Source organism: Bacillus sp. CHD6a, from assembly GCF_001293645.1.
In the GTDB taxonomy this organism is placed as follows: Bacteria; Bacillota; Bacilli; order Bacillales; family Bacillaceae_I; genus Sutcliffiella_A.
In genome coordinates, this window is record NZ_LBMD01000007.1 from 115,344 (window position 1) to 159,091 (window position 43,748).

Here is a 43,748-nt window from a genome sequence, read left to right on the forward strand (position 1 = left end):
TCAAGATGCTTAGGCTTATATTCTACAAAGCTGTCTTCACCTGGAATGATTTTTGTTACAATCAGCGCAAGTAGACCGATAAACGGTAATTGGATTAAAACATTGGCAATGTTAAATGATCCATGTGCAAACGCAATCGTCATCTCCGGGTTCAGATCAAGTTTTTGTTGCAGAAATTCCACATATGCTTGGAAAGGAATCAACAATATTAAAACAATGACTGTACCCAATACATTAAATAGTACATGGGATAATGCAGCACGTCTTGCAGCAACGCTTGCACCAAGAGCAGCTAAAACAGCTGTAATCGTAGTACCAATATTGTCTCCAAAAAGTACAGGTAATGCAGCTCTAAGATCCATTGCGCCTTGTCCGTAAAGTTCTTGCAGAATCCCTACCGTAGCACTTGAACTCTGAACAATAACGGTAAAGACCGTTCCAACAACTACCCCAAGAATTGGGTTATCACTCATGGTTACCGTTAAATCAATGAATGCCGGCAACTCTCGTAGTGGTTTAAGTCCACCACCCATGATCTTCAACCCATAAAATAATGTACCAAAACCAAAGACTATCTGACCGAAGTATTGGATTTTCTGATTTTTAAAGAAGAATAACAAGATAGCACCTACCGCGATAATTGGTAGGGCATATTCATCTATTTTAATACCGATGATGAATGCTGTTACGGTTGTCCCGACGTTTGCACCCATTATTACACCAATCGCTTGGCGAAGTGTCATGAACCCTGCACTTACAAGACCTACCGTTAGTGCTGTTGTTCCTGAACTAGATTGTATCAGAATGGTTACGATAATCCCTGCAAACACACCCATTAGGGGATTCGTAGTAAACCTATCTAATATATCTCTCAACTTATCACCAGCTGATTTCTGCAGTCCGTCACCCATGTATTTAATCCCGAAAAGGAAAATACCCAGACCACCAATAAATTCAAAAATTAACTTCTGAACATCCAAGTCCAATACATTCAACCCCTTAATAAAAACTATCTAACATCGACAAAAATCTACAAAACCAAATACAATTATTAACCTAATATCATTCTAATGTAAATACCCTTCACGATAAATTTACATTATCTTTACAAACTGTAACTTGAAATTTACATTAGTGACTGTTATGCAATTAATTATTGTTCACTTACTCAATTTAAGATAACATGAAATGGATATATTACTTTAAAAGGACTGATAGGAATTGACTATTTTCTCTCAATTTATAAAGAGCATGTATTCCCCAAAAGCAATGGCATCCTTTCGCTTTCAAGGAATAGGTAAGACCATATTATACGTATTTTTTCTTGTTCTTATATCTTCTATTCCCATGTTTATCACTTTTGGAACTAGTGCAGTGAAACTAGTGAATAGTACAGAAGAATTTTTGCAAGATGAATCCCCAGACTTTTATATTCAGAACGGAGAATTTTTTGCAGATATAGAAGCACCTTTCATTGTAGATGAAGAAGGTTTTGCAATTATTTTGGACCCTGAAAATGAGTTATCGTTAAATGAGATTTACTCTTACGGTGATGTTGTAGCCATCCAGTCAAAGGAAATAATATTTAAAGGAGCAGGACAGACCGATTTTATCCCATTAAGTGATTTTCAGGGAACAAAAGTAGCAAAAGAGGACTTACTTCAATTTATGGACTCTGTGGGAAGCGCATTTCCTATCATCATTACAGTACTAATAGTAGTAGGGTATCTATTTTTTACAGCTACTAAATTCATTCAAATCTCTATTTTAGGTATGTTTGGCTTACTACTTAAGAATATGTTAAAAAGAAATAATTTACAGTACCGACATACATGGGTCTTAGCTGCTTATGCTGTCACGCTTCCTACATTAATTTTCACGATTCTTCAGGCAAGCAGTTTAGTACTACCATATTCATCATTAATTAGCTTTGCTGTGTCTCTTTTTATACTCTATCTTATTATTAAGGAAGTAAAAATTAAAAAGCCGACTACCACCATTAATTAATAAAAAAAGCACCGACAAATTTCACATAATTTGTCGGTGCTTTTTTGTTATTTTTATCTTGAACAAGCATATAGTTAAATATGCTTGTCTGAGGGGGAAGTTAAAAATGATCCGATTATTCGTTGCAGCTCTAATTCTCGTTACCGTCTACAGCATCTATTACGATTTATCATCAGGCACCATCCCTGAGCCTGCCGCTCCTGTTGCAGCTCCTGTTCCGGTTACTAGTCCTGATACAGAATCAGAAAGTTCCACCCTTTCCTCAACCACTAACAACCTTTACATAGAAGTTGAAATAAAAGCTGGCGATACCGTACTCACTGTCGCGGAAAAGATTGCAAACAAACCAATTCCAGTCTCCATCACACAACTTGTAGAAGACTTCCAAAATCTAAACGAAGGCATCACCCCAGAAAAAATCCAAATAGGCAAAACCTACAAGTTTCCTGTCTACTAACAGCCAGGAAACTTTTACATTATATATAAATTGAAATAGACAACCCAGTTGATTGAAGTGGAAGGAGCGCAGACTCCCGCGGGAGAAAACAACCGTTAGTTCCAGTCTCCTGAGAGTCAGGAAACTTTTTCACTTGTCAGATGTGATTACGATTGTTAAAATATGTTGGGAGTTAGTGGATAATACTAGCTTTTTCTCTCATTACAAGCTACTCTTATGAATAAAGATGTTTTGATCTGTAGATCATTCCTAAAGGAGCGATTCACTCGTGAATGAAATAATACATCGTACAAAAACACGCCCGGTTAAAGTTGGAGACATTACAATCGGCGGCAGTAACGAACTATTTATCCAAAGTATGACAACAACTAAGACACATGACGTAGAAGCAACGGTAGCAGAAATTAAACGCTTGGAAGAAGCCGGCTGTCAGGTAGTCCGTGTAGCATGTCCGGACGAGCGCGCAGCTAATGCCATCGCTGACATAAAAAAACAAATTAACATCCCGCTAGTTGTAGATATTCATTTTGATTACAAACTGGCTCTTAAAGCAATTGAAGGCGGAGCAGATAAAATCCGTATCAATCCTGGTAACATCGGCCGACGCGAAAAAGTAGAAGCCGTTGTAAAAGCGTGTAAAGAAAAAGGTATTCCAATTCGCATCGGTGTAAATGCAGGATCTTTGGAAAAACGTATTATTGAAAAATACGGGTACCCAACTGCAGATGGCATGGTGGAAAGTGCACTTCATCACATCAAAATTTTAGAAGACCTAGATTTCCACGATATCATTGTTTCTATGAAGGCATCTGATGTAAACCTAGCTATTGAAGCATACGAAAAAGCAGCAAAAGCTTTTGACTATCCACTTCATTTAGGTATTACAGAATCAGGAACCCTTTTTGCAGGTACAGTAAAAAGTGCTGCCGGTCTTGGAGCAATTTTAAGTAAGGGCATCGGAAACACGTTACGTATTTCCTTAAGCGCTGATCCTGTTGAAGAAGTAAAGGTTGCACGTGAACTATTGAAATCTTTTGGTTTATCATCTAATGCAGCAACACTTATTTCTTGTCCTACATGTGGACGAATTGAAATTGATTTGATCAGTATTGCAAATGAAGTAGAGGAATACATCTCTACGATTAAGGCACCAATTAAAGTAGCTGTACTTGGTTGTGCTGTAAATGGACCTGGGGAAGCACGCGAAGCTGATATTGGTATTGCCGGCGCACGTAACGAAGGATTACTTTTCCGCAAGGGAGAAATTGTCCGCAAAGTGCCTGAAGCTACCATGGTGGAAGAATTAAAGAAAGAAATCGATAAAATTGCAGAAGAATACTTTGCAAAACAAGAAGAAGAAAAGGCAAAAGCTTGACACCAATTGGTGCCAAGCTTTTTTTTTGCCGTTTAAATGGATAAACCATTTAGGTGGTGTTAAAACAATGGTAGAACAAAGATCCCAACGACAATGGAAACGATACCGATTCCAATTGCCCATGCTCCTAACCCTGTTGCCCCACGCTTGCGGGCAATAAAGCCGACGATAATACCGGCAGCTCCCATAATGATTGGTAGGAAGAACAACGACAGGATGGATAAGGCTAACCCTAAAATCCCTAGTCCTCGTCCACTCATTCCCATTACGTCACTGCGCTCTTCTTCAAAAATTGCTTCGCGTTCTCTGCTTCTGTCAGATTGTACAACAGGAGGCACTGCAGCAACCTCAGCTGCATGCTCTTCTAAAAAGTCCCGATGTCCCTTCGCTCTAGAAACATGAGGTTCTTCATAAGCCAAGTCTGAATCAAAACGGTCAAGTTTCTCTTCGTTTTTCTCAAATTCACTTGCCATTCGTATCCCTCGCTTTCTTAAGAAGTTAGGAGCATTAATTAGTATGAGCAACTCAAGGCAAAATCATCTGTGTCAAACTTTGTTAAGTTTTGTTACCTCTCCTTCAGTAAATTGACTAAGAAATAAACAGAAAAAAGGACAAAATATGATAAAATAAGTGTAGCAATAGGACTGGAGGCAATTATGAGAAAAAGATTTGGGATTGACATTGACGGGACGTTAACCTGCCCTTCGACTTTTGTACCTTTTATCAATCAAACACTAAACAAAAATATAACTTTAGATGATATGAAACAATATGATTTGACCCCTCTTATGGGTTTAGATGAAGCAGGTTTTTGGAAATGGATGGACGAGATGGAACCAATAATTTATCAGGATGCACCACTTGCCCAAGGAGCAAAATCAGTTGTGCAACGATGGAAAGATGAATTTGAACTCTATTTTATCAGCGCCCGCAGAAACCATTTATTTGAAGTCACAGAAAACTGGTTCACTAAGCAAGCCATTGATTACGACCACTTAGAATTAATTGGTACACACAATAAAATTGCTGCAGTAAAAAAACATAACATAGAACTTTTCTTTGAAGATAAACACGATAATGCCTGTGATATAAGTGAAGAATGTGACATACCTGTCATATTATTTGATACTCCATACAACAGGGAACCTATTCCTGCAAACGTACACAGAGTCTTCAGTTGGAAAGAGGCAGACCAAAAAGTACAATCGATACTACAAACAATTAGCGCTTCACGATAAAAAATAAAGGAGAGTGGATTAACTTACATCCACTCCCCTTTTTAATTTGACCTAGACATCGCCAACAGAAGTTTGCTTTCAATTGCCTTTACAAAGTCTTCTGTACTAAGATCTGTTCTATTTGATCCCATATCACGGATCATCAACATAATGTCTACAAGATCCTCTCTTTTTAGAGAGGAAAACTGTCCGCTCTTCGCTGTCATCTCATACACCCTTACGCATCTTTTAGAACATGTTTCGTGTTTAACCGTCCATTTTCAGAGGGCACACATGTAAAATGGGAGGTAATTACTATATATGAGATAATTCTAAATCTGTTACTTTAGACACATTCCGGGCACTTACCATATATCTCAAACTTGTGGCCAGTGATGTCATACCCTTTCAAATTATCCTCAAGGTCCTTCATCGGACAAGTTTCAATTTCCTTTGTCTTACCGCACATCATGCATATAAAGTGATGATGGTGATGTTTGGTGGAACAGGTAAATCGAAAATGTTTCTCTCCAGAAAGCTCTGTACTCTCTAAAATTTCTAATTCCACGAAAACAGCAAGGTTACGGTAAATCGTATCAAAGCTTAAACCAGGATAATTGTCTTTCATCGAGTCCAACACATCTTTTGCAGTCAGATACTTATCTTCTTTAGCAAACAGTTCAAGCATTTCCTCCCTTTTCCCGGTATATTTATATCCTTTTTCTTTCATTAAAGTGAGCGCCTGCGTTACATTCATTTTTTTACACCCCTTACTTTATTCCAAAGAATGGTGAATATTAAAATAAGAACCGATAAGATTACAATAGTCCCTCCAGGTGCAAGATCAAAGTAAAAAGACGATATCAATCCACCAATCACTGCAATTTCCCCGAAGATGATTGCCAATACGATCGTTTGCTTAAAGCCTCTACTCAAACGCATGCTTGCAGCAACAGGCAATGTCATAAGAGAGGAAACTAATAGGATTCCGACAATGCGCATAGAAGCAGCAATGACGAGGGCTACCATGATGATAAAAACTAAATGAAATACACGTGCATTTACTCCTGACACCTTTGCATGCTCTTCATCAAAGGAAAGAACAAAGAACTCTTTATAAAATAAAACGATGGTGAGCAACACGCCAATCGTTACGATAAAAACTGTCCAAAAATCAGATGATGTCACAGCACTTACACTACCGAATAGAAAATTGAATAGATCTGTATTAAAGCCATCTGCAAGGGAAATAAAGATTACTCCAAGACCAATTCCAGATGATAAAATAATTGGGATAGCAAGCTCCTGGTAATGTTTATAAACACCTCGCAGTTTTTCTATAAACAGGGCACCAGTCACAGAAAACGCCATTCCAAAATAGATTGGGCTCACACCGACCATTAATCCGAATCGCTTTTCCACAAGCAGGCTTGCAGCAATTCCGGCCAAGGTCACATGACTCAAGGCATCTGCAATCAATGAAAGTCTTCTTACTACGACAAAAACACCTAAAAGCGGTGCCAAAAAGCCAATTAAGATCCCTGTATAAAATGCATTTCTTAAAAATTCAAATTGCATAAACGCTGATATCATTACATATGCCCTCCATCATGGTGATGGTGATCATGACTTAAAACATGCACATCATGTCCGTAAAACTGTGAAAGATCATTTGTGCGCAATTTTTCAAACTCATCTGTCACACCGTGAAAATGTAAATTTTTGTTCAAGCATGCCACATGTGTCACTTTCTCGGTAATCGTTCCCACGTCATGTGTGACCAGAATTAACGTGATGCCTAGCTTTTTGTTCAAGTGGGAGAGCATAGAGTAAAAATTTTGCACATTTTTAATATCTACTCCAACCGTTGGCTCATCTAAAATCAAAAGTTCCGGTTCACTCACTAAAGCCCTTGCGATAAATACACGCTGCTGCTGTCCTCCTGATAGATCTCCAATATTTCTGTCGGTGAAATCTTCCATCCCTACCGCTCGAATGGCTTCTAGCACTTGCTTTTTGTGTTGTTTGTTGAAGAAACGCAATAGCCCGACCTTTGAAACAAGTCCGGTTGAGACCACTTCAAAGACGGTTGCAGGAAATCCGGAATTGAAACTGTTTGCTTTTTGGGAGACAAAACCAATCTTGCTCCATTCCTTAAACTTTCGAATATCTTTACCAAACAGTTCAATGCTTCCCTTTTGAGGGCGCAAAAGTCCAAGAATACACTTTAAAAGTGTTGATTTACCTGAACCATTAGGTCCGACAAGCCCAAGAAATGCACCTTTTGGCAAGCTCAAATTTATATTTTCAATCACATTTTGTTTTTCATATTTATAGGATAGTCCCTTGATATCGAGTACTTTTTCCAATTTCATCACACCTTAAAAGATAAGAATCATTACGATTTTATAACAATTAATTAGTATACAACAGGTGGTGAGAAAAGTAAATATTAGCGCCTTGTTTTGATTTGGCTCAAACATTTATTTATGAAGACAACTATATGTGTTTTTTAATGCCGAGATTGTCATCATACCTACACAACAATAAAGCTCAAACAAAAAAAAGCCCTATTCAGGCTTTTCCCATTATAAGAGGCAAGCGGTAACAAAAGGTAGAACCTTCTCCTAGTTTGCTGTCGATAAATAACTCGCCATCATGGTCTTCTATTATTTTTTTACATAGCGGAATGCCTAAGCCATTTCCCTTTTCCTTCGTTGTGAAGAAAGGTTTACCGATTCGATCCAACACATCTTCGGCCATGCCTTTTCCGTTGTCTACCACCGTAATTTCATAAAAGGTATCCGATTTTTTTGCTCGTAGCAGAAACAATTTGTTTTTCTGTTCCGGTGCGTACGCTTCAATGGCATTCCTTAAAAAATTTAACATAACTTGTTTGATCATTGCCTCATTGACCAATACCTGCTCTTCTACTTCATCAATTTCAAAATCGAAATCTATATTATGTAATAAACATTCTGATTGAAAAATATAAACCAAGGACTGCAAAATATATTGAGGCTGTATCAGTTGCTTTTTCACTTTTTTTCTAGATACCGATAAAAAGTCCTCAATAATGGAATTCATACGATTGATTTCTGCCATGATGGTATCGTAATATTTACTCCAATTGTTCGTAATCTGGGAGAGCTGAATGAACCCCTTTATTACAGATAAAGGGTTTCTCAATTCATGCGCCATCCCTGCAGAGATTTGAGAAACAGATTCCATCTGTTGTTTGTACACTAAAAGGTTTTCAAATTTTTGTTGATAGGAGCGGTCATGGATGATAAAAAATACTTTCTCCGAACGTTCAAATAAAATCCCTTGAATCTGGTATAACACTTCATCGTCATAACAAATTCTTTCTTTGAACTTCTTGTTACGGATAACCTCTTCGTAAATCTCATATAACTTATCCTTCAAAAAGACAGGCGTTAATAAATCATCAAACTCAAGGTTTATATAGTCTTCACGAACATCAAGTTCTAACAATTTTAAGCATCTGTTGTTGACGTATTCAATCATACCGCCTTTAGAAAGGACTAATATAGCGATATCTAATGAGTTTGTCATAAATTCATTGACCTTTAATGATTGTTCTATCGTACCGTAATGAAGTGGCAAGACGACTGAACTATCTTTATTCTCAATTACATGTCCTGACAGATAGATACGTTCTCCAGAAAGAATTCCTGTATAAACGACTTCATAAAAATTACCGTTGATCCGGTGAAATAAAATCCTCTTAATTTCTTTCCCGTCCGAATTGGAAATGTCCTTCAAATATGTATAAACCTCTTGACGATAGCTCGATGGAAAGCTGAGAAAAAAAGAACGATTCTCTTCTAACACTGATAAAAAAGTGCTGGCTCTCTCATTCCATTCTTCAATAAAGCCATTCGCATTCAGGATAAGCCTTAGGTCTGAACTTAAATATTGAAAAATATCTTGTTCTTTTTTATCTATTATAAACGACAAGGTGACTCCCCCTCGTTACCTTCGAATATCATTTGTTCATGGAATATTTTAATTATACAATAATTTCCCAACAGTTGTCATATTATTTCGTAAAGGTAGCCTTTTTGTTTTTCCAACATAGGCTAAGACGGGAGGGATAATATGATGAACATTTATCAACAAATCGTAAATAAGAAGCTTCATAACATTACGGCAGAAGAATTAATGAAGTATAGCGGGGAATACAATATCTCCTTGACACTGGACCAGGCAAAAAAAGTATCCGCTCTTTTGCAGTCCAAAAAAGTAAATGTATTTAACACGTCTGAGAGAATCCAATTAATGAAGGAAGTTGCGAAGATTACTGGCCACGAGACCGCTAAGAAGGTTAATCAGCTATTTTTGGAGTTTACAAAGTAAGAAAATCAGCTAAGAACAAAAGAACTTTAGGTGATGGATAATCACCGCTGTTCCATTCCGCAAATGGCTTCGCTTTCCGCGGGACGGTGCTTGAGCCTCCTCGCTGCGCTGCGGGGTCTCAACCTACCGTTACTCCCCCGCTGGAGTCTCCGCCATTTGCTCCAATTCACAGCTAAAAAATTTCGTAAAAGGTACGTTCTTGCTTATTCAATTAATTCGGGTAGATACTTTCCATATACCCCTCGTTGAATGAAGATGTTTGTTGATTGGAGTACAAGGCGTGCAGATGCCCGAGGGAGGAAGGGACCCTCACAGGCTTAAGCCGAGGAGGCTTAAGGACCGCCCGCAAGCAAGCGAAGCGCCTGGAAAGGAAATCATCTGTCTTTAATGTTTTCTAATTACAAAAAAAGAAGCAAGGGTACTTTTTATGTCCCTTGCTTCATTCTTATTAGTCATTCACTATTTTCGCTAATAGTTCTTCATCAAACTGCTTGTTTTTGAGCATGGAGATTTCATGTTTGTATGGCGGTTTACGATCTTTTTTATCTTCACCAACATATGGCGTCTCCAATATTTTTGGAATATGTTTTAATTGATCATGATGAACAATATAATTGATTGCATCAAAGCCAATATGACCAAATCCTATGTTTTCATGACGGTCTTTACTAGCCCCGCAAGCATTTTTACTATCATTTATATGAAGCACCTTCAGTCTGTCCAAACCAATAATGTCGTCAAACTGCTTAAGAACTCCATCAAAATCATTTACAATATCGTATCCAGCATCATGCACGTGACAAGTGTCCAGGCAAATGGAAAGTTTCTCGTTCAGATGGACTCCGTCAATAATCGCTGCAAGTTCTTCAAAAGTACGACCACATTCAGAACCTTTTCCTGCCATGGTCTCTAATGCAATTTGAACATTCTGCTCTTTGGTCAGTGCCTCATTCAATCCCTTAATTATCTGGCTGATCCCAACTTCCGTTCCCGCACCGATATGGGCTCCTGGGTGGAGGACAATCTGTTTTGCCCCGATAGCTTCCGTTCTTCTTACTTCTTCAGCTAGAAAATTTACACCAAGCTCGTAAGTTTCTGGTTTCTGAGAGTTACCAATATTAATTATATATGGAGCATGTACGATGATTTCTTTTAAACCATGCTCTTTCATATGAGCAAGACCCGCTTCAATGTTAAGGTCTTCAATTTTTTTTCTTCGTGTATTTTGAGGAGCTCCTGTATAGATCATAAATACGTTTGAACCATAGGAAGCAGCCTCTTCGCTTGCAGCAAGCAACATTTTCTTTCCACTCATGGATACATGCGACCCAATTAGTAAGTTTTCCATAACATCACCTCTTTTAACAATCAGCCTTTATTTTATCATAAGGATGCCATGAAAGGTTACCGTGTTGCTCATGATTATCTTTTCTTTAGGCGGCGTTGTCTCTTTTTGTATTGCTCTACCTCGTATTTGTGTTTCTTTTTGTAACCTGGTTTTACTTTCGAAGATTTTTTAACAGCTGTTTTCGCTGCTACATCAATTTCATTAATTTGTTTTTTACGGTTTTGGCGTTTGTTTCGTGGACCGATTTCCACCAACTCACCGTTTTTCAAATCCATCTGAGTAAACTCTATCCCCAACTTTTCAATCTGAGCTAGTGCATTCTCATCTGTTGGTTCATAAAGCGTAATAGCATTACCCGAATAATCCGCACGCGCTGTACGTCCAACTCTGTGTACGTAGAAATCAAGGTCTGAAGGAAGCTCATAGTTAATAACATGACTGACTCCTTTAATATCAATTCCTCTAGCAGCAAGATCTGTTGCTACCACGTATTGATATTCTAAATCATTAATTTGTTTCATCATCTTTTTCCGTTCACGCGGGTTAAGATCCCCATGAATTCTGCCTACTTTTAACCCTTGTTCAAGCAATGCATCTGCCACTTCGTCTGCTTTTTTCTTTGTGTTGGTAAAGACGATTGCAAGATATGGATTATATTGCACAAGAACATCATGCAATAATTTCGTTTTACTCTTGGATTTAACCGGAATAAGCAGGTGTTTAATTTTCGCTGCAGTCACCTGTTTAGGTGCAACATGTGTATACTTCGGATTTTCCATGTATTTGCGCAAGAAAGGCTTCAGTTTTTCAGGTATAGTCGCTGAGAATACCATAATCTGTAGATTCTTCGGCATTGCAGCAGCAACCTTATCAATATCTTCAATGAAACCCATATCGAGCATAAGGTCCGCTTCATCAACTACAATTGAACGGGCAGTATGAACTAAAAGCGCATTTTCCACCATTAAATCTTTAATACGACCAGGTGTTCCGACTACAATGTGCGGTTGTTGTTTAAGGCGATCAATCGTCCGTTGTTTGTCCGTACCACCAATATAACAACGTGCAGTAATCATGTCTTCACCAGTGCAAAATTTAGTGATCTTCAATACTTCTTGGTAAATTTGATTAGCAAGCTCTCTTGTAGGTGCTGTAATAACGGCTTGTACTTCTTGTACAGAAGGATCAATTTTGCTCAAAATCGGGATCAGGTAAGCATGTGTTTTTCCTGTTCCTGTTTGAGACTGTCCAATGGCACTTTCTCCGTTTAACAGGGAAGGAATCATTCTTTCTTGAACTTCTGTCGGCTTTTGAAATCTAAGTTCTTTTACCGCTTCTAAAATGAACGGTTTTAAATTAAATTTTTCAAACGTTGTATTCATGTATTTACCTCCACTTTTAAAATCATGCATGGAATATGTATCTATGTCATTATTTTAAAGTTTCTATTTTCATTATCGAGTTATTCGCGTTCCGATACGTTCTCTTTAACCCCAAACAACTATTATAAAGGAGTTTTGGTTTTTTGGCTACACTACGGTTGTGCCCATTCTTTCCAGACAATAAACATTCCAAGCACTATCCGCATAAATTATAGGAGACCAGAAAAGCTACTTACATTCCGGCAATTATAATTTTTCACGAAAGAAAGGAGGCTTACCATGTTTTTTGGACCGAATCGATCGATGCCACCTATGCAGCAACCTACCCGGACTTCCCCATTCCGAATGGGTCCAGGGCCAGGTCCCTCTCCGTTCATGCAACAGCCGCAGAATAACTTGTTCAATATGTTTAATATGCCCAATTCAAACATGTCCAATATCCCTAATCAAATGTTAAGAAACCCATCTTCCCTTATGGGAGGCGCTGGACGAGGAATTGGCCTAGGTGGAAATAGCGGTGGAGGTGGCGGAGGACTGCTCGCCAAACTCTTAGGTAGAACAGGAGCTAGAAGCATTGGGAACATGGGCGGACTTGGTCAATTGGCGAATACAGGCGCAGGTGGAGGACTTGGTCAACTCGCGAATGCAGGAACCCTTCAGCAACTAATCAATCCAAACAACCTGACAGGTATGCTTGGAAATGTTCAAAAAGCGTTAAAAATGGCAGAAGGTGTCATGCCGATGGTTCAGCAATATGGACCTCTTGTAAGGAATATGCCTGCCATGCTCAAGCTTTATAACGAACTGAAAAATGTTGATGAAGACGATGATACTGATAATGAGTCAACGGAAGAAGCAAAAGCAGAAGAGGTTGAAAGTGAGAGTGCGAGTGAGAAAGCAAGTTCAGGGAAAAGCAGTAAGAAGAAAAAAGGGAAGAAGGCCAAAAAAAATCCTACTTCTACAGAGCCCGAAGAAAAGGAAAAAACAGCAGGCAGTTCCGCACCTAAACTTTATATCTGAAGTTCCTAATATCTTCTTTTGTACTAACCTTCTTATTTATACTATAATAGATGGTAAGTAGTGAGAGAGTGTTTATCACTCTCTTATTTGATGTAAGGAGGGTTTTCCCTATATGGAACTTATTAAAATCGCCCCTCGTGGCTACTGCTATGGTGTAGTCGATGCTATGGTGATTGCAAGAAATGCAGCATTGGATAAAACATTGCCACGACCAATCTACATCTTAGGTATGATTGTTCATAATAAACATGTTACAGACGCATTTGAAGAAGAAGGAATTATTACATTGGACGGTGCAAACCGCCTTGAGATCCTTGATCAAATTCACGAAGGAACCGTCATTTTCACTGCTCATGGTGTCTCACCAGAAGTTAAGATTCGCGCTAAGGAAAAAGGATTGACCACCATTGACGCGACATGCCCGGATGTTACCCGTACACATGACCTGATCCGCATGAAAGAAGCACAAGGGTATGAAGTTATTTACATCGGAAAGAAGGGACATCCTGAGCCAGAAGGTGCGGTGGGAGTTGCTCCTACCATTGTTCATCTAGTAGAGACACTGGATGACGTGGAGGCATTGTCGATTGAAAGTGAGAAGATTATCGTAACCAACCAAACTACTATGAGTCAGTGGGATGTAGCCGACATCATGGTTAAGGTTCAAGAAAAATACCCCCATGTCGAGCAACACAAAGAAATTTGCCTTGCTACACAAGTAAGACAAGAAGCCGTGGCAGAACAAGCAGGACAAGCAGATGTCACTATAGTCGTTGGAGACCCAAAAAGCAACAACTCCAACAGGCTGGCCCAAGTTTCCCAAGAAATTGCCGGAACTCCTGCTTACCGAATTTCCGATATCAGCGAGTTAAATGTAGAATGGTTGATGCAGGCTAGCACGGTTGCAGTTACAGCTGGTGCTTCTACACCAACTCCAATCACTAAGGAAGTTATCCAGTTTGTGGAGCAATTTGATCCGTTGAATAAAGATACTTGGAAGACTACGAAGAATGTACCTTTGCAAAAGATTTTGCCGAAAGTGAAGAAGGCGAAAACTTCATAGGTTGACCGCACCCTCTTTTTAGAGGGTGTTTTTTTATGGATAATGGTTGGAGGCTTAAGATTCCGAACGTAAATTGAAACTATATTGCTTGTATTTTTACCTTTGATGCTTTTGTGGACGAGCTTCGGGCTTATAGAACCGTTCTATATTACCTTTACAGCTTTTACCGAGGAGTTTCGGGCATGGGGACATTTTCTCTCCTACCGTTTTTCCTTTCCCCGGAGTTTTATGGACGGAGAGACACCTTCTCTCCTACCGTTTTTCCTTTCCCCGGAGTTTTATGGGCGGAGAGACACCTTCTCTCCTACCGTTTTTCCTTTTCCCAGAGCTTTTCAGGCGGAGAGACACCTTCTCTCCTACCGTTTTTCCTCTCTCCGGAGCTTTTCGGGCGGAGAGATAGAGACACCCTCTCTCCTACCGTTTTTCCTTTTCCCAGAGCTTTTCGGGCGGAGAGACTCCCTCTCTTCTACCGGTTTTCCTTTCCCGGGAGTTTTTCGGGCGGAGAGACACCCTCTCTACTTTCCCCAAAGCTTTTCAGGCGGAGAGACACCCTCTCTACTTTCCCCAAAGCTTTTCAGGCGGAGAGACACCCTCTCTCTCCACCCTTCACTGAACTATTAATGCATTGAGTCCCCCATCCCTAAAAAAAAAAACGAACCACAAAGGATCGCTTCTCCAAAAAAACATCACATAAATCTAAAGGGATCTGTATTTGTCTCGGAAACTACAACCTCAAGCTCCCAATTCTTCTCCTGCACTGCCTCTTCTAATCGCCGTGCGACACCTTTTTTCATAATCTTCTCCGCATAGTGTCCTGGATCGACCACATTCAATCCAATTGCCATGGCATCATGTGCGGTATGGAAATAAAGATCTCCTGTCACATACACATCTGCTCCGGCGAACTTTGCAGCATGGATATATTTATTTCCGTCTCCGCCTAATACCGCTACTTTCTTAATCTCACTGTTTAAATTACCGACTACTCGGACATTTTCCACTTCAAGTCCTTTTTTTACATGAGAAGCAAAATCAGCAAGCGACATTCCTGACTTTAACTTTCCAACGCGCCCCAAACCAAGGGAGTTCATCTCGTTTTCAAGCTTGTAAATATCATAAGCTACTTCCTCATATGGGTGAGCTTTAAACAAAGCTTTCAAAACACGCTTCTCAATTGAAATCGGGTATACTGTCTCAACCTTCGTCTCTTCTACTTTTTCAAGCTGACCTTTTTTCCCAATAAAAGGATCTGTCCCTTCTAAAGGTAGAAAACGTCCTTCCCCCTCTGTTGTGAAAGAACAGTGACTATAGTTTCCGATATGCCCTGCCCCTGCTTCACCCAGAGCCTCAAGAAGTTCTTCTGCATGGGTAACTGGAACAAATACACTTAGTTTACGGAGCTCCTCGTGATAGGTTGGAACCAACACTTTTACATCCTCAAGTTCTAGAGCTTCAGCCAGCAGGTCATTTACGCCACCTTGTGCCACATCAAGATTTGTATGAGCCACATATACACTGATGTCATGCTTGATGCATTTGGTGACGATTTTCCCGGCAACTGAATTATCCGTAACAGTTGGAAGGGCTCGGAAGATTGGCGGGTGGTGCGCAATGATTAAATCAACTTTCTTATCAATTGCTTCGTCTACCACCTCTTCAAGCACATCAAGTGTCACCATTACTTTATGAATTGGCTTATTCAACGTTCCAATTTGAAGTCCAATTTTATCGCCTTCGACAGCATATTTTTTAGGGGAGAACTGTTCGAACCAATCAATAATTTGCAACCCATTAACTGTTTTCAAAACCCAATTCCTCCTCTACCAGTCTAATTTTTTCCGTAAGTTCTCTTCTTTTTTGTTCATTCGCCTCCGTCTGTCCTGCTGCGTCAAGCTGAGCCACAATTTTTTTCCAATGCGCAAGCTCATGTGTCCACTTTTGTACAAAGACGTCATTTCTTTCCTGCGCAAGAAACGGTCCTACAAGCAAATATGCGTCTTTGTTCACAGAGTAAGGTTTATTACTTTCTCCACGTTCTGCCACTAGAATTTCATATATTCTTCCATCATCCAATAAAATTTGTTCTGCAACAAGTTCCCATCCATTTTCAAGCAACCATTCCCTGATCTTTTTTGCACCAATATTCGGTTGAAGAATAAGTGTTTGAACTCCCGCTAGATTTTCTTTACCTTTTTCAAGGATGGATTGAATTAAAGTACCACCCATTCCGGCAATAGTAATGCATGTAACCTCATTAGGGGAGATTACTTCCAAACCGTCGCCTTTTCTAACTTCAATGACCTTTTCTAACTCTGTTTTTCGAACCTGTTGAATGGCAGACTGAAAGGGACCTTCTACCACTTCACCCGCAATTCCTCTTTCAATCATTCCCTGCAGATAAGCATAGCAAGGCAGATAGGCATGATCTGAACCGATATCTGCCAATACACTGCCTTTGGGGATAAAAGAAGCAACTGCTTCTAAACGTTTTGAGAGTTTTAATTCATTCATGTCTTTTTCCTCTTTACTTATGTATTTGAATTCCTTTGTAACAAGTATAAAAAAAAATCCTTCACAAATGCAAAGGATCTTTTATATGTGTAACATTTTGCTAAAAAAACAAATCTTACTCTTCGCCCTCTTCACTTTGAGCGCCGTTAGCAAGCCACTCAGCAAGAACTTCTGCTTCTTTAGGTGTAGCTAGACCAGCAGGCATAGCGCCTTGTCCATTAACAATAACGTTTTGAATTTCTTCTTGGGATAGACGGTCACCAACATCTGTTAATGCAGGTGCAGCGCCTGCTCCTTCCAAGTTACCGCCGTGACAGCCGATACAAGAGTTTTGTTGGTAAAGCTCTTCTGCAGACAATTCTACAGTTTCGTCTTCACCGGACGCAATTTTTTCAGCCTGATCAAGTCCAACGAAAGATAAAAGGAACATTAGTCCAAGACCTAATACCGCGATAAATGCAAAAGGAATAAGCGGATTACGATTCATGCTATTCAAACCTCCTTATGTACATGTACGTGTGTCTTATCTTATACAAGCACTCTCTATTTTACTTTATATTTTACTATAGGAAAAGACTTAAATGCCAACTTCTCTCTTAAATTCACAGTTTAGACAAAAACCTTCACCATGGTAGATGAAGGTTTTTGTATTTGGTAACTTTTATTGTGCCTTAAAATAAGAAAAGTGATGTGTTTTTGGGAAGATAATTTTGGATCCGATAAACACCGTTGTTGATTTCCGCAAAAGGCTTCGCTTTCCTAAGGGCGCTGCTGGAGCCTCCTGGTCAAGCCTGCGGGGTATCCACCTAGCGCTATCTCCCTATGGAGTCTTCGCCTTTTGCTCCAATCAACAACTATGAATCATCTAATTAAACTCCAAGAGTCCTAGCAATAACCATTCTTTGTACTTCGGAGGTTCCTTCTCCAATTTCCAGAAGTTTTCCATCGCGCATGAACCGCTCTACATGGTATTCTTTCATGTAACCATAGCCGCCATGAAGTTGAACAGCCTGATCTGCAATTTCCATGCACACTTCTGATGCATAAAGTTTGCACATGGAGGCTTCTTTGGTGAAAGGTCTTCCCTGATCTTTTAACCAGGCAGCTTTATACACCATCGTTCTGGCAAGTTCGAGTTTCATGGCCATGTCTGCCAGTTTAAATTGGTTGATTTGAAAGCTTGATAAGGAACGGCCGAATTGTTTTCTTTCTTGAGAGTAAGCGAGCGCTCGCTCAAAAGCTGCCTGAGCAATTCCAACAGCCATAGCACCGATTCCGATGCGGCCTCCATCAAGCGTGATTAAGAATTGTCGAAAGCCTTCCCCGCGTTTACCTAAAAGGTTTTCCTGCGGCACACGGACATCTTCAAGGACAAGTTCCGTTGTGTTGGAAGCGTTAAGTCCCATTTTTTCATAGTTATCAATTACTTGAAACCCTTTAGCGTCTGTTGGAACGATGACTGCAGAGATTTCTTTCTCATTGCCTTTTTGATTTGTGATAGCCGTTAATGCCAAATGCTTGGCATAGGAGGCATTCGTAATGAAACATTTGTTACCATTAATAATGTAATCTTCTCCATCTTCTACAGCAGTTGTCTTTGTACCGCCTGCATCAGAACCGGCATTGGGTTCAGTCAATCCAAATGCACCCAGTGATTCTCCTGTACAAATTGGAACCAGATATTTTTGCTTTTGCTCTTCTGTACCAAACAGGTTTAATGGTGCGCCACCTAAAGATACGTGAGCAGAATAAGTGATACCTGTGGATCCACAAGCTCTGCTCAATTCTTCTACGACAATGGCAAAACTAACTGTATCTGCACCTGCTCCTTCATATTCCTCTGGAAAAGGAAGTCCCATCATGCCTAATTGTGATAACTGTTGAAACACTTCAACAGGGAATTTTTTATCCCGATCTCGTTGGAGAGCCCCGGGTGCAACCACTTCATCTGAAAACTCTCTAATTGTTTTCTTAATCATCGCTTGTTCTGCCGTTAAATCAAAGTTCAAAATCTTTCCCCCCTTGTTGTTTGGAAAACATTAGCAAGAGCTAGTATTTAACTTCCATCCTACATTACATTGAATACGCTTTCATTTTCATTATAATGGATATAAGGGAATTTTCACAACTTTTAAAAATAACTAAATAGTCAATAAGTTACATTAAGATAATATTTGCTACCAATAAAACCATGGTTATTATTGCAGAAATGTTTAAATAGTACCATTTCTTAACATAGCCGATAATAAACCATAAAAGAGTCTGGAAGGTGATGATAATAAAGGTTAACGGCAATTGAAAAGAGAAAACTTCTATTAAATTAATGGAAAGAATAAGTATGAGCAAAGCAAGTACAAAGACCGGTATATGTATGTAAGATCCTTCTTTTAGAAAAATAAAATATCCAAATATAGAAAGAAGAACGAAAAAAGTTACCAGGAGCATTTGCAAATGAACTGGCATTTGAGTAAAATAAATGACAAGAAATGTTATAGGAACGAGTAAAGAAATCAGACATGCAAAAAGGAGAGAAAATAACTTTCTGCTTCCTTTAGCTGGTTGGGTCACACCTTCTCCTTCTGTATATAATGCTAACAGATAGTCACAATATTGATCTGGCAGGATACGATTTCTTTTCCAATAGTTGATTTCTTGAATAAGGGTTTCTTTTCGAAGTTTATTCACTTTTGTTAACACTCCAATTAAAGGTGTAAATATTAAAAACTGAATATTATAAAATTATCGAATTCCAAAAAAAGAGAAATAGCTTACTCTTTTTAAGAAAAAGCAAACTATTTCCATATGCCTGATTCTATTCCAGAAAATCTTTCAGACGTTTGCTGCGGCTAGGATGTCTTAGCTTACGAAGAGCTTTTGCTTCAATTTGTCTGATACGCTCTCTAGTTACTCCAAATACTTTTCCTACTTCTTCAAGAGTACGAGTGCGACCATCATCTAAGCCGAATCTCAGTCTTAATACATTTTCTTCACGGTCAGTAAGGGTATCAAGAACATCTTCCAATTGTTCTTTCAATAATTCATATGCAGCATGATCAGAAGGAGATGTTGCGTCCTGGTCTTCAATAAAGTCTCCAAGATGTGAATCATCCTCTTCACCAATAGGTGTCTCAAGCGAAACTGGCTCCTGGGCGATTTTGAGAATTTCACGTACTTTATCCGGTGTCAGATCCATGTCTTCTGCAATCTCTTCTGGAGATGGTTCGCGTCCTAAATCTTGTAAAAGTTGACGTTGTACACGGATAAGTTTGTTGATGGTTTCCACCATGTGCACAGGGATACGAATTGTTCTCGCTTGGTCAGCAATCGCACGGGTAATCGCTTGACGAATCCACCAAGTTGCATATGTAGAAAACTTGAATCCTTTACGATAATCAAATTTTTCTACTGCCTTAATCAGACCCATATTACCTTCTTGGATCAAATCAAGAAACAGCATTCCGCGGCCTACATAACGCTTTGCTATACTTACAACTAGACGTAGGTTAGCTTCTGCCAGACGACGTTTCGCCTCTTCGTCACCTTCTTCGATTCGGTTTGCAAGACTGATTTCTTCCTCAGCAGAGAGAAGATCTACACGTCCGATTTCTTTTAGGTACATTCTAACCGGGTCATTGATCTTCACACCAGGAGGTACAGTCAGATCATTCAGGTCAAACTCTTCTTCCTTCGCAAGTTGCTGCGTATTCGGGTCATCATCAGATTCTGTTTCACCAATAATTTCTACACCCTGTTCACCAAGGTATTCGTAATATTCGTCCATCTGATCGGACTCTATTTCAAAGCCAGCCATCTTTTCGGCTATCTCCTCATAGGTTAGGACACCACGCTTTTTACCTACTTCGGTGAGTTGTTCTTTTACTTGTTCGATGGTCAATTCTGTTTCCATCTCTTTTGATTGTGCTGATTTTTCAGCCATCAACTGTCCCCTCCTTCCAACATTGAACGCGATAAAGAGGTATATTTATTGTTTTAACTCTTTTTTCATTTGGATTATTTCCATCGCGATTTGTGCAGCACCAAGATAATCGTTTTGTGCTTCTGCTTGTTTCTTTTCTTGTTCTTTTTCTTTTATTGTTAACAATTTTGGATAATTAAACACCTGTTTCATATAATCATGTAGAACTGCATCACTTAATTCTTCTTCAAGTGTTAGCATACCCAGTTCAGAAATAATTTTCTTGAGCGATTGCTCAGGTATACGCTCCATGAAAATACTGATATTCGGCTCATACCCTTCTTCGTAAAATGCATATAGATAGGTAGCAATCGCACGGTGCTCTTCGATGATAAAAGAGCCTTCAATGGAAGCTTGCACCTTTTCAGATACTCCCCTATCTTTGAGCATATGTGCCAGCAAATAACGTTCAGCATTTAAATAAGCCGGTTTTAGTGCTTGCGTAAAGATTTTGGGTTTGTTAGGTATATTTATTCTATTCTGCTCGTTATAATCCTTTTTTTGCACTAAAGATTTATAAACTTGAAACTGCTGCTGTTTTAAAGCTTCCAATGAGATGGAAAATTCATCAGATAACTGACGAAGGTAATGATCCCTCTCAACCGCTTTTGACAGCATGCTAATTTCTTTTAGAACATCTTCCACATACCGCATCCGTTCGCCTTCGTCCTTCATATTCCTGCCCTTGCGTAAGTACCTCAGCTTAAAAGACATGAACGTTAAACTTGCCCCTATTACATCCTGCTTAAATGAGTCCGAGCCTTTACTACGGATATAGTCATCAGGGTCCATTTTATCTGGCATCATGGCAATTCTTACGTAACATCCTTGTTGTATGAGAATGTTTGCTGCTCTGTAGGCTGCTTCAATTCCTGCATTGTCTCCGTCATAACAGATGGTGACATTTTCAACATGCCTTCTTATTATTCTGGCCTGCTCTTCGGTCAAAGATGTTCCCATCGTTGCAATTCCATTAGGCAATCCTGCTGTATCTGCAGCTATGACGTCGGCAAATCCTTCAAAGAGGATAACCTGTTCTTGCTTTCTTATATGAGGGCGGGCCTGATGGAAGTTATAAAGAATTTTACTTTTATTAAATAGTGGAGTTTCTGGTGAATTCAAATACTTCGGTTCACCTTCTCCAAGCACTCTTCCAGAAAAGGCGATAACATTCCCTTTATGATCATGAATCGGAAACATTATACGGTTTCTGAAACGATCAAAATACTCCGCTGTATGCTCCTTTTCAATTAAAAGGCCGGCCTTCTCCAACAGCTGCTGGTTGTAGCCTCTTTTCGTAAGGAACTTTAAAGCGAAGTCCCAACTGTTAAGTGCATAGCCAACGCCGAATTTCTTTAACGTTTCGTCGGTAAAACCTCTTCCTGTCACATAATCATATGCTTCTTGGCCCTCTTTTGTATTTAACAGCAAATGATGGTAAAATTTATGCAAAAGCAAGTGTGCATCCATCATCCATTTCGTTTCTTTCGATTGGCCTGTTTGTTCTGTTGCAGTATATTCCGGTATTTCTACTTCTACATTGGAGGACTTGGCAAGTTTTTGGGCAGCTTCTACAAAACTGACACCCTCGATCTCCATGACAAAATTGAAAGCATTACCGCCGGCACCACAACCAAAGCAGTGATAGATTTGTTTGTCTGGGGCAACAGAGAAAGAAGGAGTACTCTCCCCATGAAAGGGACAAAGTCCAAAATAGTTGCGACCTTGCTTTTTCAATTGCACATATTCACTTATTACATCAACAATGTCGGTAGACTGTCTAATTTGATCAATGGTTTGTTCAGGAATTCGATAATTCATAACAACACTCCGTGACTTACTATTTCTATCTCTATTCTGGAATTCCTGCAATTTTCGACAAAGTTTTTTTAAGTGATTGAACAAATCTTTCTCTGTCTTTTATTGAGAAAGCTTTTGGGCCCTTGGAATAGTTCCCTTTTCTCCGTTCTTTCGCAGATAGAAATCTCATATGCAAGCTCAATGCCATTTCACTCTCTTCATACTCTTTTCCACGAGGAGTGAGAACATAAACGTTTTTGGACACAAGCATGCTTGCTAGACCAATATCTTGAGTGACTACTACATCATTCTTTTTTGCTTGATTTAAAATATAAAGGTCAGCAGATTCTTTTTCGTCGTCCACATAGACCCAATTTCCTTCTGTTTGGTTGGTCATGACATGGGAGTAAGAAGCTACGTAGCACACATCCACTTTATATGTATGACTTACTCTACTAATTTCATCTTTAACAGGACACGCATCTGCATCCACCAAAATAATAGGTTTGCGATTATTTTGCATGTTAAATGGTTTCTACATCCCTTCCCAAAAACCTTCTTTTTTCGATATGTTTTTTTGTAGTTGTCGAACGAATTTGTTATATTGCCCTTGACTTATTGCTATTTTTAGTTTATTCGATAATCCATCACTCTAAACCCTATCGAGGAATTTTTTATCACAATTTTTTATTATAATATAAACTTTTCAAATTGACTACTGTTTCACATCGAATAATGAGTAATATGAAATCATAAAAAAACTGGGCAAAAAACCGCCCGGTCCTTATAGTCGATTGTTTAATCGTCGCTGTTTCTTTCCGCAAATGGCTTCGCTTTCCTAGGGGCTGACGTGAGCCTCCTTCAGCTACGCCTGCGGGTCTCCACCTAGCGCTATCTCCCTCAGGAGTCTCCGCCTTTTGCTCCAATCAACAGCTAGGAATAAATAAAAACTTTATTTTATCAGTTTTTCAGTGGCCTCGTTGAAAGCCGAGAAGGCTCTCGAACCGCCCGCAGGCAAGGGAAGCGCCTGAAACGGAGATCAACAGGATTTATAACTTTCTTCCCTTTAGAAAAAGAGCACTCCTAAAAGCGCTCTTTACTTCAAACGGTTATTATAAATGTTAGAGATAAGGTTGGCCGTTTCTTCTACGGCTTTATTTGTAACATCTATCACTTCACAACCTATTTTATTTACTATTGTTTCAAAAAATGCCAGTTCTTCTTTTATTCTTTCTAGGTTAGCATAGGCAGCTTTATCATTCAGCCCCAATGCTTTCAACCTTTCTTTTCGGATATCATTCAACTTTTCAGGAGAAATCTTTAGTCCGAAACATTTTTCAGGATTCACTTTAAAAAGTTCTTCTGGTGGGTCAACCTCTGGAACGATAGGTACATTTGCCACTTTTAGGCGTTTATGGGCAAGATATTGGGACAAAGGTGTTTTAGACGTTCTAGAAACCCCCACTAGCACGATATCCGCTTTAATGATGCCCCTTGGATCTCTTCCATCATCATACTTCACAGCAAATTCTACTGCTTCTATTTTCTTAAAATAATCATCGTCCAATTGCCTTACCAATCCAGGTTGGTACTTAGGTTTTACCCCGTATTCCTGCTCCATCAAGTCCACAAGAGGTCCGATGATGTCATACACCTTTACGCCTTCCATTTTTGCCAATTCTACAAGATGCTTCCTCATTTCAGGGACAACAAGTGTAAAGGCGATAATACCTTGATTAAGTTTTGCAATAGAGACTACTTCAGATAATGTAGCAATGTCTTCTACATATGGAATTCGTTTGAGATGGAAGTTCGCCCCATTAAATTGGCTGATAGCCGCTTTTACTGCCAACTCTGCAGTTTCTCCGACGGAATCAGATACGATATATACGGTACGTTTTTCCATGATTCTCCTCCAATCTAGATAATTTCATCGTGTGCCAAGGCAACCAGCACTTTTGTAATATTCGTTTTTGTGATTCTACCGATTACTTCATAACCTTTATCCGTTTGCTTAACGACAGGAAGAGCATCTATTTGTTTTTCAATCAGCTTTTTTGCTACATCAATAATTAAGTCTTCTTTAAAGCAATACGTAACATTAGGCATTCTAGTCATAATGATGTTAACGGGTATAGAGGTTAGCTCCTGTTTACCGATACTGGCCCTTAAGAGGTCCTTTCTAGAGAGCACTCCTACTATGATGGAGAAGTTGTCCACTACAAAAAGAGTTCCCACATCTTCTAGGAACATGGTGCAGATTGCGTCATAAACAGAAACACTTTCATGGACAACAACCGGTATAGACTGGTGGTCATTCACTTGAATTTTATTTATCTTATCGGATAAAAGTTGCGATCCTGTTTTTCCAGTGTAGAAATAACCGACTCGAGGACGAGCATCTAAATATCCCGCCATGGTTAAAATAGCTAGATCAGGACGAAGGGTTGCCCTAGTCAAGTTTAGTTGATCGGCTATTGCTTCTCCGGTAATCGGTCCTTGTTCTTTAACTATTTGCAAAATAGTTTCTTGCCGCTTATTCAGTTCGATTTTCGTTCACCACCTAATGGGTTATAAGGTGCACTTAGCTGAACGGGTGCCCTCCGTTTTTCTATTTGTGACATACTGTATATGTAAATATTATATACTAATTATACTGATAAACAGAAGAATTGGAAAGAGGCTGACTAAATATTGTGAGGAATGCATTAGTCAGCCTCTTTTGTGTTTTTAACTATTTTACCATAGGGTATTTGGTTTGTCTTTTTTTATCACTTTACGATGATGCCATTTACATTTCCAAAAATGGATATAACTTTTGCCATATCATCCATTAGGGCCAGGCGGTTTGTTTTAATTGCTTCATCATCTGTCATTACCATGATGTTATCAAAGAAGTCATCAATAGCAGGTTTTAAGGAAGCAAGTTCCTCATATGCTAAGGAGAAATCTTGTTCTGCCGCAGCATTTAGCACAAGATCCTTTTTGTTGTTAAATTGTTTATAAAGCTCTTGTTCTTGCTCTTGACTCAGTAAGTTTACTTGAACTTCAGCAGAAAAAGTTGCTTTCTTGGCAATGTTGCATACACGACTTAATGATTCCATCGTTTCTTTGAAGTCTGCTTCGTTTTTCTTTGATTCAAGTGTTTCTGCTTTTTTTACAGTGGAACAAACATTCTCAAGTGGCAGCTCTAACAGTGCATCCACGATGTCATATCTTACGCCACGCTCGGAAAGATTGTTCTTAAGTCGTAATTTGAAGAATACTAAGAGGTCCTCCATGATCGCAGTTGCATCTTTTTTTGCAATACCTTTTTCAACATAGCGTTCAACAACTGTGTGCATGAATGTTTCCAAAGAGAAGGTCCACTCTTTGTTCAAGATAGTCTGGATGATTCCAGATGCTTGACGTCTTAAAGCATAAGGATCCTGTGACCCTGTAGGAATAACTCCAATAGCAAAGAAACCAACAATGGTATCCAGCTTTTCAGCGATGCTTAAAATTGCTCCTACATCCGAAGAGGGGGTCTTGTCATCTGCTGATCGTGGCATATAGTGCTCATTAATCGCCTTAGCAACTATTGGGCTTTCTCCTTTAGTCAATGCATACTTTTCCCCCATGATTCCTTGGAGCTCAGGGAATTCATAGACCATGTGGGAAACAAGGTCGAATTTATAGATTGAGGATGCACGTTCAACATGCTTTTGCGTTTCATTGTTCACCTTTACAATTTGTGCTAGGTCAGCTGCAATGGCCTGAACGCGTCTCACTTTATCGCCTGTTGTTCCAATTTCTTCATGAAATACGATTTTATCCAACTTCTTAATAGCATCGTCTATGACAAGTTTTTCGTCTTCCTTAGAGAAGAATGCAGCATCAGATAGTCTAGCTCGAAGTACTTTCTCATTTCCTCTTGCTACATTATCTAAGTTCTCGTGATTACCGTTTCGTACAGTAATAAAATATGGTAAAAGCGTTCCCGCTTCACTTTTTACTGGAAAATAACGTTGATGTTCTTTCATAGATGTAATTAATACTTCTTCAGGCAACGTTAGATAGTCAGATTCAAACGTTCCAAACAATGCTGTTGGATACTCTACTAAATTATTCACTTCTTCTAAAAGGTCTTCATCCACAGGAATGTTCCAACCATTCTCTTCTCCTATGATGGAAAGTTGTTTCCTAATCGCTTCTTTACGTTCCACAGCATTTACAATTACATAGTTAGAAAGCAATTCTTCCACATAGCTACCAGCGTCTTTCAATTCAATTTGACCACCAAGGAAACGATGCCCAGTGGAAACTCGATCCGCCTTTACCTTTGCAATCTGTACCGGAATAATTTCTTCGCCAAATAAAGCAATCAACCATTTGATAGGTCGAACATATCTTAGATCTTCATCAGCCCAGCGCATATTCTTAGGAAAGTGCAGGCTAGTAGCAACAGATGCAATACTGCCAAGAATTTCTTTCGTTTCTTTTCCTTTTACATGCTTTTTAACATGCGCATATTCTACACCATTGATTTCTTTAAAATATATATCTTCCACTGTTAGTCCTTGGCCTCGAGTAAAACCTTGAGCGGCCTTTGACCATTCACCATCAGCTGAAAGGGCGACCTTTTTAGCAGGACCCTTCGCTTCTACGGTAACATCTTCTTGTTTTTCTACTAGGCCTTCAATCAGAACTGCAAGTCTTCTTGGAGTAGAGAAAGCATGAATATTCTCATAGGCCAACTGGTTCGTTTCAAGCCAAGATTTCACTTTATCCTGAAGCTGATTCATGGAATCCGTTACGAATCGCGCCGGCATCTCTTCTAAACCGATTTCAAATAAAAAGTCTCTCTTATTCATTGGTGCTCTCCTCCTTTTTCAAAATTGGAAAACCTAGCTTTTCTCTTTCCTCATAGAAGGTTCTTGCTACTTTACGTGCCAAGTTCCTTACGCGACCGATATATCCAGTTCGTTCGGTAACAGATATTGCACCGCGAGCATCCAATTGATTAAATGTATGGGAGCATTTTAAAACATAATCGTATGCTGGGTGGACGAGGCCATGCTCCATCTGGCGGTGTGCTTCTTTTTCATAGATATCAAACAAAGAGAACAGCATATCCGCATCTGATGTTTCAAAAGTATATTTGGAATGCTCATATTCTGGTTGTAGGAAGATATCACGAACGGTAAAACCTTCTGTCCATTCCAGGTCAAAGACATTTTCTTTATCTTGAATATAAGATGCAAGTCGCTCGATACCATAAGTAATTTCTACAGACACCGGCTTGCATTCAATTCCGCCAACTTGTTGAAAATAAGTGAATTGCGTAATTTCCATTCCATCTAACCAAACTTCCCAGCCAAGCCCTGCAGCCCCAAGTGTGGGAGCTTCCCAGTTATCTTCTACAAAACGGATATCATGTTTAAGCGGGTCAATCCCTAGTTTCTTAAGTGATTCTAAGTATAGTTCTTGGATGTTGTCTGGTGACGGCTTCATGATTACTTGGAATTGGTGATGTTGGTATAAGCGGTTTGGGTTTTCGCCGTAACGGCCGTCTACAGGCCTTCTGGATGGTTCAACGTATGCTACGTTCCATGGCTCTGGGCCGATGCTTCTTAGGAATGTATAGGGGCTCATTGTTCCGGCACCTTTTTCTACGTCGTAGGCTTGCATGAGGATACAGCCTTGTTCTGACCAGTGGTTTTGCAGGGTCAGGATCATGTTTTGGATGTTCATTTTGACACCTTCCTTTTTTTAGTTGTTGCTGGTGACTCCTTTCGATTTCCGTTCCAGGTGTTCGCTTTCCGCGGGACGATGCTTGAGCCTCCTCACAACGCTTGCGGGTCTCAACCAACCGTTATCCCCCGCAGGAGTCTCACACCTTTCACTCCAATCTACAGGGAAACTTATTCTTCGTTAAAGCCACCACTAATTTGATTTTCAAATGTTGGCTGTAGGACAAAAAGGGAGAACCTCTTGTCTCTATGCCAACGGTTGTTGTCAGCATAGGGACGAGAGGTTCTCCCGCGGTTCCACCCTATTTGTAAAAAGGCATAGCCTTTTTACCACTTTATCCGTATTGCTCCAGAACGCCTTCCTTACCTCTTGATTCCCTAGCTCACACCACCCTAGGTTCGCTTTAATCGAGTTTGATAAGTACTACTTTCCTTCAACGCAATCTTTATGAATGTACTTGGATAATAAATGATTTCTTTTACAAAGTCAATCAGGTTTTTCTTTTTTTTCAGGAAGATTTGCTTTCAATGAACCTATTTGCTTCAGAAAGCGCTTGGATTTTAACATTATCCCAGAATAAGCTTCATAATATTCATCAATAATGAAGCGCAGCTCTTTTCTTGTTTCTTCTTTTAGTGACAGGTTTCCAATTCTGTTCAGGTCATAATAGTAAAATGTCCGTAATAGTCTTAAGGTGGCTGGAGAGACTTTTATTAGGTATGGGTCCTTGTGGAAGCATCTATTGCAAAGGAAGCCTCCTTCTTTAATAGAAAAGGCAAAGGTACCTTCTGTCGCACCACAAGAAGCACAGCGGTTTAACTCAGGTGTAATACCGATGACATCACACATTTTCATTTCAAAAATAAACGTCAATATTTCTGCATCGTATCCATCATCAATAAAGTGAAGTACTTGGTATAAAAGCTCATAAAGTGCCGGATTCCGCTTCCCTTCCTCTGTGGTTCTATCCATTAATTCAACAATGTAAGAAGCATAGGCTGTAAGGAAGATATCCTCTCGAATAGATCTCATGGATTCCATGATTTCACCTTGTTGGAGGCTTCCTAGTCCTGTCCCTCTTTGGAAGACAAAGGTCCCATGGGAAAACAACTGGGAGACAGCGGTAAATCGGCTGCTAGGCTTGTTTGCACCTCTTGCCATCACCCCTACTTTTCCGAGCTCTCTTGAATAGATGGTAACAATCTTATTATTTTCACCATAGGCATTTGTTCGAATGACAATGCCTTCACATTTATGTAGCAAATCGTACACCGTCCATTTTTCTGGGTTTTATTAATTGTACGTTTTACAAAATAAAAAGGCAATCTACAACACTTACGTGAGTAAACTGCCTTAATAGATGGTCATCTGTCATTATGAAATTGGTAAGTCACGATTAGCTAGCTCTTCTGTCTGTTCGGGTAAATCGCCATTCTCTTTCTCAAGCTCTTTGAAAAGAAGATAGGTATCAATATTACCTGTTTCTTTAAAGACCTTCCAGGTAAAATCCAACATTGTAAACTCCACCCTTTCTGTAGTAAAGACCAGCATGCCTATTCCAATTCCTATATGACTATGATGACCGTAGTAGGGTCAAAACATGTTAGATAAATTTTGTAAATTCAATGCTACGAATTGACTATATTCCGCTCGTCTTTCTGATTTTAGTATTCGTCTTCATTAAAACCAAAATCTCTAAGTTGCGACTGCTTGTTACGCCAATCCTTCTGGACTTTCACCCACAGTTCCAAAAACACCTTGGATCCTAGCAATGCTTCAATGTCCACTCTGGCTTTTTGTCCCACTTCTTTTAAGACTTTTCCTTGCTTGCCGATGACAATCCCTTTTTGTGAATCACGTTCTACTACGACAGTAGCCTGGATATCGACCATGTCCTTGTTTTCTCGCTTCTTCATGGAATCAATTGCTACTGCAATGGAGTGTGGAACTTCCTCTCTTGTCAGATGAAGCACTTTCTCCCTGATCAGCTCCGCAACAATGAAACGCTCAGGATGATCGGTAACTTGGTCGGCCGGGTAATATTGGGGGCCTTCTGGAAGGAATCGCTTAATCTGTTCTAATAAAACTTCTACATTATTACCTTGCAGTGCAGAAATCGGAACTATTTCTTTGAAAGGATACAATGCTTTGTAAGTTTCCATTAATGGTAAAAGGTCATCTGGGTGTACTTCATCAATTTTATTTATTACCAAGTAAACTGGAGTTGACGTTTCCTTCAATTTTTCGATAATAAATTCATCGCCTTTTCCTAGACCTTCTTTTGCATTAATCATAAATAGAACTAAATCAACTTCTTTTAAGGTATTTTGCGCCACCTTCATCATAAAATCGCCAAGTTTATGCTTCGGTTTATGAATGCCTGGTGTGTCGATGAAAACAATTTGTGCATCGTCTTGCGTATATACACCCTGAATTTTATTTCGAGTTGTTTGTGGCTTATCACTCATTATCGCAATTTTTTGGCCGATAACTCTGTTCAAAAATGTTGATTTTCCAACATTCGGCCTGCCAATGATGGAGACAAACCCTGATTTATAATTGGTAGTTGTATTGTTATGCATTCAAATCCTCCGGTGAGAAAGCTCCAGGCAGTAATTCAGCTACTGTTAATTCCTGTATATCACCGTGAAGGTTTGTCAGGATTACTTTAGTTTCAGGTGCACATAGCTCAGATATTACTTGACGGCAAGCTCCACAAGGTGGAACAGGACGTTTCGTATCGGCTACAACAGCAATCGCATCAAATTCTTTGATACCATCTGAATACGCTTTAAAAAGCGCTGTTCTTTCTGCACAGTTACACATACTATATGCAGCATTTTCAATGTTGCATCCGCGATAGACCTTCCCGTCTTTACCTAATAATGCCGCGCCTACTTTAAACTTGGAGTAGGGTACATAAGCCATTTCTCTTGCTGCTTTTGCTTCTTGGATTAAAGCTTCGATGTTCACAGTTACTCTTCCTTTCTTCTGTAAGCTTCGGGTGCGCGTTACTTATATTTTACCTCAAATCACTTTTTAAATCACCCTTAAATTTTAAAAAATTTTAAATTTTCAATTTATTTAGCAGTAATATTGTGGTGAGTTATTTTTAACAAAATATTGAATACTTATCCACCTGTTAACTGCAGTGCAAGGCGAGAGACTCCAGCGGGGGAGAAACGGTAGTCTTGAGACCCCTAAGGCAAAGCGAAGCCACTGAAAAAGGCCTTGATTTTGAAATTTTATTAAACACCGCTGTTGATTTCCGCGGAAAGCGAACACCTGGAACGGAAGGGAACAGGAGTTATAATAATTCACCTATAAAAAAATTGTAATATAAGGGCCAAATAAGATTACACCAATTATAACAGAGATACAAGCAAAAACTAAGGCCGCAGAAGCAGCCACATCTTTTGCCGTTTTTGCAAGAGGATGATACTCCTCTGTCACAAGATCCACCACATTTTCGATAGCCGTATTTATTATTTCAATGACAAACATCCCACCGATTACAAGAAACAGGATGAGCCACTCCACTTTTGTAATCTGAAAAAATAATGACATTCCAATCATTACAATAGCTATAAAAACATGAAACTTAATATTTCTTTCCGTTCGAAGGACAAACATTAGCCCCTCAAATGCATAGGAAAAACTAGAAGTAAATGACCCTCGATATCCTTTTCGGTTACGATCGCGTGAGTCCATAGGCATCCAGGATTTCTTTTTGTTTATCAAACATAACTTTTTCATCTGCTTCGTTTTCATGATCATAACCTAACAAATGCAATAGGCCATGCAAGGCAAGAAATCCGAGCTCCCGTTTTACGGAATGGCCATATTCTTCTGCTTGTTCTTCTGCTTTTGGAATGGAGATGATGATATCTCCAAGCATACGAGGTGCATCTTCATCATAATGGATTTCGATTTCTCCCTCTCCCATCTCTTCCATCGCAAAAGAAATGACATCTGTAGGACGGTCCTTGTCACGATATTCTCGGTTAATCTCCTGAATTCTGTCATTGTTAACAAAGGTCACCGATAGTTCAGCACCGGTTTGAATAGACTCTTTTTCAGCAGCAAATAGCAATAGATTTTTTATATCAGCCCACTGTTCTTCTGTCAGTCTTGTTGTTTCATCTAACATATCGACTTCTATCATGATTCTTCTTCCTCTCCTTTCGGGTACTCAATTCTTGAATGGAAAATTCCTTGCAATGTTTCACAGAAGGACTTGCCGATTTCTTCAAGCTCCTTGAATGTCAGATCACAGTCACTATATTGTCCATCTTGAAGACGGTCTTTAATAATAGCCTTTACTATTGTTTCAATTTTATCGGGGGTCGGATTGTTTAATGACCTTACCGCCGCTTCTATACTGTCGGCTGTCCCTACGATTGCTGCTTCCTTGGAAGTAGCTTTTGGTCCTGGATAGCGATATTCTTCTTCTTTGATATTTTCGTTTTGTTCTTTTGCTTTATGATAGAAGAACTTCAATAACGTCGTACCATGATGCTGTGCTGCGATGTCGACGATCTCTTTTGGCATATTATGATCCTTTAGTATTTGAGCGCCGTCCGTTGCATGAGCAATAATTATGTTTTTACTCGTCTGAGGAGGGAGCTTATCATGAGGATTCGCTCTTCCCATTTGATTTTCAATAAAATAATGCGGCCTTTTTGTTTTGCCTATATCATGATAATAAGAAGCGACCCTTGCAAGCAGTCCATTCGCACCAACTGATTCACATGCAGATTCTGATAGATTGGCCACCATCACACTATGGTGATACGTGCCTGGAGTTTCCATTAATATTTTTCTGAGCAATGGATGATTTGGATTGGAGAGCTCAAGCAACTTCATGGTGGATAACATTCCAAAGCCCACCTCAAAGAATGGGAGAATTCCGATAGTAAGAACAGCTGAAACCACACCAGACCCGACTGCCATTGTCCCATTGATACCGAGTTCTAACAATTCGTTCATGCCAGTTAGGTCTCTGTTTGTCAATAGAATCAATGCAATAACCGTCACCACGTTTATGAATGACACAAAGAGTCCAGTCTGAAGTATTGTAAGTCGTCTGTTATGCTGATTTAAGAATAATACTGATGCCACAGCCGAAATAATGAGATATGACCCAACTGTATAGTTCATGGCTCCTGGAACCATATTAAAAATAAAACTTCCACAAATACCAAAAATGATACTTGAAAATATAGCAATGCGATCGTTTATCAACATTTTAATAAGCATAGCCCCCATTGCAACCGGGGCAATATAACCAATTTCAGTCGTATTAAGCGTTTGAAAGAAACTAAAGATTTTTAATAAGATTAACGTGATAGAAAAAATTAACAAATACATAGTCAAATACGTATTTTTACTGTGAATCGCAGTATCAATGTTTTTAAACAAGTACACCAGCGCAAAAATCATTAAACCAATAATGATTAACAGTCCAGCATACGGTGCCACATTGTCAGATTGATTAACAAATCCAGCTGCGGTAAGAAGCCTATATGTCTCACGGTCAATAAATTGGCCAGCCTTTACAAGTGTATCACCTTGTGAAATTCGTACAGGCTCAATTGCGTCAATTGCCTGTTGCTTTTTCTCCTGCGTTTGGGCAGAATCATAAATTACATTTTGGATAACAGAAATGCTAGAAATATTAATAATAACACTTGGCACATTTCCAGATTGTGAAAGCTCCGTTCTAGCAAGGTTTTTTGCTTCACTTGCGTCTTCAATTGTATGTATATCTCTAGACATAGCGTTATTGATTGCTGTTACGGATGCGTTTTTATATCTAGTGAGGTCCGCTTCCTTAGAAGCAAGCAAGAAGAGCAGATTTTCATCTTTCAGCTCTTTTTCCCAACGCTCCGGGACTTGTCCTTCAAGTGTTTCTTTTAGGAGTTTTAACTTTTCCGCGTCTGTAAGCTTAATTGACTCAGGTTGTTCTTCGGTCTCTGAGGAGTCTGCCCCTCCCTGTGGAGGAGGTGAAGTTTCCGGGACTTTTTCGAGTTCTGCAATCTGATTCTTCGTGTCCATCAGCACTTCGAAAAAGTTCTCCACTCTTGCAATTTGCTGATACACTTTATCCTTGTCTCTAATAAATTGATCAGGGACTTTATCCGCAGCCTCTTTTCTTAATAATTCTGTAGCTTCTCTATCTTCAAAACTATGAGGTGCCACAATCGTTTTTTCAGCAGTGCTAAATAGTTGTACATTTATCTTCTCAGGCTTAACATTACTAAACATAATACCAAACATAATAAGTCCCAACAGCACATAAATAATAACATGGTAAAACTTAAAAGCCTTTAAGTGTTGAAAAGAAATTTTCCAAGATTTCGATTTCTTTTTCACTGTTATTTGACTCCCTCCATAAACGACATCCCCAGTATTAAAAATCCTTTACAAGTGAAATAGCCCCAATAAAGGGGCTTTTATTTTGATTCTAGCTTTTCGTAGGCATCAATAATTTTCGCAACCAACGGATGACGAACAACGTCTGATTGTTCGAGTTCGATAAACTGAATGCCTGATGTATTTTTCAAGATATCCCGCACTACTGCGAGGCCTGACTTCATTCCTTTCGGCAAATCAACTTGAGATATGTCTCCTGTAATGACCATTTTAGATCCAAATCCAAGTCTTGTTAAGAACATCTTCATCTGGGCTGCTGTTGTATTCTGCGCTTCATCGAGAATGACAAATGCATCGTCCAGTGTACGGCCCCTCATATATGCTAAGGGAGCAATTTCAATGGTCCCTCTTTCTATTAACCGTTGGGTATGTTCTGAACCAAATACATCGTGCAGGGCATCATATAACGGTCGTAAATAAGGGTCCACTTTCTCTTTCAAGTCTCCTGGCAGAAAACCTAAGCTCTCTCCAGCTTCCACCGCAGGCCGGGTTAGGATAATCCGTTTCACCTGACCATTTTTTAAAGCGGTAACAGCCATAACCACAGCTAAGTATGTTTTTCCGGTTCCTGCAGGACCAATCCCAAAAACAAGATCTTTTTTCCTGATTGCGGAAACATACTGTCTTTGTCCTAAAGTTTTTACACGTATAGATTTGCCTTTGACATTCTTTGTTAACTCTTCATCGTAAAGTTCTTGAAAAGAGTGCATCTTGTCTTCTTTAGCAAGCTGAATAGCATAGATGACATCTCTCTCACTGATTGTAATGCCTTTTCGAATAACTTCTAATAAGTTTTGTATGACGCTATCGACCATTTCCACTTGTTTGACGTCACCGGATACATTAACTGTTTCCCCGCGGGTCACAATGGATACGTTCAATTCTTCTTCAATTCTCTTCAGGTTGACATCTTGATTCCCAAAAAGAGCAATAGCTTCATTTGGATTAGTTAGTTGTTGATTCATCATCACTAGTTCTTCTGACATTCATTAGTCTCCTTGAATAATTGGTTCGATTTTTACAATATTTTCAATGACTTGGTAATGTATATCTACACTTACTTTACCATTCTCCTTATGAGTGCGCAAAACTTTTTCTCCTTTTATCTCTGCATCTTCACCAAGATTCGAAAGAACCTGATTTCTTCCTATCTCCAAAGCTTGCTCGATGACTTCTTCGTCATCGTAAATTCGTTCCACTATCTCTTGTTCGTGGACAGTTTTTCCGACATAGGAAAACGGCAATTTCCACTTCCAAAAATAGAAAGGACGTTCCGCTTCATATTCCTCTTCACGTTCAAAATCCTCTTGGAAAAAACCCCATACCTTAATTTCTACACTTCCCACTCTCAGATAATGCTTATTATTAGCTTCTCCAGTCAATACAGGGAGCGTGGTCTTAATTGGTACATCCACACTAGTAAGATACCATGTTTCTCCTAGAACCTCTCCAACAGCCGCAATGGATCTTTTGTTATCCTCTCTTCCAATTAATCCAGAAACCAATACTTGTCCTTTATCTACATAATCATTCACTTGAACGAGTGGTTGTCCTTTTTCAACGTAAATCTTTGCCACCATTGCCTTCTTCTTCGCTACCAAGCTTCTTGGGGACAATGTTTCCAATTTTTCTGGTTCATTCTTCTCTACCACTTCAAAATGGTAGGATGTCCCATTTAATACCACACCAATCCAGGTTATTTCACTTATTGTGTCCGTTAAATACCGTTGAATACTTTCCACATCTTTTATGAAAAATTGAAATTTGCCTTTTTTGACACCAAGCTTGTCTAATTCTTGCATAATCTTATGCTCTGTTGCAGGCTCTGCTCCTTTAATTTCAATACCCCAGACCATATTAGATAATAAGAAAACAGTAAGGAAAGCCGCTATGATTCCAACTATCAATCCGCTATTTTTTAGAGAATACTGAGTTAAAAAAGGCAATCCTTTTCTCGTAAGAAAACGGAATTTGCAATCCTGATTTTTGATTAATTTCCTCAGCTTACGGACATCTTTCAGTAACACATGACATGTGTAAGACTCTTCTCCCAACTTCTTGACTTGCCATACCTGTATGCCTGTTCTTGTGCAGTCATTAAGGAATCTCTCTACCCCTTTACCATGAATAATTATTTTTACGGTACCAGAAAAAAAGTTCATCCATTGATTTTTCATGCGTATCCTCCTAATTTATTCTTCAAGATACATCACTTGACTAATTTTTCCTTCAAGTAAGATTTCTTCTGGCAAGATGGTCCTGATAACAAAAGACTCTCCTTTAACAAGGAGCTGTCCTTGTTTCAATAACAATCGGATTTCTTTATCGGTAAACGTTAACAGACCTCGGTGATTTTCAATATATATATGTATTTGTCCAATCATTGTAATTCGCGGCAGATCCATCATGACATCTGCGGGTAATTCCATATTGTTGGTGATCCAATTATTCATGCGGGAACGAAACTTCTTGAGCATGGAAAAACCCCCTTTCCTTTCATATGTATGAAGGAAGCAGAGGGTTTAATACAGAATTTTTCATGGGGGAAAGGGTGAGTTATAGATTAAGAGGCTACGCCTGCGGGATCTCCACCTAGCGCTATCTCCCTTAGGAGTCTTCGCCTTTTGCTCCAATCAACAGCTAGGAATCAATAAAAACTTTACGTTTTCAGTTTTTCAGTGGCCTCAAGTGTTGTGAGGAAGCTCACGGATCACCCGCAGGCAAGCGAAGTGCTTTGAACGGAAATCAACTGTGTTTCCACTTCCTTTAAAAAAATCCCTGCATAAAGTTTCCTTTATGCAGGGATTAGCGAATATTGATTATTTTCTTTTTGAAAAATGTTCTGTGTACACAGGACGATGAGGATTCCTTGAGCGAGGTTGGCCAAGTATTTCCGACCACATAACCCCCTCCACCACTCTGTTTGGCTTTATGCGATAACGGGAAGAAACTACTTTCCCTTCTGAAAGCTGTAACTCTTGTTTTAGGATAGGACTGTCTTTGGAGATTTCTTGTCTTTTTATCGACAACTCCTTAACTTCGTCTTTCACCTGATTCTGAATGGGGGAAACGTGTTCTTTCTTCTTTTCTACCTTCTCCAGATAAGGGTTCACTTTTTCCCGGATTTTTTGCTCCAGTTCTTCAAGTTTCCCTTCTCCAAAGATATCTTTATCCCAATCGAAACGGGGCTTTTCTTCTTTTTTTGGAGATGGTGCACTTTCACGCCGATAATCTTCATAGTCTTCTTGCCTTTGAGGTGCCTGGGTGGCAGTTTGCCGGCGTTGCTTTTGCCTTTGTTTTTGTTGCTCTTCTTGTTTTCCGCCTTTAAAAAGGGTCGAGAATATACCAAGCAAGACAAAAATTAGCCAAGGAGCCTGCTGAAGAATATCAAAAATCCATTCCATTTGCACATCATCCTCCCTTCCTTAAAAGGAGTCGCAGGAAAAGGGTCGCTTCTTCTCCCGCTTCATCTTTCTTATTTTTCACCGTCTTCTGGCTGATCTGTAAGTTTGCCGATGGAGTCTCTCATATCCGTATCAGCAGTGATATTCTTGATATTCATATAATCCATTACACCAATGTTGCCAGAGCGCAATGCTTCTGCCATCGCAAGTGGTACTTCTGCTTCTGCTTCCACAACTTTCGCACGCATTTCCTCAACACGGGCGCGCATTTCTTGTTCTTGTGCAACAGCCATTGCACGACGTTCTTCTGCTTTTGCTTGTGCAATTTTCTTATCTGCTTCTGCTTGGTCAGTTTGTAACTCTGCTCCAATGTTTTTCCCGATATCAATATCCGCAATATCAATGGAAAGAATCTCAAACGCTGTACCTGCATCCAAACCTTTTGATAAAACCGTTTGTGAAATCATATCAGGATTCTCAAGTACTTTCTTATGATCTGATGCAGAACCGATCGTACTTACGATACCTTCACCAACACGGGCTATAACTGTTTCTTCACCAGCACCACCGACAAGACGTTCAATATTTGCACGAACAGTGATACGAGCTTTTGCTTTCACTTCAATTCCGTCCATCGCCACACCGGCAATGAATGGTGTCTCAATTACTTTCGGATTAACAGACATCTGTACTGCTTCTAAAACGTCACGACCTGCAAGATCAATCGCAGCTGCACGTTCAAATGTTAATTCAATGTTTGCACGTTGAGCAGCGATAAGTGCGTTTACGACACGGTCCACATTACCACCGGCTAAGTAGTGACTCTCTAATTGATTCGTTGAAACTGCTAAACCTGCTTTATGTGCTTTAATGAGTGGGTTAATGACACGACTTGGGATAACACGTCTTAATCTCATCCCTACAAGCGTGAAAATACTTACTCTAACTCCTGCTGCTAATGCGGAAATCCATAGCATAACTGGCACAAATGTAAGTAAAACGGATAAAAAGATAATCCCAAGAACAACTGCTAATAAAATAATTAAAGTACCTGGATCCATAGTAATATTCCTCCTAAATATTATTCAACAGAATGGATTTCCCGTACAACAATACGAGAGCCTTCCGCTTTTACAATCGTTACTTTCCTGTTTGCTCCGATAAAGTTACCTTCTGTAACCACATCAATTCTTTCGTCGTTAATGACTGCGGTGCCGGAAGGCCTTAATGGAGTTAATGTTACCCCGTGCTGCCCTACCAATTCAATTCGTGAAACATTTGATACATATCCTTGCTCTGAATTGGTGGAATCACGGAGTATAATCCGATCAAACAAACGAATCTTCTTGCCGAATACGGTAAACAACAATACCATCGCAACAATTGTTACAAGCATAGCAATCAATAAGGATAACCCCATTCCTGCAATGTCATCTGTTGCCAAAAAGAAACTTGTCACCACAGCCCCAAGGCCAAGTATACCAAGTATCCCTCCCGGCACAAAGAGCTCTAAAACAATGAGCACGACACCTACCACAAATAAAATAATTGTTTCCATTCCAGCAAGCCCAGCTACCATATGTCCGTAAAAGAATAAAAGTAAGGCACTGATTCCCATAGCACCAGGTATCCCAAATCCAGGGGAGTATAGTTCAAGTACCAATCCTAGGGAACCTATTGATAAAAGGATCGGAACAACAACCGGATTCGTTAAAAACCTTGCCACATTTTCAGCAAATGTAACTTCTGAGGTAACAACTTTGGCATCCTCAAAGCCTAATTCACCAAGTAAAGCATCTAAATTTGTTACGGTGCCTTCTGAGTATTTAACTTCGAGCGCAGAAGATGCCCCAAGAGTAACTAAATCCCCTTTTGGTGCTCCAACTTCAGGAAGATCTAAATCTTTGTCAGCCATCCCAAGCGCATACTTCGGATCACGCCCATTAGACTCGGCAGCATTTTGCATTTCTCTTAACCAAAAAGATTGAGTTTTATCTTCTGCTGCACTACCATCTCCCGTAATAACAGCCGCCGCTCCCATGGAAGCATTTGGGGTCATATAGATTTGGTCAGCGTACAATGCCAAGTAGGCTCCTGCAGACAACGCCTGACTGTTGACAAAGGCAACCGTCGGAATAGACGTCCCTTCAAATTTATTCGCTATTTCAGTTGCAGCATCCACTAATCCACCAGGTGTGTGGATATCAAAAACAATTAGGTCCGCTCCATCTTCCTCAGCAGTTTGAATGGACCTGTTAATAAAAGATAATAGGCCTTTTTCAACGGTGCCCTTTACCGGAATAACATGGACCAGCTTCTCAGCACTGCTCGTATATGATGGGAAAAGCGGCAATGCCGACAAAATAAGTGCCAGAACAAAAGCGCTAACATAAGTAATACGAAGAACTTTTTTCATCGTGTCGTCCTCCTCTCCAAAACCTATTCATTTTATCATCACCGTAACCAGTATGTAATACGCACGATAAACCTCAAAGTTTCACGATGTTGAGTTTTTTTATGAAAAATTATAAAGTGTGGCGGTTATGTGAACAAAATGAAGAAGATATGGTAGGGAATATTGTAGTGTAGTCAACTTGCTTAAAAAATAGCACCTTACATAGGTAAGGTGCTATTTTAGGTTTTTATGAAAGATGTTGTTGTACAAGTTTGTTAACAAGGCTACCGTCCGCTTTGCCTTTAACTTTAGGCATAAGTGCTCCCATTACTTTGCCCATGTCAGCTTTTGAAGTAGCGTTCACTTCAGCAATCGTCTGTTGGACGATTGCTGAAAGTTCGTCTTCTGATAACTGCTCAGGCATATAATGTTCAACTATTGCAATTTCACCCTGTAATTTATGAACCAAGTCTTCACGACCGGCTTTATCAAATTCTTGGAGGGAGTCTTTACGTTGCTTTAATTCACGAGACAATACGGTAAGTTCTTCCTCTTCAGATAAGTCTCTGCCGTGCTTGATCGATTCGTTCTGAATCGAAGACTTAACCATTCGGAGTACGGAAAGCTTCTCTTTGTCCTTATCCTTCATAGCTTGCTTAATATCGGTATTTAAACGCTCGAGAAGACTCATTCTTACACCCTCTTGTTAAAATTTACGCTTTCTAGCAGCTTCAGACTTCTTCTTGCGTCTTACGCTTGGTTTTTCATAGAATTCACGCTTTCTTGCTTCTTGCAACGTTCCAGTCTTTGAAACTGAACGTTTGAAACGGCGAAGAGCATCTTCAAGCGATTCGTTTTTACGAACAACTGTTTTTGACATTCTAATTCCCTCCCTCCAGAACAACCACTAACATTTTCAGAAAAAACATGATCCCATAAATGCAAAAAAGCATGTATAGAACATGTACTTACCAATTATAATATATTCACTATTGATGGTCAACAATTATAAGGAAATGCTTTAAAACAATCTTGTTTAACTATTATTTCGATATAGGTTTATCACGTCGGAATCCTTATTTGCCAGCATATATTGAGATCTACCGAGGTATAGGGGAATCGAAAGTTTTTTCCAGTCAGGCAGTCCATTTTCGGTAAATAGACCTTTATCCTTGTAGAATCCAGTCATCTCCCCCACAAACCAGTCATGATCCCCATATGTTTGCTGGTCCATCAATTTGCATTCATATGCAATGTACGCCTCTTTTAAGATAGGTGCCGAAACTGTTTTTCCTTGTTCATATTCAATAGTAAGTTCTTTAAATTTATTCTGCTCTTTCCCTGTCATCATGCCAGACTGTTGTATGTAATGAGCGAATTTTTCAGGTACAAAATTAATCGCGAACTCTTTAGAGTTTTCAATGAGATGATGTGTATATCTTTCCTTTGCAATGGCCACCCCATAGATTGGTGGTTCGTAAGATATGTAGCTATGCCAACCTGCAGCCATGATATTTTGTTCACCGTTCCATTTAGCTGTTACCAGAGCAACCATGCCTGGGTAGCTATGCATGACGGTATTTTCCGTCCACTCCCTCATGTGTGTTCTCCCCTTTTCTTTTCTTACTTGTCATTCTTGTCCACCACTCGCCATATATTGAGATAGAGGTGATGGGCTTGTTTTCTATTATAACGTTATTAGCTGTATATTTAGCGATATTTTTAATTGGCATGACCGTTATGAGGTCAGGATTGCTTCAATTATCCGAGGAGAGGACAAAAGGGTACCTCACTAAATTTACCGATATGCCTTGGAAAGGTTTGTTGATCGGGATCCTCATTACAGGGTTATTGCAGAGCAGTTCTGCTGTGATGGTTATTACTGTCGGTCTAGTAGCAGCTGGATATCTAACCTTCTATCAATCCATTGGTATCATGCTCGGCAGCAACATCGGGTCTACTTTCATTACAGAGCTCATTACTATAGATATTTCGCAACTGATTTTCCCCATGCTTATTATTGGATTCCTATTTTTATTTTCTAAAAAGAAATTGCCCTTCAGTTTCGGGTCAAGCTTGTTTGGGCTTGGATGTTTATTTGTCGCGATGAGTGGCTTTGAATCACTGGCTATCCCATTGGCTGGTTTTCCGTCTGTGCAGGATATGCTTGCGATGACAAATAATCACCATCTATTTGGTGTAGGAATTGGAACACTGCTTACAGCCATCATCCAATCAAGCTCAGCTACTACGGGGATTAGCATGAGCTTTTTAAATAATGACTTACTATCTCTTTCTGCAGGAATTGCAATTATGCTCGGAGCTAATATTGGAACATGTGTGACTGCATATTTGGCTAGTATTGGTTCAATAAAAGAGGCTAAATTGACTGCGTATGCGCACATTTGGTTGAACGTAGTTGGGGTGGCAGCATTTTTCCCTTTCATACCTTGGTTGAGTGAGTTTGTGTCCACACTTGCTTCTAGTGGAGATGTGCAGCTGGCTCACTCAAGCTTAATTTTTAATCTGATTAGTTCTGCTGCTGCTTTGCCGTTTGTGCGACCATTTGCTAGGTTTGTGGAGAGGGTGCATGGGTGAGTTAGCTTTGGAGATGAGGTTGTTTGGTGGTGTCGGTTGGTGTTGGGAAAATGGGATGGGCCGTTCTGTTTGACCGTTTGTTGAGGTTTTTGTTTTCTGTTTGGGCGATGAGAGGTGTTCTCTGTGACCGTTTGTAAGAGATCTGTTGCTTGTTTGGGCGGAGAGAGGCGTTTTCTGTGACCGTTTGTAAGAGATCTGTTGCTTGTTTGGACGTTGAGAGGCGTTTTCTGTGACCGTTTGTAAGAGATCTGTTGCTTGTTTGGGCGGAGAGAGGCGAACTCTGCTACTGTTTGTAGAGATCTGTTGCCTGTTTGGGCGGAGAGAGGCGTTCTCTGTGCCGTTTTGAAGAGATCTGTTGCTTGTTTGGGCGTAGAGAAGCGTTTTCTGCTACCGTTTGTAGAGATTTGTTGCCAGTTTGGGCGTAGAGAGACGTTTTCTGCTACCGTTTGTAGAGATCTGTTGCCTGTTTGGGCGTAGAGAGGCGCTCTCTGCTACCGTTTGTAGAGATCTGTTACCTGTTTCGGCGTAGAGAGGCGCTCTCTGTTACCGTTTTACGAAATCTGTTGCCTGTTTGGGCGTAGAGAGGCGCTCTCTGTTACCGTTTTACGAAATCTGTTGCCTGTTTGGGCGTAGAGAGGCGCTCTCTG

The 43,748-nt window shown here is 39.6% G+C and carries 45 protein-coding genes and 1 other annotated feature (1 of these 46 only partly in view); of the genes, 8 read left to right on the top strand and 37 right to left on the bottom strand.

Annotated features, from left to right (window positions below; genetic code table 11):
• Positions 1 to 986, bottom strand: partial view of a Na/Pi cotransporter family protein gene (locus AAV98_RS07965; RefSeq protein WP_060665028.1) — the 5' portion only. It extends 655 nt beyond the left edge of the window; 986 of the gene's 1,641 nt are visible here — the first part of the coding sequence; the start codon lies at positions 984 to 986; its stop codon lies beyond the left edge, outside the window.
• A gap of 235 nt (positions 987 to 1,221) precedes the next feature.
• Between AAV98_RS07965 and AAV98_RS07970 the strand changes: the two genes are divergently transcribed.
• From AAV98_RS07970 to ispG, 3 genes are all read left to right on the top strand, one after another.
• The gene (locus AAV98_RS07970; protein ID WP_197284264.1) at positions 1,222 to 2,007 is read left to right on the top strand and encodes a DUF1189 domain-containing protein; all 786 of its coding nucleotides are present in this window, start codon (positions 1,222 to 1,224) and stop codon (positions 2,005 to 2,007) included.
• Positions 2,008 to 2,113: 106 nt separating this feature from the next.
• Positions 2,114 to 2,464 carry a hypothetical protein gene (locus tag AAV98_RS07975; protein ID WP_060665030.1) on the top strand — a complete coding sequence of 117 codons (351 nt, stop codon included), beginning with the start codon at positions 2,114 to 2,116 and terminating at the stop codon, positions 2,462 to 2,464.
• A gap of 268 nt (positions 2,465 to 2,732) precedes the next feature.
• A complete protein-coding gene (gene ispG, locus AAV98_RS07980) occupies positions 2,733 to 3,839 on the top strand; it encodes a flavodoxin-dependent (E)-4-hydroxy-3-methylbut-2-enyl-diphosphate synthase (RefSeq protein ID WP_010194535.1) in 1,107 nt (368 codons plus the stop codon).
• Between the two features lie 59 nt (positions 3,840 to 3,898).
• Here the strand turns inward: ispG and AAV98_RS07985 are convergent, their stop codons facing one another.
• Positions 3,899 to 4,312 carry a DUF4190 domain-containing protein gene (locus AAV98_RS07985; RefSeq protein ID WP_060665031.1) on the bottom strand — a complete coding sequence of 138 codons (414 nt, stop codon included), beginning with the start codon at positions 4,310 to 4,312 and terminating at the stop codon, positions 3,899 to 3,901.
• Between the two features lie 183 nt (positions 4,313 to 4,495).
• On the opposite strand from AAV98_RS07985, the gene AAV98_RS07990 reads away from it, so the two are divergent.
• Positions 4,496 to 5,077 carry a hypothetical protein gene (locus AAV98_RS07990; RefSeq protein ID WP_197284266.1) on the top strand — a complete coding sequence of 194 codons (582 nt, stop codon included), beginning with the start codon at positions 4,496 to 4,498 and terminating at the stop codon, positions 5,075 to 5,077.
• A 41-nt stretch (positions 5,078 to 5,118) separates the two neighbouring features.
• Here AAV98_RS07990 and AAV98_RS20235 read toward each other — a convergent pair whose 3' ends face one another.
• From AAV98_RS20235 to AAV98_RS08010, 5 genes are all read right to left on the bottom strand, one after another.
• Positions 5,119 to 5,283 carry a hypothetical protein gene (locus AAV98_RS20235; RefSeq protein WP_156317695.1) on the bottom strand — a complete coding sequence of 55 codons (165 nt, stop codon included), beginning with the start codon at positions 5,281 to 5,283 and terminating at the stop codon, positions 5,119 to 5,121.
• A gap of 119 nt (positions 5,284 to 5,402) precedes the next feature.
• Complete coding sequence (locus AAV98_RS07995; protein ID WP_060665033.1) at positions 5,403 to 5,813, bottom strand: Fur family transcriptional regulator; 411 nt, start codon at positions 5,811 to 5,813, stop codon at positions 5,403 to 5,405.
• A complete protein-coding gene (locus AAV98_RS08000) occupies positions 5,810 to 6,649 on the bottom strand; it encodes a metal ABC transporter permease (protein WP_060665034.1) in 840 nt (279 codons plus the stop codon). The genes AAV98_RS07995 and AAV98_RS08000 overlap by 4 nt, the downstream gene beginning before the upstream one ends.
• Positions 6,649 to 7,431 carry a metal ABC transporter ATP-binding protein gene (locus tag AAV98_RS08005; RefSeq protein ID WP_060665035.1) on the bottom strand — a complete coding sequence of 261 codons (783 nt, stop codon included), beginning with the start codon at positions 7,429 to 7,431 and terminating at the stop codon, positions 6,649 to 6,651. The genes AAV98_RS08000 and AAV98_RS08005 overlap by 1 nt, the downstream gene beginning before the upstream one ends.
• A gap of 199 nt (positions 7,432 to 7,630) precedes the next feature.
• Positions 7,631 to 9,037: an ATP-binding protein gene (locus tag AAV98_RS08010; RefSeq protein ID WP_060665036.1), complete on the bottom strand. Its 1,407-nt coding sequence runs from the start codon at positions 9,035 to 9,037 to the stop codon at positions 7,631 to 7,633.
• A 141-nt stretch (positions 9,038 to 9,178) separates the two neighbouring features.
• Between AAV98_RS08010 and AAV98_RS08015 the strand changes: the two genes are divergently transcribed.
• Complete coding sequence (locus tag AAV98_RS08015; RefSeq protein ID WP_231687719.1) at positions 9,179 to 9,436, top strand: DUF2624 domain-containing protein; 258 nt, start codon at positions 9,179 to 9,181, stop codon at positions 9,434 to 9,436.
• A 448-nt stretch (positions 9,437 to 9,884) separates the two neighbouring features.
• Here AAV98_RS08015 and AAV98_RS08020 read toward each other — a convergent pair whose 3' ends face one another.
• On the bottom strand, positions 9,885 to 10,784 hold the full coding sequence (locus tag AAV98_RS08020; RefSeq protein WP_060665037.1) for a deoxyribonuclease IV: 900 nt from the start codon (positions 10,782 to 10,784) through the stop codon (positions 9,885 to 9,887).
• 74 nt (positions 10,785 to 10,858) lie between these two features.
• On the bottom strand, positions 10,859 to 12,166 hold the full coding sequence (locus AAV98_RS08025) for a DEAD/DEAH box helicase (RefSeq protein WP_060665038.1): 1,308 nt from the start codon (positions 12,164 to 12,166) through the stop codon (positions 10,859 to 10,861).
• A 279-nt stretch (positions 12,167 to 12,445) separates the two neighbouring features.
• Between AAV98_RS08025 and vrrA the strand changes: the two genes are divergently transcribed.
• Positions 12,446 to 13,186, top strand: coding sequence for a VrrA/YqfQ family protein (gene vrrA, locus AAV98_RS08030; RefSeq protein WP_060665039.1), 741 nt, complete (start codon positions 12,446 to 12,448; stop codon positions 13,184 to 13,186).
• Positions 13,187 to 13,298: 112 nt separating this feature from the next.
• Positions 13,299 to 14,249: a 4-hydroxy-3-methylbut-2-enyl diphosphate reductase gene (locus AAV98_RS08035; RefSeq protein WP_060665040.1), complete on the top strand. Its 951-nt coding sequence runs from the start codon at positions 13,299 to 13,301 to the stop codon at positions 14,247 to 14,249.
• A 686-nt stretch (positions 14,250 to 14,935) separates the two neighbouring features.
• Here AAV98_RS08035 and AAV98_RS08040 read toward each other — a convergent pair.
• From AAV98_RS08040 to AAV98_RS08170, 28 genes are all read right to left on the bottom strand, one after another.
• A complete protein-coding gene (locus tag AAV98_RS08040; RefSeq protein ID WP_060665041.1) occupies positions 14,936 to 16,054 on the bottom strand; it encodes a Nif3-like dinuclear metal center hexameric protein in 1,119 nt (372 codons plus the stop codon).
• The gene (locus AAV98_RS08045; protein ID WP_060665042.1) at positions 16,041 to 16,760 is read right to left on the bottom strand and encodes a tRNA (adenine(22)-N(1))-methyltransferase; all 720 of its coding nucleotides are present in this window, start codon (positions 16,758 to 16,760) and stop codon (positions 16,041 to 16,043) included. Before AAV98_RS08045 ends, AAV98_RS08040 begins: the two co-directional genes overlap by 14 nt.
• Before the next feature lie 115 nt (positions 16,761 to 16,875).
• Positions 16,876 to 17,247, bottom strand: a complete 372-nt coding sequence (gene cccA / locus AAV98_RS08050; protein WP_060665043.1) for a cytochrome c550 — start codon at positions 17,245 to 17,247, stop codon at positions 16,876 to 16,878.
• 382 nt (positions 17,248 to 17,629) lie between these two features.
• Positions 17,630 to 18,769: an acyl-CoA dehydrogenase family protein gene (locus tag AAV98_RS08055; RefSeq protein ID WP_060665044.1), complete on the bottom strand. Its 1,140-nt coding sequence runs from the start codon at positions 18,767 to 18,769 to the stop codon at positions 17,630 to 17,632.
• A 148-nt stretch (positions 18,770 to 18,917) separates the two neighbouring features.
• Positions 18,918 to 19,445: a hypothetical protein gene (locus AAV98_RS08060; RefSeq protein WP_060665045.1), complete on the bottom strand. Its 528-nt coding sequence runs from the start codon at positions 19,443 to 19,445 to the stop codon at positions 18,918 to 18,920.
• Between the two features lie 127 nt (positions 19,446 to 19,572).
• Positions 19,573 to 20,697, bottom strand: coding sequence for an RNA polymerase sigma factor RpoD (gene rpoD / locus AAV98_RS08065; protein WP_060665046.1), 1,125 nt, complete (start codon positions 20,695 to 20,697; stop codon positions 19,573 to 19,575).
• Between the two features lie 45 nt (positions 20,698 to 20,742).
• Positions 20,743 to 22,557, bottom strand: coding sequence for a DNA primase (gene dnaG / locus AAV98_RS08070; RefSeq protein WP_060665047.1), 1,815 nt, complete (start codon positions 22,555 to 22,557; stop codon positions 20,743 to 20,745).
• Positions 22,558 to 22,588: 31 nt separating this feature from the next.
• Positions 22,589 to 23,059, bottom strand: coding sequence for a YaiI/YqxD family protein (locus tag AAV98_RS08075; RefSeq protein ID WP_060665048.1), 471 nt, complete (start codon positions 23,057 to 23,059; stop codon positions 22,589 to 22,591).
• Positions 23,060 to 23,632: 573 nt separating this feature from the next.
• A complete protein-coding gene (locus tag AAV98_RS08080; RefSeq protein ID WP_060665049.1) occupies positions 23,633 to 24,442 on the bottom strand; it encodes a pyruvate, water dikinase regulatory protein in 810 nt (269 codons plus the stop codon).
• Between the two features lie 14 nt (positions 24,443 to 24,456).
• Positions 24,457 to 25,086: a helix-turn-helix transcriptional regulator gene (locus tag AAV98_RS08085; protein ID WP_082380827.1), complete on the bottom strand. Its 630-nt coding sequence runs from the start codon at positions 25,084 to 25,086 to the stop codon at positions 24,457 to 24,459.
• A 221-nt stretch (positions 25,087 to 25,307) separates the two neighbouring features.
• A complete protein-coding gene (glyS, locus tag AAV98_RS08090; protein ID WP_060665051.1) occupies positions 25,308 to 27,389 on the bottom strand; it encodes a glycine--tRNA ligase subunit beta in 2,082 nt (693 codons plus the stop codon).
• Complete coding sequence (gene glyQ, locus AAV98_RS08095; protein ID WP_060665052.1) at positions 27,382 to 28,269, bottom strand: glycine--tRNA ligase subunit alpha; 888 nt, start codon at positions 28,267 to 28,269, stop codon at positions 27,382 to 27,384. The genes glyS and glyQ overlap by 8 nt, the downstream gene beginning before the upstream one ends.
• A gap of 268 nt (positions 28,270 to 28,537) precedes the next feature.
• Positions 28,538 to 28,715, bottom strand: a binding site (T-box leader).
• 40 nt (positions 28,716 to 28,755) lie between these two features.
• Positions 28,756 to 29,532 carry a DNA repair protein RecO gene (gene recO, locus AAV98_RS08100; RefSeq protein ID WP_060665053.1) on the bottom strand — a complete coding sequence of 259 codons (777 nt, stop codon included), beginning with the start codon at positions 29,530 to 29,532 and terminating at the stop codon, positions 28,756 to 28,758.
• A gap of 111 nt (positions 29,533 to 29,643) precedes the next feature.
• Entirely contained in the window at positions 29,644 to 29,784 is a 141-nt protein-coding gene (locus tag AAV98_RS19920) for a YqzL family protein (protein ID WP_082380828.1), read from the bottom strand.
• A 149-nt stretch (positions 29,785 to 29,933) separates the two neighbouring features.
• Entirely contained in the window at positions 29,934 to 30,851 is a 918-nt protein-coding gene (gene era / locus AAV98_RS08105) for a GTPase Era (protein ID WP_060665054.1), read from the bottom strand.
• Positions 30,844 to 31,242, bottom strand: coding sequence for a cytidine deaminase (locus AAV98_RS08110; RefSeq protein ID WP_060665055.1), 399 nt, complete (start codon positions 31,240 to 31,242; stop codon positions 30,844 to 30,846). The genes era and AAV98_RS08110 overlap by 8 nt, the downstream gene beginning before the upstream one ends.
• A 348-nt stretch (positions 31,243 to 31,590) precedes the next feature.
• Positions 31,591 to 31,986, bottom strand: a complete 396-nt coding sequence (locus AAV98_RS08115; protein ID WP_197284268.1) for a diacylglycerol kinase family protein — start codon at positions 31,984 to 31,986, stop codon at positions 31,591 to 31,593.
• Positions 31,961 to 32,434, bottom strand: coding sequence for an rRNA maturation RNase YbeY (gene ybeY, locus AAV98_RS08120; RefSeq protein ID WP_442853678.1), 474 nt, complete (start codon positions 32,432 to 32,434; stop codon positions 31,961 to 31,963). Before ybeY ends, AAV98_RS08115 begins: the two co-directional genes overlap by 26 nt.
• Positions 32,431 to 34,644 carry an HD family phosphohydrolase gene (locus AAV98_RS08125; RefSeq protein ID WP_060665057.1) on the bottom strand — a complete coding sequence of 738 codons (2,214 nt, stop codon included), beginning with the start codon at positions 34,642 to 34,644 and terminating at the stop codon, positions 32,431 to 32,433. Before AAV98_RS08125 ends, ybeY begins: the two co-directional genes overlap by 4 nt.
• Before the next feature lie 80 nt (positions 34,645 to 34,724).
• On the bottom strand, positions 34,725 to 35,690 hold the full coding sequence (locus tag AAV98_RS08130; RefSeq protein WP_060665058.1) for a PhoH family protein: 966 nt from the start codon (positions 35,688 to 35,690) through the stop codon (positions 34,725 to 34,727).
• Positions 35,691 to 35,693: 3 nt separating this feature from the next.
• Positions 35,694 to 36,881: a sporulation protein YqfD gene (yqfD, locus tag AAV98_RS08135; RefSeq protein ID WP_060665059.1), complete on the bottom strand. Its 1,188-nt coding sequence runs from the start codon at positions 36,879 to 36,881 to the stop codon at positions 35,694 to 35,696.
• Between the two features lie 15 nt (positions 36,882 to 36,896).
• Positions 36,897 to 37,181, bottom strand: coding sequence for a sporulation protein YqfC (yqfC, locus tag AAV98_RS08140; protein WP_060665060.1), 285 nt, complete (start codon positions 37,179 to 37,181; stop codon positions 36,897 to 36,899).
• Between the two features lie 342 nt (positions 37,182 to 37,523).
• Positions 37,524 to 38,108, bottom strand: a complete 585-nt coding sequence (locus AAV98_RS08145) for a hypothetical protein (RefSeq protein ID WP_060665061.1) — start codon at positions 38,106 to 38,108, stop codon at positions 37,524 to 37,526.
• A 71-nt stretch (positions 38,109 to 38,179) separates the two neighbouring features.
• A complete protein-coding gene (gene floA / locus AAV98_RS08150; RefSeq protein WP_060665062.1) occupies positions 38,180 to 39,169 on the bottom strand; it encodes a flotillin-like protein FloA in 990 nt (329 codons plus the stop codon).
• A 20-nt stretch (positions 39,170 to 39,189) separates the two neighbouring features.
• A complete protein-coding gene (locus AAV98_RS08155; protein WP_060665063.1) occupies positions 39,190 to 40,524 on the bottom strand; it encodes an NfeD family protein in 1,335 nt (444 codons plus the stop codon).
• A 226-nt stretch (positions 40,525 to 40,750) separates the two neighbouring features.
• Positions 40,751 to 41,194, bottom strand: a complete 444-nt coding sequence (locus AAV98_RS08160; protein ID WP_060665064.1) for a GatB/YqeY domain-containing protein — start codon at positions 41,192 to 41,194, stop codon at positions 40,751 to 40,753.
• Between the two features lie 15 nt (positions 41,195 to 41,209).
• Complete coding sequence (gene rpsU / locus AAV98_RS08165) at positions 41,210 to 41,383, bottom strand: 30S ribosomal protein S21 (RefSeq protein ID WP_010196218.1); 174 nt, start codon at positions 41,381 to 41,383, stop codon at positions 41,210 to 41,212.
• A 156-nt stretch (positions 41,384 to 41,539) separates the two neighbouring features.
• A complete protein-coding gene (locus tag AAV98_RS08170) occupies positions 41,540 to 42,103 on the bottom strand; it encodes a flavin reductase family protein (RefSeq protein ID WP_060665065.1) in 564 nt (187 codons plus the stop codon).
• A 71-nt stretch (positions 42,104 to 42,174) separates the two neighbouring features.
• On the opposite strand from AAV98_RS08170, the gene AAV98_RS08175 reads away from it, so the two are divergent.
• Positions 42,175 to 43,101 carry a Na/Pi symporter gene (locus AAV98_RS08175; protein ID WP_060665066.1) on the top strand — a complete coding sequence of 309 codons (927 nt, stop codon included), beginning with the start codon at positions 42,175 to 42,177 and terminating at the stop codon, positions 43,099 to 43,101.
• The last annotated feature ends 647 nt before the right edge of the window (positions 43,102 to 43,748 follow it).

Coding starts and splice junctions, on each gene's coding strand:
- AAV98_RS07975 (WP_060665030.1), top strand. CDS start 2,114: ATGATCCGATTATTCGTTGCAGCTCTAATTCTCGTTACCGTCTACAGC.
- AAV98_RS07985 (WP_060665031.1), bottom strand. CDS start 4,312: ATGGCAAGTGAATTTGAGAAAAACGAAGAGAAACTTGACCGTTTTGAT.
- AAV98_RS07990 (WP_197284266.1), top strand. CDS start 4,496: ATGAGAAAAAGATTTGGGATTGACATTGACGGGACGTTAACCTGCCCT.
- AAV98_RS20235 (WP_156317695.1), bottom strand. CDS start 5,283: ATGACAGCGAAGAGCGGACAGTTTTCCTCTCTAAAAAGAGAGGATCTT.
- AAV98_RS07995 (WP_060665033.1), bottom strand. CDS start 5,813: ATGAATGTAACGCAGGCGCTCACTTTAATGAAAGAAAAAGGATATAAA.
- AAV98_RS08000 (WP_060665034.1), bottom strand. CDS start 6,649: ATGATATCAGCGTTTATGCAATTTGAATTTTTAAGAAATGCATTTTAT.
- AAV98_RS08005 (WP_060665035.1), bottom strand. CDS start 7,431: ATGAAATTGGAAAAAGTACTCGATATCAAGGGACTATCCTATAAATAT.
- AAV98_RS08015 (WP_231687719.1), top strand. CDS start 9,179: ATGATGAACATTTATCAACAAATCGTAAATAAGAAGCTTCATAACATT.
- AAV98_RS08020 (WP_060665037.1), bottom strand. CDS start 10,784: ATGGAAAACTTACTAATTGGGTCGCATGTATCCATGAGTGGAAAGAAA.
- AAV98_RS08025 (WP_060665038.1), bottom strand. CDS start 12,166: ATGAATACAACGTTTGAAAAATTTAATTTAAAACCGTTCATTTTAGAA.
- vrrA (WP_060665039.1), top strand. CDS start 12,446: ATGTTTTTTGGACCGAATCGATCGATGCCACCTATGCAGCAACCTACC.
- AAV98_RS08035 (WP_060665040.1), top strand. CDS start 13,299: ATGGAACTTATTAAAATCGCCCCTCGTGGCTACTGCTATGGTGTAGTC.
- AAV98_RS08045 (WP_060665042.1), bottom strand. CDS start 16,760: ATGAATGAATTAAAACTCTCAAAACGTTTAGAAGCAGTTGCTTCTTTT.
- cccA (WP_060665043.1), bottom strand. CDS start 17,247: ATGAATCGTAATCCGCTTATTCCTTTTGCATTTATCGCGGTATTAGGT.
- rpoD (WP_060665046.1), bottom strand. CDS start 20,697: ATGGCTGAAAAATCAGCACAATCAAAAGAGATGGAAACAGAATTGACC.
- dnaG (WP_060665047.1), bottom strand. CDS start 22,557: ATGAATTATCGAATTCCTGAACAAACCATTGATCAAATTAGACAGTCT.
- AAV98_RS08075 (WP_060665048.1), bottom strand. CDS start 23,059: ATGCAAAATAATCGCAAACCTATTATTTTGGTGGATGCAGATGCGTGT.
- AAV98_RS08080 (WP_060665049.1), bottom strand. CDS start 24,442: ATGGAAAAACGTACCGTATATATCGTATCTGATTCCGTCGGAGAAACT.
- glyS (WP_060665051.1), bottom strand. CDS start 27,389: ATGAATAAGAGAGACTTTTTATTTGAAATCGGTTTAGAAGAGATGCCG.
- glyQ (WP_060665052.1), bottom strand. CDS start 28,269: ATGAACATCCAAAACATGATCCTGACCCTGCAAAACCACTGGTCAGAA.
- AAV98_RS19920 (WP_082380828.1), bottom strand. CDS start 29,784: ATGTTGGATTTTACCTGGAAGGTCTTTAAAGAAACAGGTAATATTGAT.
- era (WP_060665054.1), bottom strand. CDS start 30,851: ATGCATAACAATACAACTACCAATTATAAATCAGGGTTTGTCTCCATC.
- AAV98_RS08115 (WP_197284268.1), bottom strand. CDS start 31,986: ATGCCTATGGACTCACGCGATCGTAACCGAAAAGGATATCGAGGGTCA.
- ybeY (WP_442853678.1), bottom strand. CDS start 32,434: ATGATAGAAGTCGATATGTTAGATGAAACAACAAGACTGACAGAAGAA.
- AAV98_RS08130 (WP_060665058.1), bottom strand. CDS start 35,690: ATGTCAGAAGAACTAGTGATGATGAATCAACAACTAACTAATCCAAAT.
- yqfD (WP_060665059.1), bottom strand. CDS start 36,881: ATGAAAAATCAATGGATGAACTTTTTTTCTGGTACCGTAAAAATAATT.
- yqfC (WP_060665060.1), bottom strand. CDS start 37,181: ATGCTCAAGAAGTTTCGTTCCCGCATGAATAATTGGATCACCAACAAT.
- AAV98_RS08145 (WP_060665061.1), bottom strand. CDS start 38,108: ATGGAATGGATTTTTGATATTCTTCAGCAGGCTCCTTGGCTAATTTTT.
- floA (WP_060665062.1), bottom strand. CDS start 39,169: ATGGATCCAGGTACTTTAATTATTTTATTAGCAGTTGTTCTTGGGATT.
- AAV98_RS08155 (WP_060665063.1), bottom strand. CDS start 40,524: ATGAAAAAAGTTCTTCGTATTACTTATGTTAGCGCTTTTGTTCTGGCA.
- AAV98_RS08160 (WP_060665064.1), bottom strand. CDS start 41,194: ATGAGTCTTCTCGAGCGTTTAAATACCGATATTAAGCAAGCTATGAAG.
- rpsU (WP_010196218.1), bottom strand. CDS start 41,383: ATGTCAAAAACAGTTGTTCGTAAAAACGAATCGCTTGAAGATGCTCTT.
- AAV98_RS08170 (WP_060665065.1), bottom strand. CDS start 42,103: ATGAGGGAGTGGACGGAAAATACCGTCATGCATAGCTACCCAGGCATG.
- AAV98_RS08175 (WP_060665066.1), top strand. CDS start 42,175: ATGGGCTTGTTTTCTATTATAACGTTATTAGCTGTATATTTAGCGATA.